The sequence below is a fragment of the Acetobacter sp. genome (assembly GCF_047721705.1).
In the GTDB taxonomy this organism is placed as follows: Bacteria; Pseudomonadota; Alphaproteobacteria; order Acetobacterales; family Acetobacteraceae; genus Acetobacter.
The window spans coordinates 1-43031 of record NZ_JBDNXK010000018.1 but is presented as its reverse complement, the minus strand read 5'-3'; the positions used below and the strand labels follow the sequence as shown (position 1 = coordinate 43031).

The window sequence follows — 43031 nt, the reverse complement described above, 5'->3', positions numbered from 1 at the left end:
GTTCGCCCCTCCCGCCCAACAGCTTTCCCTTCTGTGAAAGAACATCTTGTTACTTTGCCCGTGGACGCGCCGTTTTCCCTCTGGCGCGGTCACGCCCGAGCACTCCTTGCCGCACGCATCCCCCCTCTGGCGACCGTCTGGCGCTCCGCGGATGAACAGGATGACCTGTTTTCGGAAAACTCCCAGTCGTGCCTCTCCGCGCCACCCGCGCGAAAGCTGACCGTCCCGCGCGCAGTCCTGCATCTGCTGGAAAGCGTTCTCTGTAACGCCGCACCGGATCGGTTCGATCTGGCCTATCGCATCCTCTGGCGCAGCACGACCGAACGGGCGCTCCTTCGCACCGTGACGGACCCGGACATGATCCTCGCACGCCGCATGGCTGTTCAGGTCAGTCGGGAAGTCCATAAAATGAAAGCGTTCGTGCGATTTCGGGAAAGAACACCGCCGGGCAGCAACACACGTCATTTCGTGGCGTGGTTCGAGCCGGAGCATCATGTGCTGGAACGGGCCGCTCCCTTCTTCGCCCGCCGTTTCTCCGACATGCACTGGATGATCCTCACGCCGAAAGGCTCCATCGGCTGGAATGGCGAGACCTGCGTCGTCACGCGGGAAGCCTGCGCGCGTGAGATTGTGGAAGATGAAACCGAAGCCCTGTGGAAGACCTATTACCGCTCGATCTTCAATCCGGCGCGCGTAAAGATGAAGGCCATGCGTTCGGAAATGTCGCCGAAATACTGGAAGAACCTGCCCGAGACCGACCTCATTCCCGAGATGCTGGCCGATGCTGCCCGCAAAACATGGTGAGCCGAAAGGGTGGGCAGGCGCACAGTTATGGCTTACCATGAACACTACCATGGCCGATCGCGCACCCACCGTTCCCCACCTGTTTCCCGCCGAGGTTGAACGGCTCCTCGACCGGGCCGACGCCCTGTGCGGACGGCGGCATGTGAAGCTGACAGCCCTCCGTCGACAGATCCTCGGCCTGCTGCTGGAAGCCGGTGCTCCGCTTGGCGCGTATGATCTGTTGCAGCGTTTGCAGGCAGTGCAGGGTAACGCGGCGCCTCCTACCGTTTACCGCACACTCGAATTTCTCATGGAGTTCGGGTTGATCCACAAGATCGAGCGTCTCTCGGCCTTCGTGCCATGCACCCACACGCTGGGTCGTGCCCCCTGCCATGATCACGATTCCGAATGCGTGCATGCCAGTCAGTTCCTGATCTGCCGCGTCTGTTCCGGCGTCACCGAACTCGAAGATCCGGCCATTGTGGCGGCCATCAAGGCGGCGACAAAGAATGTCAGCTTCCGTCCCCAGCATCTGACGGTCGAGATCGAAGGCGTCTGTGCCCGCTGCGCGGCGGGATAAACCCCACTTTCGCCGGTTTCTCCTTGCACCCTTAGCCGCGTTACGCCAAACCACCCCTTTGCCTCAACACTGACCGACCACGGGGAATCCGGGGCCGGTCCCTTCTTGCGTTCTCAATGGCAAGGGCCTGAAGACCTCAGCTCATGATCTCCCTTTTTATCGGTCGTCTCATCGTGCTGTGCGCCAAGCGCGCCTACAGTGTCATCGCGCTGTTCATGCTGCTCGCGGGCCTTTCGGTCTGGGCAAGCATGACCCATCTCGGTGTCACCACCGACACGGACAAGATGCTGTCCGACAAGCTGGAATGGAAAAAGCGCTCGGACATGATGGGGGCGCTTTTCCCGCAGAAAAGCAACCTCCTCGTGGCTGTGATCAAGGCCGATCTGCCGGAAGAAGGACGCGCGACCGCGCGGGCACTGGCAGCGAAACTGTCCGCCGACCATGAACATTTCAACTATGTCCGCTTGCCGGATGACGACCCATATCTCAACCGCAACGGGCTGATGTTTCTGGACCCGAAGTCGCTTTCGAAAGTGCTGGATGACACGGTCACCGCCCAGCCGTTCCTTGGCTCGCTGGCCGCAGATCCATCGGCGCGTGGCCTGTTCGACTCGCTGGGCCTGATCGCCGAGGGCGTAAAACGTGGACAGGCAGGTCTGGGCGGCTTCCAGACAGCCCTGAACGGTTTTGCCGACAATCTTCAGGCCGCTGCGGAAGGACATCCGACGCCGCTTTCCTGGCAGCAGCTTCTCGCTGGCAATCTGAGCGATCTAGCCGGACGTTATCAGTATGTCGTCACGCAGCCGAAGCTCGATTATGGCTCGTTCCAGCCCGGTGGCGCGGCGACTGACGCCATGCGAGCCGCCACGAAAGACCTCGAATTCGTCCGCTCAGGCAATGCTCAGGTCTTCATGACCGGCGAGGTCAAGATTGACGACGAAGAGTTCGCCACTGTCGCAGACGGCATGGTCGCCGGTCTTCTCGGCTCTCTGGTGCTGGTTACGGTGTGGCTGACACTCGCCGTCCATACTTGGCGCGTCATCATCCCCATCGTGGTCACCCTGATCACGGGCCTGCTGCTGACCACAGGCTTCGCAGCACTTGCCGTCGGCACACTCAACCTGATCTCCGTGGCGTTCGCCATTCTTTTTGTCGGCATTGCTGTGGACTTCGCCATCCAGTTCTCAGTCCGCTTTCTCGGCCAGCATCCGAAGCTGTCCGGAGAAGGCGGCCTTGAAGAAGCGCTGTTTGTAACCGGCGAAGAAACCGGCCACCAGATTCTCGTGGCCGCCCTCGCCACCGCGGCAGGCTTCCTCGCTTTCACGCCAACAGCCTTCCTTGGTGTTGCCGAACTGGGGCTGATCGCGGGAGTGGGCATGATGGTCGCCTTCCTGTGCACCATCATCCTGCTTCCTGCGTTGCTCCGCATTTTCCGCCCTTCCGTAGCGCACCCACGCTCGGGCTATCTATTCATGAAGCCTGTCGATCACCTCATCCGCAAATGGCGCAAACCGCTGCTTGCCGTGTTTGCGGTGGTGGCGCTGATTGGAGCGGTACTTATTCCGGGTCTCAAGTTCGACGGTGACCCGCTTCACACGAAGAACCCGAATTCCGAGGGTATGAAAACCCTGCACCTGCTGATCGCGAACCCGATTTCATCGCCTTACAGCGCAGAATATCTCGCGCCGTCACTGGATGCCGCAAAGGCCATGGCAGACAAGGCGAGCAAACTGCCGGGCGTGCATGACGCGATGTGGCTCGGCTCCTATGTGCCGGATAATCAAGACACCAAGCTGGCCTTGATTCAGGACGCGGCGGAAATTCTTCTACCGTCTCTCGTGGTGCCGGATGTCAAACCCGCACCGGACGCGGCAGCAGTGAAAGCTTCCGCTGGTGCAGCCGCCACTGCGCTTGGTGGCATTCTTGAACAACTGCCCCCGCAAGACCCACTCCGCCGCATTCAGGCTGCACTGGCCAAGCTGTCGACTGCCCCGGATGCACTGGCGCTTCAGGCCAACGACGCTCTCGTTCGCTTTCTGCCGATGCAGCTGGACTCCCTGAAAACCATGCTGAATGCGCAGCCGGTGAGCATCAAGGATATCCCAGAGGTCATCCGGCGGGATTATCTGCTGCCCGACGGACGGGCACTGGTGGAAATTCACCCGAGCGGCCTGATGTCGAGCACTGATGCGCTGCACAGGTTTGTCGAAACCGTTCAGCCGCTCTCGCCTGAAATGGCAGGATCGGCCGTGGATATCGTGGAAAGCGCCAAGACCATCGTCGGTGCCTTCCGCACGGCAGCGATCTCGGCCATTGTGATGATTGCGATCATCCTGCTGGTCGCGCTTCGGAAGATACTGGATATGGGGCTGGTCCTCGCGCCGCTGCTCCTGTCCGCGCTGATGACCGTCATCCTGATCGACGCCGTTCCGGAGACGCTGAACTTCGCTAACATCATCGCCCTGCCGCTGCTGCTGGGTGTCGGCGTATCGTTCAACATCTATTTCGTGATGAACTGGCGGGCCGGGGTGCAGTTCCCCCTCGCCTCGCCGACTGCCCGCGCCGTGCTGTTCTCCGCACTGACAACCGGCACAGCCTTCGGCTCGCTGGCGCTGTCTCATCACCCAGGCACGGCAAGCATGGGGCGTCTGCTGCTGCTTTCGCTAGGCTGCACTCTGGTGGCGACACTGGTGTTCGTGCCAGCGCTTCTTCCCAAGCGGCCTATTGATCAGGAATAAGAAGGAAACTTTCCCTTCAGAGGAAAAGGCGGCGCTTCTGGTGCCGCCTTTTTTTATTTGGCAGTGCTGTTGGCCGTTATCGTCCGTTCATGCTTTCTGCCATTCAGAAAATATCTTGCGCATCTTCATGACCTTTGGCGCAACGACAACCTGACAGTAAGGATTATCGGGTGTGCGGGCGAAATAGTTCTCATGCTTCGCTTCAGCAGGCCAGAATGTGGTGAGCGGTTCAATCTGGGTGACCAGTGGCGCTCCCCATATTCCCGACACTGCAATCTCATCCCGTACGTTCAACGCCGTCCGGTGCTGGTCTTCAGACGTGTAGAAAATGACCGAGCGATATTGTGTGCCGACATCGTTTCCCTGACGATTAAGCGTCGTGGGATCGTGAAGCGTGAAGAAAATACGCAGAATCTGCGCATAGGAAATGACCGCAGGATCAAAAACGACTTCAATCACTTCCGCATGGCCGGTGGTGCCAGTGCAGACCAGCTCATAAGTGGGATGATCCGTGTGTCCTCCCGCATAACCTGAGCGGACTGAACAGACGCCCTTTATGGACCGATAAACAGCCTCCGCACACCAGAAGCATCCTGCCCCCAGAACAGCAGTTTCAAGATGTGATGCTGATGTCATCAGAAAATTCCTGCTGTGGAAAGAAAATATCCCTGAGGGATCACTTTATTGATGCGCCTGTCGTGTAACAGTGAAGAAGCGAACACATTCCCGGCTCACCAGCATTTCCTTACGTCATGTTGACCAAAGCACGTTACGCCTGTTCCCATGACGTTCGAAAAGAAAATACATGTGACGCGAAGATTGCTGGTGCTTCTCAATGGTATTGGCTGCATAGGCCCCATCGCGGCCAGCGCGCAGACCGTGAATCTGGAACAACGTCACCTGTCGATGGAAGATCCCTGTTCAGAAGTCACCCGCCTTCTCAAAGCCGGTGAGCCAACTGATCCGGACACGGCGCGGGCCAATCAACGGTGGTGGGATAGCGCCATGGCCGCTGGTGGCATGCCCTCCTACCACATTCAGTATGATCACTACCGCATCATCGATGACTTCTTTGATTCCTGCCGCACAACAGAGGACAAATCGATCCGTAACACCATGCGGGACATCGGCCTTGCCCATCGCTGGATCATTCCGGGCGAATCTTCCTCCTGAAACGAAAACAGGCCCTTCCCTACGGAAGAGCCTGTTTCCTCAGAAACACAAAATCCAAACCGGGTTTATGGTGTCAGTGCCCGACGCACAGCGACATGCCAGCCGTCGATCATCGTCTTGCGGATTGCGCCATCCATATTAGGCGCAAAGGTCGCACCCCGCTGCCATTCCGCCGCGACTTCCTCCAGATCGTTCCACAGCCCGACGCCGACGCCCGCAAGGAACGCCGCCCCAAGAGCGGTCGTCTCGATCTGCTTCGGACGCTCGACTTTTGCCTGCAACATGTCCGACAGGAACTGACAGAACCAGTCATTGGCTGACATGCCGCCATCGACGCGCAAAGTGTCGGCCGTGCCACCGCCGTCCTGCGTCATCGCCGCGACGAGATCGAGTGTCTGGAAAGCCACCGATTCCAGAGCGGCACGGGCAATGTGCGCCTCAGTGGCATCAAGCGTGAGACCACAGATCAGCCCGCGTGCATCCGGATCCCAGTGCGGCGCACCCAGACCAACGAAGCCCGGCACCATGTAAACACCGTGACTATGGGGAATACGTGTCGCCATATCGTCCGTCTGGGACGCATGGGTGATGAGGTGCAGACCATCCCGCAGCCATTTGATCGCCGCACCGGCCACGAAGATCGACCCTTCCAGCGCGTAGGCGGTTTTTCCCTTTACGCGATAGGCGATCGTGGTGAGCATCCGGTTCTGGGAAATGACCGGCTTCTCACCCGTGTTGAGCAGCACGAAGCAGCCAGTGCCGTATGTGGCCTTCGCCATGCCCGGCTTGAAGCAGGTCTGCCCCACCACAGCCGCCTGCTGGTCACCGGCAATACCCGCGATCGGCACCGGACGACCGAACAGATCGGCCATACTTTCGCCGAACACACCGCTGCTGTCCTTGACTTCAGGCAGCAGGGCCGCAGGCACATTAAACAGTTTCAGCAGATCTTCGTCCCACTGCAGACGATGGATATCGAACAGCAGCGTGCGGGACGCATTCGTCACATCAGTGGCATGCACCTTGCCACCCGTGAGGCGCCACAGAAGAAAGCAGTCGATCGTGCCGCAGGCCAGTTCACCTTTTTCCGCCCGTGCCCGCGCACCTTCGACATTGTCGAGAATCCACGCCAGCTTGGTGGCCGTGAAATACGGATCGAGCAGAAGGCCGGTGCGACTTGTCACCAGCTCTTCCTTGCCCTGTTTCTTCAGATCCGCGCACAGTTTGGCGGTGCGTCGATCCTGCCAGACAATGGCGTTGTGGATCGGCTTTCCGGTGTCGCGCTCCCAGACCACAATGGTCTCGCGCTGGTTAGTGATGCCGATGGCCGCAATACGGTCCACACCACCCGAACGCTCGACCGCTTCCTGCGCCGTTGTTTTGGCGTCACGCCAGATATCTTCAGGATCGTGCTCGACCCACCCCTGATCCGGGTAATACTGCGGAAACTCCTGACGCGAAACGGCGAGTTCCTCACCGTTCACATCGAACACGATGCTGCGCGTAGAAGTTGTGCCCTGGTCGATGGCCAGAATGCGATCCTGTTTGATCATGATGGCTGCTTGGCTCCCTGGCAGTCAGACGGGTGTTTGAACCGAGGCGTCCATAAGCGCGGGTCTCGGCATGAAAGGTTGGATGAGTGTCCGGTAAAGCCCGGCCCCGATAAGGCCACCACAGATTGGTCCCGCAATGGGAACCCACCAGTAATTGCCGGGAGCCGGCAATGCCTGCGGTCCCCATCCAGCAAAATAACAGAAGAGGCGCGGACCGAAATCGCGGGCCGGGTTGATCGCCCAACCGTCGAGATAGCCCGCCGATGCGCCAATGGCGGCAACGAGCAGGCCAATGATCAGTGCGCCCGAGTTCGCCTGTGGCGCCATCGTGTTGTGCTCATAGGTGATGGCGAAAATACCGAACACCAGCAAGCCAGTCAGAATGGTTTCCACAAGGAAGGAATGCATCGGTGTGACGAATTCGCCGGGATGCGTGAAGAACACGCCCGCTGCCGCGCCATCGTGCAGACGGTCGATACCATGCGCTATCGCAAAGTGAGCGATGACTGGAGAGAACAGCGCATAGACGGCTGCCGCGCCCAGAAAACCACCCGCGATCTGGGCCGCGCAATAAGGCGCGACCTTTTTCCACGAAAAGCCACGAAACGTCGCCAGAGCCAGCGTCACCGCCGGATTGGCATGCGTTCCGGAGACCGCCCCGGTCACGTAAATCGCGATCGTGACGCCAAGGCCCCATACAATACACACGCCCCAATAGGCGGTCTTGTAAGGACTCGGATCGTAGAGCGAGTACATCGCGGCGACGGAATCACCCAGCAGGATGATGATGAAGACCGCAACACATTCGGCGATAAGCTCGCCGAGCAGTTTCTTCTGGGCTGACATGATGCTCCATTAGTCGTTAACCGACTTTTTCTTTTACGTAAGCAGTCACACGTTGGCGTTGTTCTTCGGTCATGTGAAGACCGATTTTGGTGCGACGCCAGAGAACATCGTTCCCTGAACGCGCCCATTCGTTCGCGATGAGATAATCGATCTCGTTCGCAGTCATGCCGTGCCCGAAATCTTCGCCCATTTCGGCAACGGATTTCGCGGTTCCGACAATATCGTAAGCCCGTGTGCCGTAGAGCCGCATCAGGCGCCACGCAAACGGAAGGGAAAGGAACGGCGCCGCATCGCGAAAGCGGTTCAGCGCCGCTTCAAAGCCACCGACACCGAGATCGCCACCCGGCAGAGCGGCATCGGCCGTCCATGAGTAGCCATTGACCGCAGGCAGAACTGGCGCGAGTTTCTCAAGCGCATGTTCGGCCAGTTTACGAAACGTCGTGATCTTGCCGCCAAAGATCGACAGCAGAGGCGCGCCGTCCGTGTTGTCGAGATCGAGCACATAATCACGCGTCACGGCGGAGGCGTTTGCCGCAGCATCGTCATAGAGCGGACGCAGGCCCGCATAGGACCACACCACATCCGCAGGCTTGATGCTCTCCTTGAAGTAGCGATTCACGCTCTCACAGAGATAGCTGACCTCTTCAGGAGAAATCTCGACAAGCCCCGGCTCTTCCTTCCACGTCACATCCGTGGTGCCGATCAGCGTGAAGCGCTGCTCATAGGGAATGGCGAACACGATGCGTTTGTCGGGATTCTGGAAGATGTAGCACTGCGGACCCTCGAAGATCTGCGGCACGACAATGTGACTACCCTTCACCAGACGCACGGACTTGGAGTTCGGCAGTTCGAGCTGGTTGGCCAGCAGGCGCGCCACCCACGGCCCAGCCGCGTTGACGACGCCCTTGGCGCGCACTGTCGTCGTGCCGCCATTCACCATGTCTTCGATTTCGGCTTCCCAGAGACCGTTCACACGACGCGCCCCAGTCAGGCGCGTGCGGGTGCGAATCTCGGCTCCGCGATCGGCAGCGTCCATCGCGTTCAGAACGACCAGACGGCTATCCTGCACCCAGCCATCGGAATAGACGAAGCCCTTTTCATACTGCGACTTGAGCGGCTTGCCAGCCGAATGCTTGCGCAGATTGAGCGCACGCGACTTCGGCAGCTTCATGTTGGGTGCGAGGTGATCGTACAGGAAAAGACCGAGTTTGATCATCCACACCGGACGCTGTTCCGGCGAATGCGGCAGAACGAAGCGCAACGGCCACATGATGTGCGGAGCAATTCCGAGCAGGCGATCGCGCTCGATCAGCGCTTCGCGCACAAGGCGGAACTCGTAATATTCAAGATAGCGCAGGCCACCGTGAATCAGCTTGGTGCTGGAGGAAGACGTGTAGCTGGCGAGGTCGTCCTGTTCGACGAGAAGAACGGATGCCCCCCGACCTGCCGCGTCACGCGCGATACCCGTACCGTTAACGCCGCCGCCTACAATCAGGAGATCATATACGGTGCTGGTGTCGCCGGAAGCTGTCATGTGTCTCGGTCCGCCTGTTGTTCGCAAGAAGGATCAGAACTTTTCGTATCCGAACATTCATCATTTTGACAATGCCCTCTGCCGTATAAATTCGACAAAACGAAGGCATTCATGTCGTTTTCACGCCGCCCCCTATGTTCGTTTGCGAACATCCCTTCCAGCAATCACCAGTTCGATACCATGTTCATCCAGCCGTTCACGAATGGCGGGAGGCGGCATCCGGTCGGTAAAAAACGCTGAAACACCGGCAATGTTTCCCGCATGAACGAGCGGACGACGACCAAACTTTGTGTGATCCGCCAGAAGAAAGACCTTGCGCGAGTTCTCACGAATGAGTTCGGACGCGCGAATTTCCTCCTGATCATAATCCAGTAGCGTTCCGTCCTCTTCGATGCCGCTTATGCCGATCACACCGTAATCGGCACGATAACGCCCCAGCATCGCCAGGGATTCGGACCCGAGAATGCCACCATCCCGCATCCGCACCGTGCCGCCCGTCACCACCACGCGACAATCTTCGCTACCCGCCAGAAGAGAGGCGACATGGAGATTGTTGGTGATGACCTGCAACCCCTTGTGATCAGCCAGTGCCCGCGCAAAAGCCTCCGTCGTGGTGCCGATATTCACGAACAGGGACGCCCCGTCCGGAATGGCGGCGGCGGCTGTCTCGCCAATCGCCTCTTTTTCACGGCGGTTACGAATCTGCCTCTGCGAATAGGCGATGTTCTCGACCGAGGATGGCGCACTGACACCGCCATGATGACGGATCACCTCACCAAGCGAATCCAGCGTGCGGATATCGCGGCGGATGGTCTGCACTGCCACATCAAAAAGACGGGCCAGTTCCTCGTTCGAGACGTAACCCTGCCGCCGCACGGTGTCGATGATGGTCTGATGACGGGCCTGCGTCTGGGTAAGCGATTCTCCCGTCATCGCACGGTCTCCAGCACATCAAGCACTGCTTCCCCATAGCGGCTGAGCTTGGAGCCACCCACGCCTTTGACATCTCCGAGTTCATCAAGCGTCGAGGGACATTCCAGAGCGATATCGCGCAATGTCACGTCATGGAAAATGACATAGGGCGGAATTTCCTGTTCCCGCGCTTCGGTCAGCCGCCACTTCTTGAGCGCATTGAAACGCTCGCGCGCATCTTCCGTAAGCTGATCGGCAATGGACTCGCCTGACCCGGAGGAACGCCCCGTCTTTCCGCCGCTTGCAAGGAGAGCATCCTCGCGCAGCCGCACTTCTTCCTCGCCCCGCAAGATCGGGCGGGCAACGTCCTCGTGCAAGCGTAGGCCGCCATGTTCGTCGCCGGTCATCAGCGCCCCACGAGCAATAAGCTGCCGCACTACACTGCGCCAGAAATTCTCACTTCTGTCCTTGCCGATCCCCCAGACAGAAAGCCGGTCATGCCCAGCCCGGGACGCCGTATCCGAGGTCTTGCCACGCAACACGCCGATGACATGCAGCGCCCCATAGCGTTGGCCAGTGCGATAGATTGCCGAAAGCAGCATCCGGGCCGCCTGCGTGCCGTCGAACGTCGGGACCGGATGCAGGCAGTTGTCGCAATGGCCGCATGGCTCCGTCATCGTCTCGCCAAAGCAGGCCAGCAGGGCACGCGTGCGACAGGATGTGCTTTCGGTAAAAGCGATCATCGCCTCAAGCCGCGAACGCATGATCCGCTTCTCGCTTTCCGGCGCGGAGGACTGGTCCAGCCAGTAACGCGCACGGCTCATATCCTCGCCACCGTAAAGCAGCAGAACATCGGACGGCAGCCCATCACGGCCCGCGCGTCCAATCTGCTGGTAATAGGCTTCCGGCGAGGAAGGCATATCGAGATGCACAACAGTTCGCACGTCCGGACGGTCTATGCCCATGCCGAACGCAATGGTGGCCACCATCACGATCGGTTCACCAGAGCGGAACCGATGCAGGGCTGCGCGCTTTTCCTGCGGGGAAAGGCCAGCGTGATAGGCGCAGGCCGGGAAATTGCGCTCACGAAGAGAAGCGGCGATCCGCTCAGTGCGGGCGCGGGAGCCACAATAGACGATGCAGGCGTCGTCACGATGACGCTGAAGCGCCTCGACAAGCTGCTTCATCTCCCCGTCCTTGGGCCGTGCAGCAATCATCAGATTGGCGCGATGGAAACTAGCCGACAGTACTGCAGCATGGGGCATGGCCAGCGCGGCAAGAATGTCATCGCGGGTGCGCGGATCGGCGGTGGCGGTCAGAGCGATACGCGGGACACCGGGAAAATGCTCGGGCAGCGTCTGAAGCGCACGATATTCGGGGCGAAATTCATGCCCCCACGCTGAAATGCAGTGCGCCTCGTCAATGGCGATAACGGAGATCTGCTGCCGGGAAAGACGGTCAAGCGTGCCGGGCGACAGCAGCCGTTCGGGGGAAACATAGAGAAGGTCGATACGCCCGTTGAACAGGTCTAAGCGGATACGGGATGATTCGTCGCCATCCAGTTCCGAATGCAGGGCGGCGGCGTTCACCCCCAACTGACGGAGCGCCGCGACCTGATCGTCCATCAGCGCGATAAGCGGTGAAACGACCAGCCCCATACCGGGCCGACAGAGCGCCGGAACCTGATAGCACACGCTCTTGCCGCCGCCGGTGGGCATCAGCACCAGCGTATCCTCGCCCGCCATGACACGCTCTACGGCCTGCGCCTGCAATCCGCGAAAATCCGGAAAACCAAAGACGCGCTGAAGAACCTCGCGCGGGGTCAGGCCGACGAAGCGGTCACGCCCTCCGGCCTTCGTGTCAGAGGACGCATCTCCGCTGCCCTCGACAGCGGAATGATGCTGTTCCAGCATAAGTCGATCTTACCTCGGAAGTAGTTCGATCTCGACGCGACGGGCTCCGACCACACCTTCCGCGTTCGAGGGCGGACGGGTTGTCTGCTGGATGCGCGTCTCGGACACGCCATCGGCGACAAGCTGCTGCGTGACCGCCTTGGCGCGTTGTGTCGCCAGCAGAGATTCACTGGAAAGATCGCCGTTCTGGCGGGCATATCCTTCCACTGACACGATCTGTTCCGGATGCTTCTGGGCTCTGTGGGCCACCCGCGTGACGACTGCCTGCGACGCATCGTCCAGAGTGGCCGCGCCCTGCCCGAAAAACACCACATACTGGCGCTCGTAATTTTCGCCGCCAGCGCAGGCGGCAAGAGTGCAGAGGCCGAGGACAGAAAGCAGACGACGCATGACGGACTCCTTAAAGAACCAATGGCCTCGTCCCGCTCGATTTCCGACTGACGCGCCAATTTTTGTCGTGCCCGCGTTGGCAAAGCACGTCAATAACGGAACCGACCGTTTTCGCCTCAGTGCAGGGCTTCCATGACGACAGCCGTGCCCTGTGAGAGACGCCACACGGCATCGAGATGTTCCACCCCCGTCAGCCGGTGAGCGATCAGAATGACCGTCCGTCCCTGCGCAACACGGTTGAGAGTCAGGAAGAATTCCTGCTCCGTCTGGGCGTCCAGCCCCGTCGCAGGCTCATCCAGCACGAGGATCGGCGCATCTGAAAGCAGCGTGCGGGCAAGAGCAATACGACGGCCCTGACCACCCGACACCTTCACGCCGCCCTCACCCAGCCATGTGTCCAGTCCATCCGGCAGGGAGCGGACAAAATCTCCGAGAGCGGCTTCATCAAGTGCCTGCCACAGAGCCGTTTCATCAGCGTCTGGCGCGCCAAGCAGGAGGTTGTGGCGGATCGTGTCGTCGAACAGATGTGTCGCCTGCGAGAGCCACGCAATATGTCGGCGCAGCCACAGGTCCGGTAATGCCGCAATATCGGTGCCGCCCAGCAGAATACGCCCAGACTGCGGAAACGCCGCCTTCAGCAGCAGTGCGGCAAGTGTGGACTTACCCGCGCCGGAAGGGCCAAGCAGGGCAACACGGCTGCCTTGCGGAATATCGAGCGAGAAATCAGCGAACACGGGCTGACGGTCTTCCCGCCAGCGAAAACCAACATGCTCGAAGCGGATATCGAAGCGCTCCGGCATCGTCTCGACCGGGGTGACAGGTTGTGTCGGCGCAGGGTGTTCGTCGGCAATCGACACCACGCGCCGCGCTGCTGCTCCCATATTGCCCGCCAGCATACCGGCCCGCGTGAGCCCAGAGACACCTTCGAATGCCGCGAGCGTCAGAAACATCAGCCCGATGCCCTGAACTGCGGGAATCCGCACAAATCCGACACCGGCAATCGCCGCAAGCAGCAACAGCAGGGCAAGTTGGGTGCATATCTGGGACAATGCGCCGACAGACGCCATCTGGCGGGAAAGCCGCGCCTGCCGCGTCATCAGACGGCTGTTCGCCCCATTCACCTGATCCAGCATCCGCCGTCCCGCGCCAAATGCGCGGATTTCACGCATGCCGCTGACCAGATCCAGCACGCTCACGCGTAGAGCCGCCTGAGCATGGCTCAATCCGCCCCCTTCCCGCCGACTGAGACGTGCCGCCATCAGCGGCAGGACAAAAGCAGACATCGCAAAAAGCAGCCCGACCAGCACAGCGAGAAGCGTGTTGGTCTCCCCGATTACGATGATCAGGACCGGCAACGTGACACAGGCGCCAGCAAGCGGCAGCAGCAGACGAAGATAAAGACCGTCCAGCGTCTCCACATCAGACACGAGACGCGAAAGCAGATCGCCCGCGCGACGGAAGCCGAGGCCCGCTGCCGCCCCTTTGGCGAGAGAACGGAAGAACCACACGCGCAGCGTCGCCAGTGCACGGAACATCGCGTCATGTGCATACAGCCGTTCGGCATAACGCAGACCGATGCGTGTCACGCCCAGAAGCCGGAGCGCCATCGTGGTGACGAGCACCATCCCCAGCACCGCTCCGGCAAAACGCAGGCCAGCACTGCTCATCAGCGCCAGACCGGCCAGCACGGCCAGCAGTGAAAGCGCCAGTCCGATTGTCAGACGGACAGCATGCGGCCGCCATACTTCGACAATACGGATCAGAGCGTCACGATCTGCACGCTCCCGGCTCGCCTGATCGCGGGGGGCTGACGCGCTCATGCCGCACCTCTGTTTTCGACGACCTGCCCCTGTTGCAGATCCACCCTGTGTCCATGAAAGCCGCCCACAGCCGTCGAATGACTGGCGAGGATGACCGTGCGGTTCACCGCCAGTTGCCGCAGACTGTCAAACACATCGGCCTCCGTGACGGGATCGAGATAGGATGTCGGTTCATCCAGCAACAGAACAGGCGCATTCTTGAGATAGGCGCGTGCGATGGCGATCCGCTGGGCCTGCCCACCGGAAAGACCGAACCCGCCTTCACCGATCATGGTTTCCAGACCATCCGGCAACACCGTCAGAAACCGATCCACGGCAGCGGCCCGCAATGCGGCGGCAAGTTCCGCTTCGCTCGCGTCCGGTTTGGCGAACAGGATGTTTTCCCGCAGAGAACCGGCAAACAGCACGGGTCGCTGGCCAATCCATGAGATCAGGCTTGCGCGCGCATCCGGCGACAGCGTCTTCACATCGACATTGTTAAAGGTAATCCGCCCGGACGTCGGGCTGATAAAGCCGAGCAGCAATTCCATAATGGTGGATTTGCCTGAACCGGAGGGGCCAGTAAGGATCAGCGTTTCACCAGCCTGCGCGACAAACGAAACGTTCTGGAGAGCCGGCCCTCGGGCTTCATCCCAAACGAAGGAAACATTCTCGAAGGCGATGGTCACGGCAGGACCACCGATGACCCGCACATGCTCGCCACCGTTGACTTCAGCCGCCTCCGGGAGCGCCAGAACATCTTCCGCCGCTCCCTGAATGAGAGCGCGATCCTGATAGGCCAGCGCCAGACCACGGAATGGTGCGAAAAATTCGGGCACAATCAGCAGAGCGAAGACACTGTCCGTGACCAGTGCGCGGAAGCCGACAGCATCCGTCGCGTGAATGGCCTGTTGTGCATGGCGACCATCAATCAGCGCGATCAGGATCAATGCGACGATCATCGCACAGTCAATCGACGCTGAAGACAGAAAGGCCACGCGCAGAACCTTCATCGTGCGGCGGCGGAGATCGTCCGCACCTTCCGCCAGACGGGCGGCTTCGTCATCAGCGCGACCTGCCAGCACGATGGTGGCGATACCGCGCATCCGGTCAAGGAAACGAGCCTGCAGACGGGTCATCGCCAGAAACTGCTTACGAGAGGCAACGGCAGCGCCAATGCCGAACACGGCCTGTGCAAAAGGAACGGCTGCACCACAGATCGCAAGGATCAACGCGGCGCGCGGTTGAACGAGGGCCGTCAACACGATCAGCACGAAAGGCGCTGCAATCCACAGCACGGACGCGGGCGCCCAGCGGGAGAAATATCCGTCCAGCGCCTCGACACGATCAACAGCCAGTGCCGCAAGCGCACCACTATGAGCGTGACGCAACACGGCTGGCCCCGCGCCGACAATCGAACCCAGCACTTCGTTCCGCAAACGGCTGCGCGCCCTGCGCCCGGTCGTCGCGGCAAGATTTTCGTTGGTGAAACCGATCGCGACCCGCAGCACGGCAGTGATGACGAATCCCGCCAAGGGCCAGAGCGGAATGGGCGTCGCGCCGCCATGTCCCTCGGGCGTCACGAAGTCCGTCAGAGCAGGACCGAGAATGTTGGCGATGCACCAGAACTGCGCGGCCCCTACCATACTGGCCGCAATGCCAAGAATGATTGAGGGACGCGCGGCTTTCAGTCCAAGACGCGCCTGCGCCTTGGTCCAGTTTTTGATCGCTGCCTTACTTTCGCTCATGCCGCCCCTATACCGGAGCGCAAAGCAATGAAACAGGGGGCTTCTGGCGTGTCAGCTTCGCGCCCGTGGAATTCTTGCATGCGCTTCGGACTTACCTAAACGAGCGTAGCCGTCTCCTCCGCCTCATCAGCCGCGCCGGCGGGTTGCAAAGGCCATTGCACCACAAGCCCGACGCCATCTCGATCCTCAATGTGCAGGGTGCCGCCAATCTGGCGGACAAATCCGCGAATGAGCTGAAATCCCAACCCGTCAGGCGCATCCGGGCGACGTGTTGCCTCCAGACCAACACCGTTATCTTCAACGATCAAAGTGATCTGTCCGTCTGCCTGATGAAGCGAAACCCTGACTTGCCCGGACACATCCCCCGGAAAGGCATGATCCAGTGCGTTGGACACGGCTTCAGCGATAATCAACGCCACAGGAGTCGCCTGGCTCGGTGAAACAATGATCGCAGCAGCAGAAACCTCGATGGCCACCCGTATGCGCACGCTGTCAGGAGCCGTCCGATACATCTCATCACACAGTGCGGGCACAAAAGCCTGCATATTGAGACCACTCAGGCCGCCATCCTGATAAAGGTAATGATGCAACAGGGAGAGCGCACGCACACGGTCACGGGCGAGCAGAAGGGCTACACGCGTCATCGGCTCATCCGTGCGGTTTGCCTGCAAGCTCAGCAATGAGCCGATAATCTGCAAATTGTTTTTCACCCGATGATGAATTTCCGCCACCAGTTCTTTCTGGTGCTCCATCGCTTCGCCCAGTTCTCTTTCCCTGAGCGCGAGCCGGTCGGTCGCCAATCCGAACGCTGTCGACAATTGCCGAAATTCCCGCGGCATCGGTCCCTGCGTTGCGCTGTCGAAGACATTGGTTTTCATCCACTTTCCGACAGCGTCAGTCAGCTGGCGCAACGGGTGAATCACCAGCCGACGACTGGCAACCATCATGCCCACAAGCCCCGCGCCGAGCATGAGCGTCACCATGACGACCCACGCACCCAGCAGAATGACGGCCCGATGCTCCTCAGGACGCAAACTTGCTTCGATCAGAATCGCGCCAAGTCCCGGCACACGGTCATACGTGTATGCCCGCCCTCCTTTACGCACAGAGACCGCTCTACTCCCCTGCTCACTGCTCTGCGCCATCATGGGCGTCACAACATCACGGGGCGGCTTGTCCCATTTGCACTCCGGACAGGTGGAGACAAAGCTTCCATCCGGTGAGATGAACCAGATGGCCAGTGGGCTGTGCTGGGAAGAAAAATCGCGATCTTTCTGCAGCGCCTGAACATCATTGATCGTGTCGAGACGGCTCCATGTCAGAGGCTGCACGGCGATCAAGGAACGGAAAACACCATCCTGTTCCACAGGCCGGACAATCCGCAGATAAGGCAGATTACCGATGATCTGCACGGAGGCCGTGGAATTATCGAGATTGATGTCGCGCAGAAAACCTTTGCAACCATCATCAAGAAAATGTTGTGGAGACAGTACGGCGTCTTCGATCTTCCCGGCATGACTGACAACGCCAAGAAAGCAGTAGCGCGTCCCGCTGGCCGACTGGGCCAGCAGCAACAACCGACGGAGAGAATCCACATCCGTCACCTGCCCGATCGTATCAAGCATGACGATGGCATGATCCCGATCCTGACGGAGTTGGGTGAGCAACTGAGTCAGGACCGTTTCGCTACGGCGGATGCTGGCATCCTCAAGACGGGCGTAATCCTGCCAGATCAGCAATGCTCCCAGCATGGCGACGGGCAGCACTGATCCGACGATGACAATCGTCATTCTACTTATTACAGAATCGAAATGATATTTCAGGCGCGACTGATATTTCAGCAGAAGCGCGCTGAGAGTCGCGACTATGTCGCGTTGCGTTCCAGCCATGGGAAACCTGTCACCACACCGATTTTCGGTATCGGAATTCCGCAACAGGCAGGCTGAAGGATCAGACTTCTTTCACCTTTGCCCTGCATGTTTTCAACAGAATATCTGCAACCATCAGGACGAAGACTGAATGAGGTCACTCGTCCCGGCTATTATCCAGAAGCCGAAGAAGCTCCTCCGGTATCGGCTCTTTGGCAACATCATCGAACAACTGATGCAGTCCCCGCTTGAGCCAGATATCGAAGGCGTCATCCTCTTTCTTGCTGCTCTTTTTTACAGAGCCGGATTTTCGCTGTCTGGCTGACATCGACAACAACCCCGGTGGCGTTTTAACGATTTCCGGGCATGATGCCGGGAAGCAATGATTGATCATACTCATCCCAGCTTAACACTTCTTCTCTTGAAAATCGTCCCCAAATCTCAGACGCGAGCGCCGTTCCCACCAGTCGCCTGACGACGACGCAGTTCAATGTCCTGCCGCAGAGCCGATGCCTGCTGACGCAACCGGTCGTTAGCCGGGAGGTCGCCGGTCATCCAGGCCTCAAGCTGACGACGTGCCCGGAAAACCCGGCTTTTGGCCGTTCCTACGGCACAGCCAGTCGCTTCGGCCAGTTCCTGATAGCTCATTCCCTGCAACACAACGAGCACCAGCGCTTCACGCTGATCGTCCGGCAGACGAGCAAGAGCGAAGGCCAGATCTTTCACCGCCAGACGATCTTCATGGGAGGGTTTCGTTGCCAGCATATCACCCGGCAGATCATCGATATCGGTTGTAGCCTTACGACGACGCAGGTCCGAGATGAAACGATTTCGCAGAATGCGATGCATCCATGCGGCAAAATTTGTTCCGGGGATAAAACTGTCACACGCGCCCAGGGCGTTGCAGACAGCGTCCTGAACCAGATCTTCCGCCTGTGCCCGATTACGGGTCAACGCCAGCGCCTGAACACGCAGCTTGGGCAGGATTGCGATGATCTGAGCTTGAAAGGTGTCTGCCATGTTATTTTTCTCCCTCTTTTCACACCATCAATGAACGGGGAGACGATTTCGTTGCATGGAAACTGAAAGATCGTTGTAACGAAACCGTGAGACACGGCAGGGCACAGAGGACATCGAGAGGCTTTTCTTCGCGGTCGCCTCCCGATTTCAAGCCATCAAAGCGTCATGTTGAACGCCATACTGAAGGCCGCAACATTTTTGAAAACCGTCGTGCCGCCGGGGCGCTGGATATACTGGAAATCCGGCTGCACGGAGAAACCCGGTACGATCTGGGCTGTATAATAGAACTCGTAGATGTTCTCGTGTGACTGCACACCATAAGGCGTCCCGAAATTGGCCCCCTGAAAAGGTAGCCCTGCCGCAAGAGAGGCTTTCTGCTGCCGGATGGCCGACTTGCTGAAATCTGCCCACTGAAAGGCAAAACCCACCATATCATTGGGACGGTGCCAGTAGTGCCCGGTGTCCATGATGGCCACCACAGCCCGCTGTTTCATGGCGGATGTCTGACCGGATGCATAGGAATACTGAGCACCCACAACGAGACCGTTCATCGGTCCATCGCCGTGCCGGATGAGCATCTGATCAAGCATCACCCAAGCAGAAGTCTGGCCGCTTTGCAGGCGAGCCGGCTGACCCGACGTGACCCACGCATGACCGTAGATATCCTGATACAGATCCTTGTAGCGGGAATTGTCGTAGAGACCGCCGATCTTGTAGTGACCGATCAGATGATCCCGCCCGAATTCCGGAATCCATCCCAGTTCGACATGCGTGGACAGTTTCCCCAAACCGTCCTGTGCCCATGCCCAGCCGGAAATACCACCATTGTAGGAATGCGGTGAAACAGCGAACAGGCCGCCCATGATGTAGAAAGAGCGGATCGGCATCACACGCAGAACCGTGCCGATGTTACCCGACGGCCAGTCACGACCACCTGTCAGATATTTTGTCGGCGTGATGTTTCCGCACATCCACACGTTCATGAACGTACAGGTCCACGGTGAGTTGTTGAAGAACGTGCCCGGCGGAATCCACCCTGCCGACCAGTCAACTTTGTTGTGGAACATCGATTTTTCGAAATAGGTCCACACAAGATGCGCAACGACATTTCCGCGCGCGCCGTAAATCTGCTGCACCTGGTTGGCATTATCGCCAAAAAGCGCACTAAGGTTACGACCGTGGCCATTCACGGCCAGCATGTGCAGCCAAAAACCATCTGCCCAGTCACCAGCATTCAGAAGCTTCTGCCAGTTGATATCCAACGTGGCGCCAACCTGACCGGCATCGGTCGCGGTGTTTTTCTTACCGCCGATCGGGTTACCGGAAACACTCTCGTAAATGTTCAGCGCAACATACACGCCACGTTTCTGAAGCCACGGCTGCACCCCACCCCAATCACCAAACAGATGATGGGTGCCATACGCCGGGCCAAACGAAGGTGGTCCATAAGGAGCCTGCAGAAACCCCGGAATAGCGTGGTAAAGTGGCGTAATTTCCTGATTTTCCCCCAACATCGGCGGATTGGAAACATCCGGCGACGTATCAGAGAAAATGGTCGGGTCGTTGAAAATACCGCTGTGCTGCTGACTACTGGTCGCCTTCTGGGCAAAGGCGGACGGCAGGAAACCACTCATCATCAAACAGGCGAAAAGGCCACAGACAACACGGAAAATCATAGGAGAGCCGAACAAACCAGAACAAACTTTCATCAACCGGGCCAAAGGCGTTGCCATTTTTTCTTCCTTGTTATCGGAACGCGCTATGGCCGCCTTTGTTGAATATGTTCCCAACCGAACTATCGCCCTCAGAACAGCCTTTCGCATTTTTATCGAACACATTCATAAAGCGACGGTTTTTGTCTGTGTAGGGGATTTCTCAGAACATTCACGAGTGTGCCCCAAGAGACACGCCTGCTGTTACGCCCTGCAACGATGGAAAAAGCAATAATATCATAATACTATGATTTTATTGTACAAAAACACATTCAAATATCAGCTGATGCCCACTGCATCCACGCGACAGAGGGAACAGGAATGCCGGTAATCCGGGCTTCAATCACCTTGAAATAATGTTTCAAATCAATTCAGGAAGACGATTTCGATTGCGAATGATAACCCTGAATTATCGTTACTGCTTCACAACAACAGGCAGGCCCGCCACGCAAAGCGTCACCCTGTCCGCCACGCTCGCCACCGCCTGATGCAACAAACCTGATTCGTCCCGGAACCGGCGGGCAAGAGCGTTTTCAGGCACAATCCCCAGCCCTACCTCATTTCCCACCAGCACCGTCAGATCAACGCGCTGAGACAGCATTTCCAGCAATCTCGCTTTTTCACTGGCGATATCACGTTCTTCCATAAGGAGGTTGGTCAGCCAGAGTGTCAGGCAATCCACCAGAACAGGATGGCCTTTCGCCTTTTGCAAAGCGCCCACCAGATCGAGCGGCTCCTCAATCGTGATCCACCCTTCTCCCCGATCCGCACGATGCCGGGCGATGCGGTGCCGCATTTCTTCATCCCATGCCCGCCCCGTTGCGATATAACCCCAAGGGCCGGGGGTAGTTTTGACGACACTTTCGGCATAACGGCTCTTGCCGGAGCGAACGCCTCCCAGCACGAGTTCAATCATTGCTCTTCCTTTTCGAACGCGGCATGTGGGACGTCATGCAGCAGCACCTCTTCAGCGACCTGAACAGCCTTCGCGCCCTCTGTCTCTCGCCCCTGCCCCCAAGCGCGAACGCAGTGCACCACATTACAGAACGCGAAGGAGCGCTCACAAAACCACCCGGAAGCCTCGGTCGGCTGGAAGAACTGACCGCATGGCTCGGCAGCTGGCAGCATCGTGCCACCCCACGCCTCAATCATGTGCAATGCATTGTCTTTGCAGGCAACCACGGCGTTACCGAACGCGGTGTATCGGCATGGCCCGCTGCCGTCACCACATTGATGGTCAAGAATTTCCGGGAGGGCGGCGCGGCCATCAACCAGCTTGCCCTAAACGCCGGAGCCGAACTCTCTGTCATTGCGCTGGAGGGATTGCGCCCGACGCATGATTTCACCCTGCGGCCAGCCATGACCGAACGAGGCTTTCTGGACGCCGTTGCCGAGGGATTTCGAGCGGTTCGGCCCGATACAGATCTGCTCTGTCTCGGTGAACTGGGCATTGGCAATACCACCGTCGCAGCCGCACTCGCCGCAGCTCTGTTTGGCGGCACAGGCGCTGACTGGGCCGGTCCCGGCGCAGGCAGCGATGAAGCGGGCATGGCACGCAAAAGAGCCGCCATCGACAGCGGCCTGAAACGGCATCAGGCTTTTCTCTCCGATCCACTGACCGCCGCGCAGTGTCTGGGAGGGTATGAGCTGGCCGCCATGCTAGGCGCCGCCCTCGCCGCCCGCCAGCACCATGTTCCGGTCCTGCTGGACGGTTTTGTCAGCACAGCAGCCGTCGCGCCGTTGCATGCTCTGCACGACGAGGGTCTGGCCCACTGCCAGATCGCGCACTGTTCTGCGGAACCAGGCCATAAAAGGCTGGCGCAGGCGCTTGGGCAGAATCCCCTTCTCGATCTGGGCCTGCGTCTGGGCGAAGGTTCCGGAGCGGCGCTGGCCGTCCCGCTTCTCCGCGCTGCTCTGGCCTGCCATCTGGGCATGCATACCTTCGCCGAGGCCGGGATTGCGGCGTAAAACTCACCTCCCCCCGCTACTGGCACGGGCTGCGGCGGATCTTCTGGCGGCGCTGGGACTGTTCACGCGGCTGCCGCTCAGTTGGCTGGAACGCTTTGCCGCCCCGATCGATTTACGACGTTCTCTCTGGATCTGGCCGCTGGTGGGCGGGGGCATCGGAATGGTCACCGCCCTTGTCGTCCTTTTTGGGCTCAGCCTCCATCTCCCCTCCCTCATCGCCGCCCTCTGCGCCGTCATGGTGCAGCTTCTCATCACCGGCGCTCTGCATGAGGATGGGCTGGCCGACAGTGCGGATGGGCTGATCGGCGGCAGGACAGTCGACAGACGCCTTGAGATCATGCGCGATAGCCAGATCGGTTCCTATGGCACACTCGCTCTGGGAACCTGCGTCGCACTGCGCGTGGCCTGCATCACGGCACTCCCGCCGGCCCTGCTCCCTGTTTGCTTGTTGGTCAGTGGCGCCATAGCGCGCGCCGCACTGCTGGCCATCATGCGCTGGACACCGCCCGCACGTCGGGATGGACTGGCCTCGGCACTTTCCCCTCTCCCCATCCGGCTGACTAACGTAACGCTTCTGGTGACTGCCGGAGCATGCGTGCTGCTGCTCCCTTCGGCCATCAGCCTGACTGCCCTGATGGCAGCAGGGCTGGTCATCGTAGTCATGCGGCGGGTCGCCATCCGTAGGGTGAGGGGATTCACCGGCGATATTCTCGGAGCCAGCGCTGTGCTGTCAGAACTGGCCGCCCTGCTGGTGATGGTATCTTTTTTCTATCGTTAAGCCGTTTTAACGGTCAGAATTGACCCCAGAGCGGGTGCCGGGTCCGCAAGGTCTGGCGTGCGTCTTTCCGCCAGAGACAGTAGCACACGCAATGGACCGCCGTGGGAAAGAATGGCGCAACCTTCTCCTCGGTATTCTGACCAGAACGCTTCAACACGCTGAATCAGGGAGATCCCACTTTCTCCCGCAGGCGGAACAAATCCAAACAGATCGGTTGCCCATGCGTCCAACGCGTCCCGTGGCACATCATTCCACGACCGGCCCTCCCACGCGCCAAAATTCATTTCCAGTAAACGATCATCAAGCCGAAGGTCACAGCCAGTCAGTCTCTGCACCATTTCTGCTGGCAGTCGACAGCGTGCAAACGGAGATGCAATCAGACGGGAGATGCCGTCCATGCGCATCTGTTCAGCGAGTTTATGCGCAAACCCTTCCCAGCCGGGTGCCAGAGTGACATCCGTCTGGCCGTAACAGATACCTTTCGGAACCTGTACGGCCGGATGACGAGCTAGACAGACAACCCGCAAGTCTGCGCAACCGCTTATTCAGTAGCGTGACATGGGCAGTTCGAAATGATGTCCCGGCTTGTCACCTGTCATCGACAGCACGCCAAAATTATCGGACACCAATTTGAAGGTGAGCGTCACCTTGTTGTCCTGCGCTTCCCACAGATTGCCTTCTTTGCGCGCCAGCGAGAAAACTGGCTGCCCGGACTTCTGCAATGATGGCGGCAGATGAACAATAAGACGACTGGCTGGGCCGGCTGCGCGGTTAGCAGCTATCTCGACGGCTTCCATGCCCATCGAGGACCATTCACCCGAAATGAAGGTCGCTGGACGGATAACTGTCTCCTCTTTGCCCTGCGCTGCCTTGCTCGGCTCGGAAGCCAGGGCGGGCACAGCAGACAAAAGAGAGACCCCGCACGCCGCAACAGAAAGAGTGCGGAAAAAACGTTTGTGCATCAGAAAATCCTGTTTCCAGAGAAGCCCGCGCCGCTCTGGTCGGGTGGGCGTAACAATCCAGTTCCCTATCGTGTGCCCCACTGAAAGGAGGACGTCCAGTTATCCGCCCTTGGAAATACAGGAAAACATAATTGCCCTCCGCACTGGTTTTTACCTCTCATGTATCTTAATGTTTCATTGATTATCAATTCTTAACACAAGTGAAACATGATGAATCCTGCCGCAGTTCTTCCCTGGTATCTGCTGCGTAATGCTCGCGTGCTTCCTAACAGAATGGATATTCTTCCACTTCTACCGAAAGGGGGCATTATTGCGGAAATTGGCGTCATGACGGGTATTTTTTCCCGTCATTTACTTGATTACTGCCAACCAAAACTATTCTACGCCCTTGACCTGTTCGACATACACACATTGCCGGAAGTCTGGGGGAAACCCACCTCAGAAGTGTTCGATGGCCTGACACATCAGGGCTTTTACGAACGGACATTCGCACGGGAAATTGCGGCAGGTCGCATGAAGGTTCTGGCGGGCGACAGCCATGCAATGCTGGAGCATATTCCCGACGCCAGCCTGGATGTCGCCTATATCGATGCCGACCACACCTATCCGGCCGTCGCGGGCGAATTACGCCTGTGCGCGAAAAAGCTGAAACCGGAAACCGGCCTCATCATCGTCAACGATTACGTGATGGTCGATTCATTGTACGGCGGCAACGCGCCCTATGGTGTCATTCAGGCCACCAATGACTTCATGATTGAGCAAGGTTGGGAAATGGTGGCCTTCGTGTTGCAGGATTACATGTTCTGCGACGTTATCCTGCGCAAACTCCCCCGAAGCCGTTTCCGGCGCATCATGCAGCGTATCGCACTCAACGCCGGTTACAGAAAACTCGGGCGTTTCTGATCCCTCAGGACGGAATCTGGTGAAACTCACCGGGCGTTCCCTGATCCGTCTCCACCCGTTGGGCAGGACGATCCACCCGCAAGGTGAACAGCTTGGGAAGTGAACCGTCGGGGTTCGGGCAGGAACCGGAGTGTTTTTCCATCACATCAATCAATGTTCCCGTCGGCGGCGAATTGCCGTTGACGACGAACAGCAGACAGTCAGGACGGTCTCCCGTCATGCCATTATGTGTGACAGTGAGCCGCAGATGCTGCACCAGCGCCGTATCATCAAACCAGCTTAGAGGCTTGAAGGTATAACGATCCACCAGCCGATCCATGGCACCGGTCTTTGCCAGAACGATCATCAGGACGGTGATGGGCAACACCAGAACCAGTCGTCTGACAATGTGCTGCTTCAACGTCCGCCCCTTGAAAGGGCCTTTTCCGAAACGTTTGGCATTATCCGGAGAGACGGGAGGCGTCATTGGTTCTTTTCTTTCCAGCTAAACCCGTCTCGTTCCAGCAGCTTTTCCGCTGATTCCGGCCCCCAGCTTCCCGCAGGATAGGTTTCCAGAGGACGGGCGTCCGCCGCCCATCCATCGAGGATCGGCTCGATCCACTGCCACGCGGCCTCGACCTCGTCCCGACGGATGAACAGCACCTGATCGCCCCTTACAGCCGCCATCAGCAGATCCTCATAGGAATCCGGATAGCGCGTCTTGAAGGCCTCCGCGTAATTCACGTTCAGATCGGCTTCCTTCAGGCGAAAACCTTCCTCGCTCGGATATTTGCTGGCCAGCGACAGCGAGACGCCCTCGTCAGGTTGCAATCGTATGGTCAGTTCACCCGGTTCGATCGGCCCTTCAAAGATGGCCCAGGGCTGCGGCCGGAACTGCACCACGATGGTCGTTTCCTTCCGGGCCATGCGCTTTCCCGTGCGGATGTAGAACGGCACGCCAGCCCAACGGGCGGTCCTGATCTCAGCGCGAATGGCGAGATAGGTCTCGGTGCTGCTGGCATCGCTGCCCAGATCCTCAAGATAGCCCGGCACGGCCTTGCCGCCCACCATGCCCGCTCCATACTGGGCCCGCACCGTATCCCGGTGGACCATATGATGCGTCATGGGCCGCAGGGCGCGTAGAATCTTCAGCTTCTCATCCCGCAGGTCCGTAGCGGAAAGAGAGGGAGGCGGCTCCATCGCAAGGACACTCAGCACTTGCAACAGGTGGTTCTGCACCATGTCACGCAGGGCGCCAGCGGTGTCGTAATAAGGCCCCCGCTTCCCTACCCCCACGGTCTCAGCCGCGGTGATCCGGACATGAGCAATCGAGTCGGCGTTCCAGAGCCGTTCCAGAATCGGATTGGCGAACCGGAGGGCAAGAATGTTCTGGACCGTCTGCTTGCCGAGATAATGATCGATCCTGAATATCTGATCTTCCCGGAAATGCCGCCCCACCCCGTCATTGATTGCGGTTGCTGATGCCAGATCGGTGCCGATCGGCTTTTCGAGAACAATCCGTGTTGTGTCGGTGATCAGGCCATTGTGGGCGATGGCATCGGCTGTCTGGGCATAAAGTCTTGGCGCGGTCGCCACATAAAACACGCGGGACCGCTCTTTTTCAGTTCCTAGCTGGCTGGCAAGAGGATTCCAGTCGGCTTCCTTATCGGACATGTCGAGCGGCACATAATACACCAGCTGGAGAAAGGCGGTGGCCTGAGCCTCGTCATAGTCTTCCGGCGCGATAAACTCCCGGAATGCCTCAACTGTGCGCTGGCGATAGGCATCGACTGTCAGATCAGAGCGCGCCACACCGATAATCTTCGTGGTCGCAGCAATCTGTCCGTGACGGAAACGCTGATAAAAAGCGGGCAGGAGCTTGCGCATCGTCAGATCACCGGTTGCGCCGACAATCACGAAGTCAAAGGAAAGCGCCTCTGTCTGATGGGCCTTCTCCGCTTTCTGCCGCGAAGCTGATCGAGCGCTTTTCCGATGTTCTGCCATGGCTTCCCCTTTTCCGACGTCGTCCCTGATAGCCTCGCCCGGTGCACTCTGCAAAGCAGATGAAACGTCGAATGTCACAATAAGAACACAGCGGGAACTGATTCCCCGATTGACCGCAAAGCTGGGGTCGGGATAATCCCGCCCCTCGATCGTGTGGCCAGAACGGTCTCACGCACATTCATTGATGTAACAAGGAGGGCGATGTGACGTCCCACGATGACGATCCGGCCGTTGGTGGTATTGCGGCTGACCGGCTCCGCAGCATCATTGAGCGCGTGGAGCGCCTGGAAGAAGAGCGCAAGGCTCTCGCTGGCGATATCAAGGATATTTTCTCGGAAGCGAAATCCGCGGGCTTCGACGTGAAGGTGATCCGCCAGATCATCCGACTCCGCAAGCAGGAGCCGGCCGAAGTGGAAGAGCAGGAAACGCTGCTCGACATCTACCGCCGCGCTCTGGGTATGTAAGACCCTACCCCTCCTGGGCGAATTTGACTTTCCCTTGGCGAGCGGCAGATTCTTGCGCGATGATGCAGCACTCTGCCCCGCACGGGGAAGTCGGAATCAGATATTCTTCTGGAGCATTTGACGGCAATGCCTCTCGCCATCCCTGACTGGTTGCCACTCTGGGCTCAGTTTCTGCTGCTGGGTCTGGGCATTGTCGTGCTGGTGGCCTTCCTGCTGATGCCTTTCGCTGTCTTTGGCGTGAAAGGCCGCCTGAGAGAAATCGAACTCCAGCTTGAAGACGTAAGGGCGGATCTGCGCGTCATCACTATGCGTCTTGGCTCGGTGACGCCAGAACCGAAAGAAGCAGCACCCCGTGTGGCGCGTGCTGCGCCTTCAACAGAAGAGTGGACGCCACCACCGCCCCGCCCGGAACCGGAGTTTCGTCCTCATTCTCCGCGTCCCGTCGGGCTGGCCCCCTCGCCGCTTCTGCCTCCCGAGATGCAGAATGGGTCTGCCGAACCAATGACGCCGAAAGCAGGGGTGCAACCGAAAGAAGTGGATTCACAGCCACCTCGTATTTTTCCGGAACGTCAGGCACCTGCCACCAACCTTGGCAGCGCCCAGCCTACCCCGCGTGTCTCTGACGCTTACGAACCCAGTCCAGCCCGACCGCCAGAATTACGCGCCAGCCGATTCGCTCAGGAAGAGCAGCGGCCGGAGACCGTCCGACCAGTGCGTATGCCGTGGCATGAACCCACACATTCCCAGACTCAGAAAGAACCGAACTGGGACCAGAAGATTTCAAAGGACGGTCAGACGCCTCACTCTGACGGCCGCAACGAGCCTGTCCTTCGCTGGCCTTCACGTCCGACGGAATGAATTGCCGCGGCAGGCTGACCACTTGTCGGTCTCACCTGCCGTTGTCGGAAACTTACTTCTCTTCCGCCGAGGCACCTTGCGGCGCTTCCTGACCGTTCTCGGAACGTAGGAACGCTTTCAGCGCCTCATCCGCCTTACCGATATGCACTTCCAGTTTGACGTAGAGGTTACCGGCCTCGTGCTTGCCGTGTTCCTTTACTCCGCGACCACGAAGGCGCAGCACTGAACCCGTATCGGAATCAGGCGGAACATTCATCCGCACGGAACCGGAAGGGGTTGGCACGGTAATCGGCCCGCCAAGGACCGCCGTCTTGAGATCGATCGGCAATGTCTGACGCAGATCCCGCCCTTCGCGCGTGTATTTCGGATCGGACTGGACCGTCACCGTTATCAGCGCATCGCCCGGTGGGCCGCCCTGCACGCCTTCGCCGCCCTTGCCGCGCAGTCGCAGAACCTGCCCGCTTTCAATACCCGGTGGAATGCGGACATCCAGCGTCGCGCCACCCGGCAGCGAAACACGGGAAGTGCCACCCAACACGGAATCAACGAAAGGCACCGTCAGATTGTAAGACTTGTCCTGACCGGCCCGTGGCCCACTCGGCCGACGGGCACCGCCGCCACGATTGCCGAACATACCCCCGAACAGATCGCTCAAATCTTCCGGTGAGAAACCCGCTCCGCCCTGGAAGCCGCCAGCGCCGCCTCCGAAATCGCTATATCCGCCATGCGCGCCATATCCCGGCGGCGCACGTTCCTGCCCGGCAGCGTCGATTTCACCGCGATCATAGCGGCCACGCTGGTTTTCATCCGACAGAATATCGTTCGCGAGACTGACAGCCTTGAATTTTTCTTCCGCCGCCTTGTCGCCCGGATTGAGGTCAGGATGATATTTCTTGGCCAGCTTGCGATAGGCCTTGCGAATCTCGTCCTGACTCGCGGTTCGCGCGACACCCAGTACCTGATATGGATCGCCTGCGCTCACTCATCTTCTCCTTCAGGCGTGGTCACACCGAAACTTTCCGTGTCCAGCAGATCAATCAGTACGGCGATCGTCACATCTGGCGCAAAACCATTCTTCTCGGCTTCGGCTACCAGCGCGTTAAGGCGCGGCTTGAGAAAATCCGCCGCAGGCCCATCAGTCGCCATTATCTTGCTCCACCTTTTCCGGAACGGTCATGAACCGCGCCGTATTTTCATAAACCCGGTTCCGGACCGCCTCATGACGCGCCCGCACGGATCTTTTTTTACGGCCCAGCCTGTTCACGCCTCCCAATGGACAACGCGACACCCAGACTGCGCCTTACCTTTATAAAATAATGGGAATGCAAGGCTGCCGGGTCAATGGCAGAAACTGCAAGTCTTTTATGGTGCTTACACCTCCACCGATTTTTCATTTGCCGCCTCCCCGCCTGTCGGCAATACCTCTCCCGGAAAGAGGGGAGCGCTTTTTCCTCTGCCGAGAGATTTCTGATGGAAGTCGCGCTTACCGTTCTTGCCCTGCTCGTCATGACCGCTCTGTCGGGACTGCTCGGGCGCATGCTTCCAGTCCGCGTTCCCCTCCCGCTTTTGCAGATCGCGGCAGGCAGCGCCGTCAGCCTGCTCGGGTTCTCCGTGCCACTGTCCTCGGAACTCTTCCTGCTTCTGCTGATGCCGCCGCTGCTGTTCATCGACGCCTACCGCATCCCCATGCGCGAATTCGGCGAACTGCGGACTGTCATCCTCTCACTCGCCGTCGGACTGGTGATTTTCAGTACTGTCGCGGGCGGATACGCCATTCACTGGATCATGCCCGCGATCCTACCCGTCGCTGGTATGGCTCTGGCGGCGGCGCTTTCGCCAACGGACGCTGTTTCCGTCAATAGCTTCCTCGCCACGGCGAAAGCCCCCGCCCGTCTGACGCAGATCCTCAACGGCGAAGCCCTGCTGAACGACGCCTCCGGCCTTGTCTGCTTCAAGTTCGCAGTCGCCGCCGCCACGACCGGCCTGTTCTCCCTGAAGGCGGCTTCCAGCAACTTCGTCTATGTCTCATTTGGCGGCGTGCTGATCGGCGCGGGACTGGGCTGGCTGTTCGCCCGGATCGAACTGATGGCGCTCAGACGCGGTTACGATGATTCATCGAACCATATCCTGATCTCGCTGCTCATCCCCTACATCATTTACCTGATTGCCGACTCTGTTGAGTGTTCCGGTATTCTCGCCTCCGTCGCGGCTGGCATCTCTATCCGTCTGACCGGCGTGATGTCGGAAACGCAGATCGAGACACGCCTACGGGCAGCGACCCTGTGGGACCAGCTCTGTTCGACCCTCAACGGGTTGGTGTTCATCATGCTGGGACAGCAGCTTCCCGGACAAGTTGAACAGGCCGCACATATCGTCCGCTCCGCCGGACTGACGCCGTGGATGCTGCCTCTGGCCATTGTCGGCATCCAGTGCGCCATGAGCCTGCTGCGCGCGATCTGGATGGTCGCCAACGGGCTGGTCTTCTATGGCGTTGGGAAACTGATTCACCGGCCGCAGGCCCTGCCGTCATGGCGCAATGTGCTGGTCATGACGCTGGCGGGCGCACGTGGAGCCGTGACACTGGCCGCCATCATCTCTCTGCCGTCGGAAAGCGACATGCCGGAGCGAACCGTGATGGTCGTGCTGGCGACCGGCGTCATCATCACCTCGCTACTGCTGACCACGTTCGGCCTGCCCCGCGCCCTGAAACTTCTGCCGCGTAACGATGGCGAAACCCCGGCGCAGCGCGAGCTTCTGGAAACCCGCATCACCCTGATCCGCTCCAGCATCGCCGCCCTTCAGGCGGAACAGGCCCGCCTGCCACCGAACGCCAACCGCACCAACGACACAGTCAGCCTGCTGATGACCGAGTTCAACGAACGCCTGCGCCGTCTGGACCCGACGCTCGACGATGGGGAAGGCAAACGCAGCGGCAGTGTGCAGAGAAAGCGCGACGAACTGATGCTGCGGCTCCGCATCGTGCGCCTGCAACGGCGCGTACTGCATTCCCTGCTGACGGACCGCAATATCAATGACCTGACGGAACGCGCGATCGGGCGTCAGCTGGATGTGCGGGAGCAGGAGTTTCTGATGGAACTAAACGACCTGCCGCAATTGCCGGAACCGCCGCCTGCGGAGACTTTGGTTGCGGCGGTGCCGGTGGGGAGAGGAAGTGCTGGGTTGCAGACGAAGTAATAAGAAATTGTGAGGGCAACAGGGAAAGCAATTTATCCAATCGCTATGCAGACAGGCTGCTTACGCCTCATGTCGGGCGTTGATACGATCGTTCTGTCCTCCACAAAGCAGACATGATCGATCAAGTGCGTACGAGTGTTTTGTAGTCAGTTTCCGTAATGCCCGTTGCCATGTAGGCGCGCCTGGCCTGGTCTTCCCTGATCGTGTCCAGCGAGAGCCCGTTTGCGAACATGTCCTCGATCAGGTCGATATGCAGGGCCGCCAGAAGGGTATGGGCGTTATAAAGGGTCGCACCCTCCGGCGGCGATCCCGTCCCTTCCTTGATGAACCCCTCGGTTACCCCAAGCATCCAGCGATAATGCGGCGATTGCAGAATGCCTGGACCGAATTCGAGCACTCGGATCAGGTGGCGGTTGTCCAGCTTGAACGTCAGGATCAGGTCAAGAAACGCCGCAAGACGCTGTTGCGACAACTGGAGACGACGGATCGGTTATCATTGACGAAGCCGCGTCGAGACAAAGATGCGCTGTATCAAGCTCCTGGGCCAGCGCCTGACGGTAAGGGCTCACGGAGATTCACGTCCGCGTCGCCATTCTCAATCGCTTCACAGCGATTGGAACCCCTCTCATTCACCCCGTCGCGCAAGAGAACATCCTTAAAGGCCCCCTCACGTCCAGAGACTGAATTGTGCAACAGAGCCGTGTGACGGAGTAATTGTTTGAGTCAATGTTTCTACGGACATCCTAATTATGAGATGTTTGGAATTCACTTGGCTTCAACGAGAGAAGTGGAGTTGAAGGTTTTTCTATCTTTGTCCTGCGATTCTGATTCCAGCATTTTGATTTCTCGCTCCGTCAGCTTGTGCAAACGATAGATCAAGTTGTTGGTGCGCGTTTCCAATTCGCGAATTTCCAATTCAATCTTCGAGGCTTTTTGTTGCAAAGCAATTATCTCGTTCTTGAGGTGAGGTTCGGCTTCGGGACTGACAGCCCGCAGAAAGTCGGCCAGTTTTTTGCCTGTTGTCTTCACCGTTACGTTGATCCGGCTAGCGAGGACGGCCCATTGGGCCAAGAGAAAAGAAGCTTGTTCAGGAGGGGGAAAAATTCCGTTGATGACGGGAATGCCGTCAATCAGGAAGCGAAGCTCGCCGTCGATGAGTTCGGCATTCAGAGAAACTCCAGGCTTGAGGTGTTTTTCAAGCGTTGCGTAATGGTTTTCCAGCGCGCGCGAGCGGTTTTCCTTCACCTGTTCGTTGCGTGCCGCGCCTTTGCGGCGTGACGGCGCGGCTTCGGCCAGGGGATCAGAAGCGGGCAGGTCGTGAAAGAGCCATTCCTCCGTGCGAGGACGGATGCGAAGGGTTCCGAGACGCTTGGCGATGTCGCTGAACGCCTTGCGTCGCTGGTCATGGAGCGATTGCAACCGTTCGGCATCGCGGGCGAGGGCTGCTTGCTCTTGTGGGCGAACTTTGGGAACTGGCAGAGGGGCGATGAATTGCTTGTTCGCTGAACGAAAATCGCCCCGGAAAGGTTTTGATATCCGGCGAAATACAAAGTCCGTAGCTTTGCCATTTAGGATCGCAGCCAAGAACCATGGCGATATGCTATGGGTCATTTCGACGCCCCCGACATCAACGTTGTCGAGGTAAAATTGGCCATCTGGATCAATGGAACAAGTCATGTGTGTAACTAGGCGGGGAACGAGAAGTTTCGGAACCTCCTGCCGTCCGAGGTTTTTAGGATAAACATATCCCCACCATCCGTTCTCTATGTCCATTTTACCTTTTTCCCGCCCGCGAAGCTCCTTTTCGTGCTCTTTTAGATATTTCCAAGCATTCGGGAAACGGGCTTTCATCGTCGCAGCCGGGATCAATGTGCCCTGTCCCTCGCTCACAGCGTAGGGAAACAGGAGATAGGTCTCGGTTTGCGGAGTCAGATAGCGGCTGGTTTCAGGGCCGGAGACCAAGGGTTTCATGATCGCTTCCTCGATGGCAACGACGCGCCCCTCTTTTGCGCCCTTGGGCGGCTTTTCTTCGTAGCGGTTCGGCCCGAGGCGTCTGAGATGGTAGATGTGGTCGGCGCTGGTCTGAATCCCGACAAAGATGTTTCGGGTGACGGCAGGACTGTCCAATCGCCGTCCGGTCTTCATCAGCTTGTCGATCAGGCGGCGCTCGGCTCCGGTGACCAGCAGCCAGCGGTCTCCGAAAAGCAGATCATCATAGGGAAGGCTGATGTCCTCGGCATCCCACGGGCTTTCGGCCACCACGCCGTCGGGTGCCTGGATGACGGACACCGCCTGGTTTGGGCGTTTGGAGAAGAACTGGAGCGCGGTATAGACCGTCGCCTCCTCGAAGACTTGGTAGGAGCCGAAATCGATCCATCCCCACAGGAAGCGTCCCTGCTCCACGAAACCGCGTAATCCCGCGCCGTATTCGTTCATCTGCCAGACCGATGGCGCGATATAGCCCAGCCGTCCGTCCGCATTGAGCAGCCCGATGCCCTTCTCGATGAAGGGCAAGTAAAGATCGAAATTGCCCGTCTGGGTACTGCGATAGGCGCCGCCCTGCGCCGGATCGCGGGTGAGATAGTCAGCCATGTCGGCGTGGATTTTGCGGAAGTTCTGGAGCTTCACATAGGGTGGGTTTCCGACGACGCAATCGAAGCCGCCGCGCGCAAAAACTTCGGGGAAGGCGGCGTGCCAGTCGAAGGCGTTGACGCGCTCCTTCTCTTCCGCGCTGTAGAGAGCGAGCGTATCACGATGAAAATCCGGCCCGATCAGGCTGTTGCCGTCGCGGATATGATCGTCCAGGGAGGAGAGCGGTTTGTTGGACCGGGCGGTGTGAAGCCATAGTGCGAGCTTGGTTATCTCGACGGAGGCGGGATTGATATCGACGCCATAGAGGTTGCGTCTGAGGATGTCGCGGATCGCTGCATCATTCCAGTCGTCCCGGACGTTGATTTGCCCGTGCTGACGGCGCAGATCCTGAAGAATTTCCCATTCGTTGAGCAGATAGGCCAGCGTCGTAATCAGGAACGCGCCGGAGCCGCAAGCCGGATCGACGATCAGGATATTACGCAACTGCTGTTCATAAGAGTCGATGGCTGCGAGCGACGGCAGCTGGTTTTGTTTTTCTGAAGGCCATCCGCAGGTGCTTTTGAGGTCGGCGAGGCGACGGCCCACGGTTTCGTCCACGACCCGTTCCACGACCCATTCGGGCGTATAATAGACGCCGTCGCGTTTACGCTTGTTCTCTTTGTTGAGCGAAGCGCGGCCGTCTTCCTCGGCTTCAAGGATTTCCAACTCAGTGATGGACTGCTCGAAGATTCGTCCGAGCGTGTAGAGGCCGATGCTCCGCTCCGGGTCGCGCTTTCCGGCAAAAGTTCGGTCGCCGCTGCATCCGTCGGTCAGGCCGGAGGCGTAGTTGTAGGTCGCGGAGAGGTAGAGCAAGGTGCGTTTGTTCGACGCGATGCTGGCCTCGTTCTGGCCTTGTCCGCGTTCGCAGAAAACGGCGTTTGGAATGAACAGCCTGTCCAGTTCCGGATCGGTCGCGAAGAGGCCGCCATTGAACTGATTGATCTTATGGCCGCCGAAAGCGGAACCGTCGTTCATGGCGGTGAACAGGCGATGTAGCCAGCGCCATATATCATCTCCTTGGGGATCGAAAAACGGGTCGTCGGCTTCCTTGATCAAATAGTCACGTAAAAGCTGTGGCGGGAATCCAAGGACGCGCCCCATATCTTCGCAGAAGAAAACGAAAAGCGCCCGATCGAGGATTTTCTGTGCGAGACGGACGAGCTGCCCCTTGGTACCCGGGAAACGGTCTGTTGCAGGGCCGTTGTGGATCAAAAGGGTGCGATAGAGATGCTCGCGAAACGCACTATATTCGGCATAAAAACTGTTTTCCAGTTCTCTTTGACGGAACCGCTGGCGCTGGAGTAGCGACAGAAGCTCGGCTCTTCCGCTGGTTCCCTGCACGATGAGCGTGTCCCGGTGGAAGAGGCGCGAGAAGAGGAAGCGGTCGAAGCGACCTGTTTCAGTTTCGTCGAGAAGAGTGGCGGTCTGGAAGAGTTCCTTCTTTTCGATGGCGAGGCTCACATATTGCCGCTCGCCACGATCGGCCCAGTAGAGCCGGAATTCGTTCATGTCCGTGACAATTGCCCATGTTGGAATGATCGGCTCGTAGCCAAACATCCCTTTGCGCGCCGCATAAAGGTAATCGAGGCCCTGCTTGACCGGAGACCGCGCGTTTCCCTTCCTTTTCTGAGGCGCGTCAAGAGCGCTTTTAATGTCCTTAAACTCAACCAGAACCTGTGGAATCAAGGAGGAGCGGCTTGTGGTGAACCAGCCTAATGCGGCGTCAGCCTTTCCGGTTCCGCCTGTTTGTCCCGCCCCTGCGACTGGAAATTCGGGATACAAGGAGTAGCCATTGTCCGATCCCGGTTGGCCGGCCTGGACATATTCCCATGTGTCGTGAAAAAACTCGGTGAGCAGGGCTGACTGGGCCGTTTTCTCACTTTGTTTTGGACGGTTCGCCCATCGTTTCAGTCTGGCGAGGAGTTGTGTTTCCTTAGGGCTATCCTTGAATGTCTCATATTCGTGCGCCCAGACGGATCGGAGGAATTGTCGGGAAATAAGCGGGTTTCGTATATCGCTCATTGGCGCTGCGTTTTGTTTGTGCCGAAGAGCGAGAAAATGGCATACAAATCGTTGTTGGTTTGAAGGATGCTGCGATGAAGACCGGAGAAGTCGGACTTGTTGGTATCGCCGTTGCGGAGACGCTTGAGCGTGATTTCCTTGTTTCCGAACGATCGGAGGAAAAGATAGGGAAATTCGGCAACGTCGAACGGTCGTTCGGCAAAATCGGAGATGGTCCGTTCGACGTCGATCATGCTCATGCGTGCGTTCTCGTAATCATGGAGGGCGCGCATCCCTTCGCCACGGGTTGGCGCTCATCGGCGACCTTGGCGAACGCGCTTTCCCATGCTGCGTGGAGATTGTAGATTTTGGCACCCACTTGTCTGTTCGCCTCGGTCTTGATCGCACTGGATATCGCGACATCCTTCCGACCATAATGTAACATCCTGAAACGCAGAATAGAAAAGTGGCGACGCGTTAGATGTCAAGGATAATTTGTAGGATTTCTGTCGGGGCGGCGTGACAATTTCCCCCTATCTGCCGCCCGCGTGAGACTTTCGCGAAAACCTTCATTTTCTATCTGTCCTAGAACAAAACTTTTGGTATGTAGATCACCAAGTGAAGGCAGTTACAAGTGTTAACGAAGATATAGGTAGAGTAACGGCGCCGGGGCGATTTTACACAGGCTCTGATGAGTGGTTTAGGCAACTTGCACTGCAGAAATTTTTTGCCCAGCCAACGTCAGTTCAAGGGAGCAACGAAAAAGACGGGCGATACGTCAAGAGCATGTCGGCTTACCGAGCACGGCGGTCGTCACATGTAGCTGAACGAACGGCAGAAACGATGTCTGAGTGCTTCACATCGGACCTTCCGCTTTCCCCCCCACAAAGCTGTCATATCTTCTCCAACAAAAAAAACCGGGAACAAACCTGTTCCCGGCTTCCAAACTCATCCTACTACAAAAACGCTAAACCGCCTCACTCTGTCTCCGCCGCGTCCTTCTTCACGACAGGCTTCGGCTTGGGCAGGTTCAGCCCGATGGACAGTTCCTTCAGACGCGCAGGCTCGACGGTGGACGGTGCGCCCATCATCAGATCCTCGCCCTGCTGATTCAGCGGGAACAGGATGACCTCACGGATATTCGGCTCGTCGGCCAGCAGCATGACCATGCGGTCCACGCCCGGAGCAGCGCCACCATGCGGCGGTGCGCCGAAGCGGAAGGCGTTCAGCATACCACCGAACTGCTCCTCGACCACGCTTTCCGGATAACCCGCGATCTCGAAGGCGCGGATCATCAGGTCTGGCAGGTGGTTACGGATCGCGCCGGAGGTCAGTTCGATGCCGTTGCAGACGATGTCATACTGATAGGCTTTGACGTCGAGCGGGTCCTGCGTGTTGAGCGCCTCAAGACCGCCCTGCGGCATGGAGAACGGGTTGTGGGAGAAGTCGATCTGCCCCGTTTCCTCGTTCTTCTCATACATCGGGAAATCGACGATCCAGCAGAAGCGGAACTCGCCTTCCTCAATCAGGTCCAGCTCGGTCGCGATCTTTGTGCGGACCAGACCGGAGAACTTCGCCACCTCGTCGCCCTTGCCAGCGGCAAAGAACACGGCGTCACCGGCTTTCAGGCCGAGCTTGTCCTGAATGGCCTTCACGCGGTCGGCTTCGAGGTTCTTGGCGATCGGCCCCTTGCCGCCTTCCTCGTCAAACTGGATGTAGCCGAGGCCGCCAGCGCCGTTCTCACGCGCCCATGCGTTCAGCTTATCGAAGAAGCCGCGCGGCTTCGGACCAGCGCCCGGAGCCGGAATGGCGCGGATTTCACCGCCACCCGCCGCAATCTTGGCGAACAGACCGAAGGATGAGCCAGCGAACTGCTCGGTGACGTTGGCGATCTTCAGCGGGTTACGCAGATCCGGCTTGTCGGAACCGTAAACAGCCATCGCCTCGGCATACGGGATGCGCGGGAACGGTGCGGGCGTCACAGCGCGGCCATTGCCGAACTCGCGGAACACGCCTTCCATGACCGGCTCAAGTGTTGCGAACACTTCTTCCTGCGTGGCGAAGGCCATCTCGAAATCGAGCTGATAGAACTCGCCGGGGCTGCGATCGGCACGGGCGGCTTCGTCACGGAAGCAGGGCGCGATCTGGAAGTAGCGGTCGAAACCCGCAACCATGGCGAGCTGCTTGAACTGCTGCGGAGCCTGCGGGAGCGCGTAGAACTTGCCGGGATGCAGGCGTGACGGCACGAGGAAGTCGCGTGCGCCTTCCGGGGAGGAGGCCGTCAGGATCGGCGTCTGGAACTCGGTAAAACCCTGCTCGACCATACGGCGACGCAGGCTGGCGATCACCTGCGAGCGCAGCAGGATATTGCGGTGAATCTTCTCGCGGCGCAGGTCGAGATAGCGGTATTTCAGGCGCAGCTCTTCGCCATAATGCTCGTTGCCAGCGACCTGGAACGGCAGGACGGCGGCGGCGGACTGCACCGTGAATTCTTTTGCACGCAGTTCGATATCGCCGGTCGGCAGGTTCGGGTTGCGTGTGCTTTCCTCACGCAGCACGACCTCGCCCGTCACGGTGATGACGCTCTCGACACGGGTTTCTTCAGCCACCGGCATGACCGGAGATTCGGCGGGAATGACAATCTGCGTCAGGCCGTCCTGATCGCGCAGATCAATGAACAGCAGGCCGCCGTGATCTCGCTTGCTGTGGACCCAGCCGGACAGGCGCACGGTTTTTCCGGCGTCTTCGGCGCGGAGGGCGGCGCAGCTATGGGTGCGATACGGATGCATGTGGTCAATTCCTGCCCGGCTGGAACGCGGCGCGGACAGCGGCGGGCCGTCCAGCCACAATGTGAAAATTCAGGGGCGGAGGAAGCCGGTCACGGGCGCTGATGTCAAGTCCGGAGAGGTTTCGGAAGCATGAACGCCGCTCAATTTCCTCTCGAAGAAGAAAAGCTGCTCCGCTTCCCTGCCGATGGTCGAATGCACCGTCAGCGATTACAAGACGCCATTCAGTTCTTCACCGATCAGGTTGCCCGCATGTCCGACACCCTCTCCGCCCCCACGACCGGCGTGGAAACCGTTCTTTCCGCTCTCCGCGAGACCATGGGAACGCAGATCAGCACCGTGGCCTCCGTGCGTGAGGAGCACAGCCACGGCGAAGCTCTGGATGTCTCCTGCCTACCTGCCGCCGTTGTCTTCGCGGAAAGCACGGACGACGTCTCCCGCGTGCTGTCCCTGTGCCACGAACATCGCGTGCCGGTTGTCGCGTTCGGTGCGGGAACATCGATTGAAGGCCATGTCACGCCACCCGCAGAAGGCATCAGCCTCGACCTCTCCCGTATGACGGACATCGTGCAGTTCAATCCGGAAGACCTCGACTGTCGCGTACAGGCGGGCCTGACGCGGCAGGAACTGAACGCCCGCATCCGCGATTCAGGCCTGTTCTTCCCGGTCGATCCCGGTGGAGAAGCCACGCTCGGCGGCATGTGCGCCACCCGCGCCTCCGGCACGGCGGCGGTGAAATACGGCACGATGAAGGAAAACGTGCTCGGCATGACGGTGGTGCTCGCCACTGGCGAGGTGATCCGCACCGGTGGCCGCGTCCGCAAATCCTCGACAGGTTATGATCTGACGTCGCTGTTTATCGGCTCGGAAGGCACACTGGGCATCATCACCGAGATACAGTTGCGTCTTTACGGACTGCCGGAAAGCATCGCCGCCGCGATCTGTCAGTTCAACACGGTCGACGAGGCGATCAACACCGCCGTCGAGATGATCCAGTATGGTCTCCCCGTCGCCCGTGTGGAGTTTCTGGATGAGGTGCAGATGGCGGCCAGCATCGCCTTCTCTCACCTTGATGAACTGAAACCTCTGCCGACGCTGTTTTTCGAGTTCTCCGGTGGCCCCGCGTCCGTGCGTGAGCAGGTGGAGGCCACAGAGAGCATCGCCCGCGACAATGGCGGTCTCGGCTTTGCGTGGGCTGACACACCCGAGGAGCGCACCCGTCTGTGGAAGGCCCGTCACGACGCGTTCTGGGCGGCCCGCGCCATCGACCACGCGGCGCTTGTCATCTCGACCGACTGCATCGTGCCGATCTCCCGCCTTGCCGAACTGATCGATGGCGCACGCGAGGACATCGCTGCTTCCGGTCTGCGCGCCGCCATGCTGGGTCATGTGGGCGACGGCAATTTCCACACTCTGATTCTCACCGAAAATTCTCCAAAGGGGCGAGAGCGGCTACTTGAACTGGACCGCAAGATTGTCGGCCGGGCGCTGGCGCTGGGCGGCTCCTGCAGCGGCGAACATGGCGTCGGGATTGGCAAGCTGGAATTTCTTGAGCAGGAACATGGTGCGGGAGCGCTCAGCGTGATGCGGGCCCTGAAGCAAACGATGGACCCGCGCGGCATCCTCAATCCCGGCAAACTGCTTCCGCCGGGCGAAGCCTATAAAGGATGACAGCTTCAGCCGTTCTGGAAGATGTCTTCCGCTGGCGGCGGGATGTCCGGCATTTTCGTCCTGAGCCAGTCGCCGATGCTACACTCGATGAACTGCTACAGGTCGCGAGCATGGCGCCGTCGGTGGGTCTCAGTGAACCGTGGCGCTTCATGCGGGTGGACAGTCCTGTCCGCCGAGAGGCCGTGCGCGGTATCTTCGCCCGTAGTCAGGCCGAAGCCCTCGCAGAGCGTGAGGGCGAGGACGCCGCCGCCTATGCGCGCCTGAAACTGGCGGGACTGGACGACGCACCCCATCATATCGCGGTGTTTTCGGTGGAAGACCCGGAACAGGGGCGCGGCCTCGGCCGCCGCACCATGCCGGAGACGACGGTATGGTCCACCGTCATGGCGATCCACACCTTCTGGCTGGCCGCCGCCGCACGGGGCATTGGCGTGGGATGGGTTTCCATCCTTGAGCCTGAAGCTGTGCAACAGGCACTGGAAAGTCCGGAATCATGGCGCTTCGTCGCCTATCTGTGCGTAGGTTACCCACGCGAACGCCACGAAACGCCGGAACTGGAAAGACTGGGCTGGGAACGACGCCAGCAGGCCTGCCGGGAGTGGGTCAGGCGCTAGCGTTCCCCGCCTGACGGCGCCTTTTGAGCTTCCCACCAAATCGGTTCACAATTTCCTTGAACATGTCCGGCCGGAACACTGCCAGCAACGCCGGATAGACGATGCAGGTCACAACACCGATGGCCATGCACTCCATGAAATCGTTGCCATGAAACAGACTGGTCTGCGCGAGCGCCATGCCCAGCCCGATGGCGATACAGGCGAAGAACATGGGCAGGAAATAGAACTCCGCCACTGTCAGGATCGACGTGCCGGACCCGATCAGAATCAGGTACGAAGTGATGGGAGGCCAGAGAAAATAATACACCGCCACCGCGAGAGCGACGCCCATGACGCCGTCCCAATATCCACCAATGCCCACCATGATGTAAAACAGCGGCAAAGCGATAAACTGATAGCGACAGGAACGCCCGAATTCACGGCGGGCGCTCAGAAGTGCTCCCGTGATCCAGCTGAGCGCATCGAACGGCAGGCCAATGCTGAGAATAATGACGTAGGGCACCGCAGGCATCCAGCGTTCGCCAAACAACAGATGCAGACCCGGTTTCGCCAGCCCCGCCTGCAGAAAGCAGAATGGCATGACAAGATAACCGAGCAGACGGCATGCGCGGACGACAGCGTCGGTCTGGCGGGCCGGATCATTGCGGAACTGCACAAGCGCCGGGAAAACAACATTACTCACGTTCCCCGCCAGCATCCGCACGGGCTGAGCCGCGAAACGGAAGGCGAAGAAGTAATAACCCACCATCATCTTCGACGCGATAAGGCCGAGGACGATGTAATCCCCCTGATTGATGAACTCGACGCAGGTGCGGCTCAACAGGATCAATGTGCTGTTACCCAGCAGATAACGGGCTTGAACTTTTCTGTAACGCCCTTTGGTAAAGGGGGCAGCCCGTCTCCACAGCCAGACCGTGCGCAGGATGGCGACAACGGAATAGGGAATGGCGAAAGCATAGGCTCCCGCCCCCAATGCCGCGAGAATGATGGTGAGAACCTGAAGCGCCACGATTTCGAAGGTGTTGCAGCCAGCCAGAAAACGGAAATCCATTTCCGCCCTGATCTTCACCGCTGACACCGTGCCCAGCGCCCGCAGAGGCGTTGAAAGCGCGATGGCGACAATCAACCCGACCAGACTTGGCGAGTGATACCAGTGCGCGGCGAAGGGCGCCACGGCGAACATGCCCAGCATACCGACCAGACTCACGCCCACACACATCCAGAAAGCCAGAGGCTCCCATAGCGTCATTGTTTTCTGACGCTGAAGCAGAACCTCGTCGATCCCGAAGCCGATCAGGGAATTGGCAATGGTGGTGACCGTCAGCGCAAGGCCGATCGCACCGAAATCTTCCGGCAGAAGAAGGCGCGCGAGGATGATCTGGGAGACGAACCCAATACCACGCGACGCGAGACTTTGAACGACAAGCCAGAGAAAACCGCTGGTTGCAGCCTTCCCCACTCCGGATGAGACTGCTGTTTTGGATGTCATAATGGCGCAGGACTGTTCATATGGCTGAATCGGCTTCTCAACGCGATCGTTCCTCACATTGGGAATGTTGCGCTTCAAATCACCACATTTCAGACCACCACGGAACCCCTCCCGTGACATGAACTCCCATCTGTTAAAACATGTTTACCTAGATTATAT

37 protein-coding genes and 1 pseudogene are annotated in these 43031 nt (G+C 58.9%); 13 read left to right on the top strand and 25 right to left on the bottom strand.

Annotated elements, in window-relative coordinates; all coding sequences use genetic code 11:
• The 3 genes from ABF824_RS05075 to ABF824_RS05065 all read left to right on the top strand — a co-directional run.
• On the top strand, nucleotides 1–804 hold an 804-nt coding region (locus ABF824_RS05075), incomplete at its 5' end, for a TIGR03915 family putative DNA repair protein (RefSeq protein WP_415486799.1).
• Between the two features lie 49 nt (nucleotides 805–853).
• On the top strand, nucleotides 854–1363 hold the full coding sequence (locus ABF824_RS05070; RefSeq protein ID WP_415486802.1) for a Fur family transcriptional regulator: 510 nt from the start codon (nucleotides 854–856) through the stop codon (nucleotides 1361–1363).
• 143 nt (nucleotides 1364–1506) lie between these two features.
• Nucleotides 1507–4101 (top strand): MMPL family transporter, encoded by a 2595-nt coding sequence (locus ABF824_RS05065; RefSeq protein ID WP_415486798.1) that lies wholly within the window; start codon nucleotides 1507–1509, stop codon nucleotides 4099–4101.
• Nucleotides 4102–4188: 87 nt separating this feature from the next.
• Here the strand turns inward: ABF824_RS05065 and msrA are convergent, their stop codons facing one another.
• The gene (gene msrA, locus ABF824_RS05060; RefSeq protein WP_415486797.1) at nucleotides 4189–4737 is read right to left on the bottom strand and encodes a peptide-methionine (S)-S-oxide reductase MsrA; all 549 of its coding nucleotides are present in this window, start codon (nucleotides 4735–4737) and stop codon (nucleotides 4189–4191) included.
• A 171-nt stretch (nucleotides 4738–4908) separates the two neighbouring features.
• Between msrA and ABF824_RS05055 the strand changes: the two genes are divergently transcribed.
• Nucleotides 4909–5274 (top strand): hypothetical protein, encoded by a 366-nt coding sequence (locus tag ABF824_RS05055; RefSeq protein ID WP_415486796.1) that lies wholly within the window; start codon nucleotides 4909–4911, stop codon nucleotides 5272–5274.
• A gap of 65 nt (nucleotides 5275–5339) precedes the next feature.
• Here ABF824_RS05055 and glpK read toward each other — a convergent pair whose 3' ends face one another.
• The 13 genes from glpK to cobU all read right to left on the bottom strand — a co-directional run bounded on the left by glpK (nucleotide 5340) and on the right by cobU (nucleotide 21485).
• Nucleotides 5340–6827, bottom strand: a complete 1488-nt coding sequence (gene glpK / locus ABF824_RS05050; protein WP_415486795.1) for a glycerol kinase GlpK — start codon at nucleotides 6825–6827, stop codon at nucleotides 5340–5342.
• A gap of 24 nt (nucleotides 6828–6851) precedes the next feature.
• Entirely contained in the window at nucleotides 6852–7673 is an 822-nt protein-coding gene (locus tag ABF824_RS05045; RefSeq protein ID WP_415486794.1) for an MIP/aquaporin family protein, read from the bottom strand.
• Nucleotides 7674–7689: 16 nt separating this feature from the next.
• The gene (gene glpD, locus ABF824_RS05040; protein WP_415486793.1) at nucleotides 7690–9207 is read right to left on the bottom strand and encodes a glycerol-3-phosphate dehydrogenase; all 1518 of its coding nucleotides are present in this window, start codon (nucleotides 9205–9207) and stop codon (nucleotides 7690–7692) included.
• A gap of 132 nt (nucleotides 9208–9339) precedes the next feature.
• Nucleotides 9340–10140, bottom strand: a complete 801-nt coding sequence (locus ABF824_RS05035; RefSeq protein WP_415486792.1) for a DeoR/GlpR family DNA-binding transcription regulator — start codon at nucleotides 10138–10140, stop codon at nucleotides 9340–9342.
• On the bottom strand, nucleotides 10137–12032 hold the full coding sequence (gene recQ, locus ABF824_RS05030; protein ID WP_415486791.1) for a DNA helicase RecQ: 1896 nt from the start codon (nucleotides 12030–12032) through the stop codon (nucleotides 10137–10139). Before recQ ends, ABF824_RS05035 begins: the two co-directional genes overlap by 4 nt.
• Before the next feature lie 9 nt (nucleotides 12033–12041).
• Nucleotides 12042–12422, bottom strand: a complete 381-nt coding sequence (locus ABF824_RS05025; protein ID WP_415486790.1) for an OmpA family protein — start codon at nucleotides 12420–12422, stop codon at nucleotides 12042–12044.
• A gap of 116 nt (nucleotides 12423–12538) precedes the next feature.
• Nucleotides 12539–14242, bottom strand: a complete 1704-nt coding sequence (cydC, locus tag ABF824_RS05020; RefSeq protein WP_415486789.1) for a thiol reductant ABC exporter subunit CydC — start codon at nucleotides 14240–14242, stop codon at nucleotides 12539–12541.
• Complete coding sequence (locus tag ABF824_RS05015; protein ID WP_415486788.1) at nucleotides 14239–15969, bottom strand: ABC transporter ATP-binding protein/permease; 1731 nt, start codon at nucleotides 15967–15969, stop codon at nucleotides 14239–14241. Before ABF824_RS05015 ends, cydC begins: the two co-directional genes overlap by 4 nt.
• A gap of 95 nt (nucleotides 15970–16064) precedes the next feature.
• Nucleotides 16065–17858 (bottom strand): sensor histidine kinase, encoded by a 1794-nt coding sequence (locus ABF824_RS05010; RefSeq protein WP_415486787.1) that lies wholly within the window; start codon nucleotides 17856–17858, stop codon nucleotides 16065–16067.
• A 136-nt stretch (nucleotides 17859–17994) separates the two neighbouring features.
• Nucleotides 17995–18165, bottom strand: coding sequence for a NepR family anti-sigma factor (locus ABF824_RS05005; RefSeq protein WP_415486801.1), 171 nt, complete (start codon nucleotides 18163–18165; stop codon nucleotides 17995–17997).
• A 113-nt stretch (nucleotides 18166–18278) separates the two neighbouring features.
• Entirely contained in the window at nucleotides 18279–18857 is a 579-nt protein-coding gene (locus tag ABF824_RS05000; protein WP_415486786.1) for a sigma-70 family RNA polymerase sigma factor, read from the bottom strand.
• Between the two features lie 155 nt (nucleotides 18858–19012).
• Nucleotides 19013–20590, bottom strand: coding sequence for a carbohydrate porin (locus ABF824_RS04995; protein ID WP_415486785.1), 1578 nt, complete (start codon nucleotides 20588–20590; stop codon nucleotides 19013–19015).
• A 394-nt stretch (nucleotides 20591–20984) separates the two neighbouring features.
• Nucleotides 20985–21485 carry a bifunctional adenosylcobinamide kinase/adenosylcobinamide-phosphate guanylyltransferase gene (cobU, locus tag ABF824_RS04990; protein ID WP_415486784.1) on the bottom strand — a complete coding sequence of 167 codons (501 nt, stop codon included), beginning with the start codon at nucleotides 21483–21485 and terminating at the stop codon, nucleotides 20985–20987.
• A 35-nt stretch (nucleotides 21486–21520) separates the two neighbouring features.
• Between cobU and cobT the strand changes: the two genes are divergently transcribed.
• Both cobT and cobS read left to right on the top strand, forming a co-directional pair.
• Nucleotides 21521–22537 carry a nicotinate-nucleotide--dimethylbenzimidazole phosphoribosyltransferase gene (gene cobT / locus ABF824_RS04985; protein WP_415486783.1) on the top strand — a complete coding sequence of 339 codons (1017 nt, stop codon included), beginning with the start codon at nucleotides 21521–21523 and terminating at the stop codon, nucleotides 22535–22537.
• Nucleotides 22527–23315 carry an adenosylcobinamide-GDP ribazoletransferase gene (cobS, locus tag ABF824_RS04980; RefSeq protein WP_415486782.1) on the top strand — a complete coding sequence of 263 codons (789 nt, stop codon included), beginning with the start codon at nucleotides 22527–22529 and terminating at the stop codon, nucleotides 23313–23315. The genes cobT and cobS overlap by 11 nt, the downstream gene beginning before the upstream one ends.
• Here the strand turns inward: cobS and ABF824_RS04975 are convergent.
• On the bottom strand, nucleotides 23312–23842 hold the full coding sequence (locus ABF824_RS04975) for a histidine phosphatase family protein (RefSeq protein ID WP_415486781.1): 531 nt from the start codon (nucleotides 23840–23842) through the stop codon (nucleotides 23312–23314). The genes cobS and ABF824_RS04975 overlap by 4 nt on opposite strands.
• 18 nt (nucleotides 23843–23860) lie before the next feature.
• Nucleotides 23861–24277 carry a hypothetical protein gene (locus ABF824_RS04970; protein WP_415486780.1) on the bottom strand — a complete coding sequence of 139 codons (417 nt, stop codon included), beginning with the start codon at nucleotides 24275–24277 and terminating at the stop codon, nucleotides 23861–23863.
• Nucleotides 24278–24484: 207 nt separating this feature from the next.
• On the opposite strand from ABF824_RS04970, the gene ABF824_RS04965 reads away from it, so the two are divergent.
• The gene (locus ABF824_RS04965) at nucleotides 24485–25180 is read left to right on the top strand and encodes a class I SAM-dependent methyltransferase (protein WP_415486779.1); all 696 of its coding nucleotides are present in this window, start codon (nucleotides 24485–24487) and stop codon (nucleotides 25178–25180) included.
• A 4-nt stretch (nucleotides 25181–25184) separates the two neighbouring features.
• On the opposite strand, the gene ABF824_RS04960 is transcribed toward ABF824_RS04965, so the two are convergent.
• Nucleotides 25185–25646: a hypothetical protein gene (locus tag ABF824_RS04960; protein WP_415486778.1), complete on the bottom strand. Its 462-nt coding sequence runs from the start codon at nucleotides 25644–25646 to the stop codon at nucleotides 25185–25187.
• Complete coding sequence (gene zwf / locus ABF824_RS04955) at nucleotides 25643–27163, bottom strand: glucose-6-phosphate dehydrogenase (protein ID WP_415486777.1); 1521 nt, start codon at nucleotides 27161–27163, stop codon at nucleotides 25643–25645. Before zwf ends, ABF824_RS04960 begins: the two co-directional genes overlap by 4 nt.
• 203 nt (nucleotides 27164–27366) lie before the next feature.
• Between zwf and ABF824_RS04950 the strand changes: the two genes are divergently transcribed.
• Nucleotides 27367–27627 (top strand): DUF2312 domain-containing protein, encoded by a 261-nt coding sequence (locus ABF824_RS04950; protein WP_415486776.1) that lies wholly within the window; start codon nucleotides 27367–27369, stop codon nucleotides 27625–27627.
• A 126-nt stretch (nucleotides 27628–27753) separates the two neighbouring features.
• Nucleotides 27754–28485, top strand: a complete 732-nt coding sequence (locus tag ABF824_RS04945; protein WP_415486775.1) for a hypothetical protein — start codon at nucleotides 27754–27756, stop codon at nucleotides 28483–28485.
• Between the two features lie 52 nt (nucleotides 28486–28537).
• Here ABF824_RS04945 and ABF824_RS04940 read toward each other — a convergent pair whose 3' ends face one another.
• Both ABF824_RS04940 and ABF824_RS04935 read right to left on the bottom strand, forming a co-directional pair.
• Nucleotides 28538–29467, bottom strand: a complete 930-nt coding sequence (locus ABF824_RS04940; RefSeq protein WP_415486774.1) for a DnaJ C-terminal domain-containing protein — start codon at nucleotides 29465–29467, stop codon at nucleotides 28538–28540.
• A complete protein-coding gene (locus ABF824_RS04935; RefSeq protein WP_415486773.1) occupies nucleotides 29464–29631 on the bottom strand; it encodes a hypothetical protein in 168 nt (55 codons plus the stop codon). Before ABF824_RS04935 ends, ABF824_RS04940 begins: the two co-directional genes overlap by 4 nt.
• Nucleotides 29632–29955: 324 nt before the next feature.
• Here ABF824_RS04935 and ABF824_RS04930 point away from each other — a divergent pair, with 324 nt between their 5' ends.
• A complete protein-coding gene (locus tag ABF824_RS04930) occupies nucleotides 29956–31680 on the top strand; it encodes a Na+/H+ antiporter (protein WP_415486772.1) in 1725 nt (574 codons plus the stop codon).
• Nucleotides 31681–31801: 121 nt separating this feature from the next.
• Here ABF824_RS04930 and ABF824_RS04925 read toward each other — a convergent pair whose 3' ends face one another.
• Nucleotides 31802–32152, bottom strand: a complete 351-nt coding sequence (locus ABF824_RS04925) for a hypothetical protein (protein WP_415486803.1) — start codon at nucleotides 32150–32152, stop codon at nucleotides 31802–31804.
• 1 nt (nucleotide 32153) lies between these two features.
• Here ABF824_RS04925 and ABF824_RS04920 point away from each other — a divergent pair.
• Nucleotides 32154–32364: pseudogene (locus ABF824_RS04920) on the top strand (hypothetical protein); the annotation flags it as partial.
• An 81-nt stretch (nucleotides 32365–32445) separates the two neighbouring features.
• Here the strand turns inward: ABF824_RS04920 and ABF824_RS04915 are convergent.
• The 3 genes from ABF824_RS04915 to aspS all read right to left on the bottom strand — a co-directional run bounded on the left by ABF824_RS04915 (nucleotide 32446) and on the right by aspS (nucleotide 39101).
• The gene (locus ABF824_RS04915) at nucleotides 32446–36333 is read right to left on the bottom strand and encodes an Eco57I restriction-modification methylase domain-containing protein (protein ID WP_415486771.1); all 3888 of its coding nucleotides are present in this window, start codon (nucleotides 36331–36333) and stop codon (nucleotides 32446–32448) included.
• Nucleotides 36330–36572 (bottom strand): hypothetical protein, encoded by a 243-nt coding sequence (locus tag ABF824_RS04910; protein ID WP_415486770.1) that lies wholly within the window; start codon nucleotides 36570–36572, stop codon nucleotides 36330–36332. The genes ABF824_RS04915 and ABF824_RS04910 overlap by 4 nt, the downstream gene beginning before the upstream one ends.
• A gap of 717 nt (nucleotides 36573–37289) precedes the next feature.
• Entirely contained in the window at nucleotides 37290–39101 is a 1812-nt protein-coding gene (aspS, locus tag ABF824_RS04905) for an aspartate--tRNA ligase (protein WP_415486769.1), read from the bottom strand.
• A gap of 249 nt (nucleotides 39102–39350) precedes the next feature.
• Here aspS and ABF824_RS04900 point away from each other — a divergent pair, with 249 nt between their 5' ends.
• A complete protein-coding gene (locus ABF824_RS04900) occupies nucleotides 39351–40769 on the top strand; it encodes an FAD-binding oxidoreductase (RefSeq protein ID WP_415486800.1) in 1419 nt (472 codons plus the stop codon).
• Nucleotides 40766–41383: a 5,6-dimethylbenzimidazole synthase gene (gene bluB / locus ABF824_RS04895; RefSeq protein WP_415486768.1), complete on the top strand. Its 618-nt coding sequence runs from the start codon at nucleotides 40766–40768 to the stop codon at nucleotides 41381–41383. The genes ABF824_RS04900 and bluB overlap by 4 nt, the downstream gene beginning before the upstream one ends.
• Here bluB and ABF824_RS04890 read toward each other — a convergent pair.
• Nucleotides 41373–42872 carry an oligosaccharide flippase family protein gene (locus ABF824_RS04890; RefSeq protein WP_415486767.1) on the bottom strand — a complete coding sequence of 500 codons (1500 nt, stop codon included), beginning with the start codon at nucleotides 42870–42872 and terminating at the stop codon, nucleotides 41373–41375. The genes bluB and ABF824_RS04890 overlap by 11 nt on opposite strands.
• Nucleotides 42873–43031 lie beyond the last annotated feature (159 nt).

Coding starts and splice junctions, on each gene's coding strand:
- zwf (WP_415486777.1), bottom strand. CDS start 27,163: ATGGCAGAACATCGGAAAAGCGCTCGATCAGCTTCGCGGCAGAAAGCG.
- ABF824_RS05035 (WP_415486792.1), bottom strand. CDS start 10,140: ATGACGGGAGAATCGCTTACCCAGACGCAGGCCCGTCATCAGACCATC.
- ABF824_RS05070 (WP_415486802.1), top strand. CDS start 854: ATGGCCGATCGCGCACCCACCGTTCCCCACCTGTTTCCCGCCGAGGTT.
- cobU (WP_415486784.1), bottom strand. CDS start 21,485: ATGATTGAACTCGTGCTGGGAGGCGTTCGCTCCGGCAAGAGCCGTTAT.
- ABF824_RS04965 (WP_415486779.1), top strand. CDS start 24,485: ATGATGAATCCTGCCGCAGTTCTTCCCTGGTATCTGCTGCGTAATGCT.
- ABF824_RS04945 (WP_415486775.1), top strand. CDS start 27,754: ATGCCTCTCGCCATCCCTGACTGGTTGCCACTCTGGGCTCAGTTTCTG.
- ABF824_RS04900 (WP_415486800.1), top strand. CDS start 39,351: ATGTCCGACACCCTCTCCGCCCCCACGACCGGCGTGGAAACCGTTCTT.
- glpD (WP_415486793.1), bottom strand. CDS start 9,207: ATGACAGCTTCCGGCGACACCAGCACCGTATATGATCTCCTGATTGTA.
- ABF824_RS04970 (WP_415486780.1), bottom strand. CDS start 24,277: ATGCACAAACGTTTTTTCCGCACTCTTTCTGTTGCGGCGTGCGGGGTC.
- bluB (WP_415486768.1), top strand. CDS start 40,766: ATGACAGCTTCAGCCGTTCTGGAAGATGTCTTCCGCTGGCGGCGGGAT.
- ABF824_RS04930 (WP_415486772.1), top strand. CDS start 29,956: ATGGAAGTCGCGCTTACCGTTCTTGCCCTGCTCGTCATGACCGCTCTG.
- ABF824_RS04890 (WP_415486767.1), bottom strand. CDS start 42,872: ATGACATCCAAAACAGCAGTCTCATCCGGAGTGGGGAAGGCTGCAACC.
- cydC (WP_415486789.1), bottom strand. CDS start 14,242: ATGAGCGCGTCAGCCCCCCGCGATCAGGCGAGCCGGGAGCGTGCAGAT.
- ABF824_RS05005 (WP_415486801.1), bottom strand. CDS start 18,165: ATGTCAGCCAGACAGCGAAAATCCGGCTCTGTAAAAAAGAGCAGCAAG.
- aspS (WP_415486769.1), bottom strand. CDS start 39,101: ATGCATCCGTATCGCACCCATAGCTGCGCCGCCCTCCGCGCCGAAGAC.
- glpK (WP_415486795.1), bottom strand. CDS start 6,827: ATGATCAAACAGGATCGCATTCTGGCCATCGACCAGGGCACAACTTCT.
- ABF824_RS04910 (WP_415486770.1), bottom strand. CDS start 36,572: ATGAGCATGATCGACGTCGAACGGACCATCTCCGATTTTGCCGAACGA.
- ABF824_RS04915 (WP_415486771.1), bottom strand. CDS start 36,333: ATGAGCGATATACGAAACCCGCTTATTTCCCGACAATTCCTCCGATCC.
- ABF824_RS04960 (WP_415486778.1), bottom strand. CDS start 25,646: ATGACGCCTCCCGTCTCTCCGGATAATGCCAAACGTTTCGGAAAAGGC.
- ABF824_RS05065 (WP_415486798.1), top strand. CDS start 1,507: ATGATCTCCCTTTTTATCGGTCGTCTCATCGTGCTGTGCGCCAAGCGC.
- ABF824_RS05015 (WP_415486788.1), bottom strand. CDS start 15,969: ATGAGCGAAAGTAAGGCAGCGATCAAAAACTGGACCAAGGCGCAGGCG.
- recQ (WP_415486791.1), bottom strand. CDS start 12,032: ATGCTGGAACAGCATCATTCCGCTGTCGAGGGCAGCGGAGATGCGTCC.
- msrA (WP_415486797.1), bottom strand. CDS start 4,737: ATGACATCAGCATCACATCTTGAAACTGCTGTTCTGGGGGCAGGATGC.
- ABF824_RS04935 (WP_415486773.1), bottom strand. CDS start 29,631: ATGGCGACTGATGGGCCTGCGGCGGATTTTCTCAAGCCGCGCCTTAAC.
- ABF824_RS05000 (WP_415486786.1), bottom strand. CDS start 18,857: ATGGCAGACACCTTTCAAGCTCAGATCATCGCAATCCTGCCCAAGCTG.
- ABF824_RS04995 (WP_415486785.1), bottom strand. CDS start 20,590: ATGGCAACGCCTTTGGCCCGGTTGATGAAAGTTTGTTCTGGTTTGTTC.
- ABF824_RS05010 (WP_415486787.1), bottom strand. CDS start 17,858: ATGGCTGGAACGCAACGCGACATAGTCGCGACTCTCAGCGCGCTTCTG.
- cobT (WP_415486783.1), top strand. CDS start 21,521: ATGCAGCAGCACCTCTTCAGCGACCTGAACAGCCTTCGCGCCCTCTGT.
- ABF824_RS05045 (WP_415486794.1), bottom strand. CDS start 7,673: ATGTCAGCCCAGAAGAAACTGCTCGGCGAGCTTATCGCCGAATGTGTT.
- ABF824_RS05025 (WP_415486790.1), bottom strand. CDS start 12,422: ATGCGTCGTCTGCTTTCTGTCCTCGGCCTCTGCACTCTTGCCGCCTGC.